This window comes from Opacimonas viscosa (assembly GCF_024199005.1).
GTDB lineage: Bacteria > Pseudomonadota > Gammaproteobacteria > Enterobacterales > Alteromonadaceae > Opacimonas > Opacimonas viscosa.
This window is the reverse complement of sequence record NZ_JANATA010000001.1, coordinates 57,672-115,342: the sequence shown is the minus strand read 5'-3', so window position 1 is coordinate 115,342 and position 57,671 is coordinate 57,672. Positions and strand designations below refer to the sequence as shown.

Here is a 57,671-nt window from a genome sequence, read left to right as displayed (position 1 = left end):
AATTTTGTAATAAAGCAAGACTTGTTTGGATATCATCTGCAGGTGCGTCATCAGCCGTCACATACAAAGACAATAATGTTTTAAAGCCACGCATAGTGGGTGTTTTTTTAAGCTGCTCCAACAAGGTCTTAGCGGCTATATCAGAGTTTTCTTGTTTAGCTATAAGTTTGACTTTAGCCAAATAAGACGTCGCACAGACTTGCCAATGTGGCTCGATACTTTTAATCAACAAAGCATCATCTTGTAATTGTTCCGCAGCTTTTTCTAATAATGGTACAGCTTCGGAAAACCACGATAAATCTCGTTCTGGTACTTCATTTAACGCAACCATTGCTTCGCTAAACTTCCCTTGCTCAATATAAACACGACCTAACATTAGCCAAGGACGAACTGCATGAGAATCAACATCGACGGCTTTACGTAGATATGGATAAGCACTAGAGAAATCATTCGATTTTATAAATTTTTGCGCTTTTTCACAGTAAAAATGAGCCAATTGCATACCGACATGCAGCTGAGTGTTGTCAACCGCAAGCATTCTTTCAGCTAACTCAATAGATTTATCCCATTCTTTCGTCGTTTGGTATATTTCAAACAAATGGGTTTGAGCTGCAGAGCGATGTTTGTCGCTATCTAATAATTTTATGTAAGAATTTTCTGCACGTTCTAGAAAGCCTGCCATAAAGTAGTCTTTACCCAATTCGGACAACGCATTTTCTCTTTGGGTGCCTGATAATTCTTCACGACTGACCAGATTTTGGTGGATTCTAATCGCTCTATCCAACTCACCACGATGGCGAAAAAAATTGCCCATTGCGATATGTGTTTCTACTGTATCGTTATTCAACGATATCATTTTGATTAGGGTATCTACCGCTTTATCAGGTTGATCTGACAGTAAAAAATTTAACCCTTTATAATAGTGTTTAGAGAGGATACTGGATTGTTTACGTTGTGCATTACGCACGCTATTCCTGCCCATTATCCAGCCATACCAGACCGCAACAGGTAACAATAGGAATAATAGCTCTCGCATATATTAGTCTTCTTTTGCTAATTTTTTCACTTGGCTTTTTAAACTACTGACTTGCCATGTCAAACGTAACCAACTACTAAACATGGTGAACATACCGATTATCACACCCAAACCTAAACACACAGCCATTAAGGTGGATTCACGTATTTCTGATTGCGCAATCAAATAATTAACGGTTAGCAGCTCTTGGTTTCGTGAGCCAACAACAATGGCAATGATGAAAACAAGTAAAAGTAGTAAAAATGAGAATAAACCTTTCACAATATATCCTTATAAATGGAGGTTTTGGATTAGATATCGACTCGGTCACGTAACTCTTTGCCCGGTTTAAAATGAGGTACAAATTTCCCCTCAAGTTGGACAGACTCACCTGTTTTAGGATTTCTACCGACACGTGCATCACGGTAATGTAAAGAAAAACTACCGAAACCACGAATCTCAATACGCTCACCTTTCTGCAGTGTTTGCGCCATAAATTCAAGCATTTCTTTCACTGACAATTCAACGTCACGTGCTTGCATCTGGGTGAATTCACCAGATAATTTTTCAATTAGTTCAGATTTAGTCATAGCAACACTTCTTTGATAATTTGAATACTTAAAGAGTTACAGAAAAAAAGGTGTAACGCAAGTTAAGTTGCAGTTACACCTTTATTATTATAGTAAGAAATAAGTCTTAACTATTATTCGCCTTTAGCAGCTTTGAAAGCTTCCGCCATAGCGTTAGTTGAAGCAACTTCTTCAGTTTGATTAACTTTATCTAGTGCTTCTTTCTCTTCTGCTTGATCTTTCGCTTTAACAGAAAGGCTTACTGTACGGTTCTTACGATCCACACCAGTAAATTTAGCTTCGATAGAGTCACCAACGTTAACAACTTCTGATGCGTCTTCGATACGATCACGAGATAAATCAGCAACACGGATATAACCGTCAACTTCTTCAGCTAGATTTACCGTAACACCTTTCGCGTCAACTTCTGTAACAGTACCAGTAACAATAGCACCTTTAGAGAACTCTGCTAGGTATGAATTGAACGGGTCTTCTTCGATTTGCTTAACGCCTAAAGAAATACGCTCACGCTCTGGGTCGACTTGTAAGACAACAGCAGAGATTTCGTCACCTTTCTTGAATTCACGAACGGCTTCTTCGCCAGTCTTGTTCCAAGAAATATCAGATAAGTGAACTAAACCATCAATACCACCGTCTAAACCGATAAAGATACCAAAGTCAGTGATTGACTTGATCTTACCAGATACGCGATCATTCTTGTTGTAAGACTTAGCAAACTCTTCCCATGGGTTAGCAATACACTGCTTAAGACCTAGAGAGATACGACGGCGTTCTTCGTCAATTTCAAGTACCATAACTTCAACCACATCACCTAAGTTAACCACTTTAGATGGGTGGATGTTTTTGTTAGTCCAATCCATTTCAGAAACGTGTACAAGACCTTCAACACCATCTTCAATTTCAACAAAACAACCGTAATCAGTAAGGTTAGTAACCGCACCTGATAAACGATGGCCTTCTGGGAAACGTGCTGCAATTTCTTGCCATGGATCGTTACCCATTTGCTTCATACCAAGAGAAACACGAGACTTTTCTTTGTCGAATTTTAATACTTTAACATTGATTTCATCACCAACATTTACGATTTCACTTGGGTGCTTAACACGTTTCCAAGCCATATCAGTGATGTGTAAAAGACCATCTACGCCGCCTAAATCAACGAACGCACCATAATCTGTAAGGTTCTTAACGATACCTTTAACTTCATGGCCTTCTTCTAAGTTAGCAAGTAACTCGTCACGTTCTGCACTGCTTTCCGCTTCGATAACTGCACGACGAGAAACAACAACATTGTTGCGTTTTGCGTCTAACTTGATAACTTTAAATTCTAACTCTTTACCTTCAAGGTGAGTCGTTTCACGTACTGGACGTACATCGACTAATGAACCAGGTAAGAAAGCACGAACAGTGTTGATTTCAACTGTGAAACCACCTTTAACCTTACCATTGATAAGACCTTTGATAGTTGCTTTATCTTCATATGCTTTCTCAAGCTCAACCCATGCTTCATGGCGTTTTGCTTTTTCACGAGAAAGGATAGTCTCACCAAAACCGTCTTCAACTGCGTCTAGGGCTACGTCTACGAAATCACCAACGGCAACTTCTAACTCACCTTCTGCATTTTTAAACTGGTCTGCTGGGATAGCACTTTCAGATTTTAGGCCTGCATCTACTAAAACGATATCTTTTTCGATTGAAACGATTTCGCCACGTACGATGGCACCAGGACGGGTTTCTAACTGTTGTAAGCTTTCTTCAAAAAGCTGTGCAAAATTTTCTGACATATTAATATTCAAGTCTTTAAGTAATATCCACTAATCATCCAGGACTAGAGGGGTTATTGTTAATAGTTCATGCATCCTTGTATGAACGGTATTTTACTCAGCTTGGGCAATTCCCTTGCTAAGTATAAAATCTTTTGCTTTTTCAAACACTTGCTCAACATTCAATGTGCTTGAATCGAGCTGTAAAGCATCTTCTGCCGGTAACAAAGGAGCCGTCGCACGATTCATATCACGCTCGTCTCTTGCTTGTATATCGGTTAAAAGGCGCGCAATGGTAACATCATGCCCCTTTTCTTTCAACTGTGAGAAACGTCTTTCGGCACGAGCTTCAGCACTTGCAGTAAGAAATATTTTGGCTGTTGCATCTGGAAATACAACCGTACCCATATCACGGCCATCAGCAACCAAGCCTGGTGCTTGTACAAACGAACGTTGACGACGCAATAATGCTTCTCTAACACCAGGATATGCCGCAATTTGCGAGGCTTGAGCACCCACTTCTTCAGTTCTAATAACGTCAGTGACATCTTCACCTTCTAATATCACTAGCGTCTGGTTATCTTTAGTCGGAAAACTGACATCTAATATTGAAGCTAACGGCACAATGGATTCTTCATCTGCAAAATTAATATCATGATGCACACAAGCCACTGCTAATACGCGATAAATTGCGCCACTATCCAAAAAATGCCACTGCAAATAATCGGCTATTAAAGCACTTAATGTACCCTTTCCTGCACCGCTTGGACCATCAATAGTTACTACTGGAATTGATTGCATAGGGAATTCTTATTTTAATACGAAAAATTAAGGGGCATATTATACGCCCCTTCAAAACAAATAACAAAGTATGTTAATGAATTGTCATCATAACTTAATAAATGACATGACACACTTGCCAGTCTTATGATTGACTGATACTAGCCAAACGTGAAAAATAATCTGGAAAGGTTTTCGCAGTGCACTTGGGATCATTTATCGTCACTGCAGTATCAGATAAAGCAACGAGTGAGAAACACATTGCTACACGATGATCATCATACGTATCAATGGCAGCATGCTGAATTTTTGTAGGAGGTGTAATCTCAATGTAATCTTCACCTTCAACAACTGTCGCCCCCACTTTTCTCAACTCGGTAGCCATAGCATGTAAACGGTCAGTCTCTTTGACACGCCAGTTATAAATATTACGGATAGCAGTTGTCCCCGTAGCAAAAAGCGCGGTTGTCGCAATCGTCATTGCTGCATCGGGGATATGGTTCATATCCATATCTACAGCTTGTAAAGGCGCACCAGTGACAGTGATAGCATTAGGAGCATATTCGATGTTTGCTCCCATTTTCGCTAAAACATCAGCGAATTTAACATCACCTTGCACTGATGCACTACCCACACCGGTCACCGTAACAGTACCACCTTTGATAGCGCCTGCCGCCAAGAAATATGAAGCGGATGATGCATCACCTTCCACCATATATTCATCTACTGCGACATATGTTTGATTTCCTGTCACCATGAATTGCTGGTAGTTGTCGTGGCTCACTTGAACACCAAATTTAGCCATAATATCCAAAGTAATATCGATATAAGGTTTCGAGACTAATTCCCCTTTAATATGGATCACAGAGTCACTTTGCAATAACGGTGCAGCCATTAATAAGGCGGTTAAAAACTGTGAAGAAACAGAGCCATCCACAGTAATACTACCACCAAACAAACGCTTACCTTGAATATCCAAAGCCGGATAACCAGGTTCATCTAGATAGGTAATTAAAGCATCCACATCGACTAAAGCATCTACTAAATCACCGATAGGACGCTCCTTCATTCTTGGCTCACCAGTCAGTACAGTATGAATGGGACATGTTGCCAATACCGCACACAGTGGACGCATTGCCGTTCCAGCATTACCTAAAAAAAGAGGTTCATTTGGCTGGCTCGTAAATACCCCGCCATTACCAATTACTGTACATTGTGTTTTGTCATCAGATAACGAATATTCAACACCTAAATGGCGCAGTGCATTTAGCATATGTCGAATATCATCGCTGTCTAATAAATTGGTGAGTTTTGTTGTACCTTCGGCCAATGCAGCAAGCAGTAATGCACGGTTCGATAGACTCTTAGAGCCTGGGACATTAACAGTACCAGAGATTTGTGTAATCGGCTCTAATGTAAGTTGTTCCATATTCGTACTCATCGTTATCACTTAATCCTGTGCTGCAGCGAATTCACGCATAAATTTGACCAACGCTTCTACACCAGCTAATGGCATTGCATTGTATATACTGGCACGCATACCACCTACTGAGCGATGGCCTTTTAATGCATGTAGACCAGTTGCTTCAGCCTCCGCCAAAAATTGCGCATCCAATTCAGGGTTTGCTAATGTAAACGGCACGTTCATAATAGAACGAAATTCTGCAGCAACATTGTTGTGATAAAAATCAAGTTCATCAATGCATGAATAAAGCAGTTGCGCCTTTTCGAGGTTCTTTGCATGTATAGCAGAAACACCGCCTTGGGCTTTTAACCACTTAAATACCAAGCCCGCTAAATACCAAGAATAGGTTGGCGGAGTGTTATACATGGAGTCATGTTCAGCTGCTAAGGTAAAGTTAATAAATGAGGGGGTTTGCGCTTGAGCCTTTCCTAATAAGTCCTCACGAACAATCACCACAGCTAGACCTGACGGACCTATATTTTTTTGCGCACCCGCATAAATAACACCATAATCAGCAATATTAATTGGCGCAGACAAAATGTTTGACGACATATCTGCCACCAACTCAACATTGGGTAGTTTAGGTGGGGTGTGGAGTGCTACACCATCTACTGTTTCATTCGGGCAATAGTGCAAAAAAGCCGTATTTCCAAGAATATCTTCTGGTAAATCCCAATCAGCAATATCTGGAATGATGCGTTTATTATCGGCATTAACAGTATCTTTTGCGACAACATGGGTATGAGTATATTTTGCCGCTTCACTCACAGCACCTTTTGACCATGAGCCAGTTTGTAAATGCAAAGAATACTGTTCTGGAGACGCTATATTCAAGGGGACTGAAGCAAACTGTCCTCGACCGCCACCTTGTAAAAATAGTACCTTATAATTATCAGGAATCGCTAACAAGTCTCGTAAATCTTGTTCCGCAGCTGCTGCAACTTCGATAAAAGGTTTACTTCTATGGCTAATTTCCATGACTGACGAACCTGAATTTTGCCAGTTAATAAATTCCGCCTGAGCTTGTTGCATTACCTCAGCGGGTAACATCGCCGGACCGGCACAAAAATTATAATGTTGCACTGTTTTTCCTAATAATAAGTTAAATAAAAAAGCGATACATGCTAGCACAGCACATATCGCTTACAGATCTTACAAGCTTATTGCTTAAACTTTTTACTCTGTAGCATCAGAATCAGTAGTGTCACCAGTTGGTGCTACTGAGTCATTTGTGTCAGCTGAAACAGCTTCATTAGCCACATCTGCTTCTGCATCTTCTAAAACGGTATCTTCAATTTCATCAATCCGTTGTAGGCCGACCACATGTTCATCAGTTGCGGTTCTAATCAATGTTACACCTTGGGTGTTACGTCCGACAGTAGAAACTTCCGTAGCACGTGTTCTGACCAAGGTACCTTGATCTGAAATCAGCATAATTTCGTCTTCTTCGTTAACCTGTACAGCGCCAACAACAGGACCATTACGTTCCGAAACTTTAATAGAAACCACACCTTTAGTCGCACGAGATTTTGCTGGGTACTCACTGATAATAGTGCGCTTACCGTAACCATTAGCGGTGGCGGTTAAAACAGCCCCCTCACCCGTCGGTACAATCAAAGAAACAACACGTTGCTCATCTTCTAAGCGGATACCACGTACACCAGTAGCTGTACGCCCCATAGGACGAACTTGATCTTCATGGAAGCGCACTACTTTACCAGCGTCTGAAAACAACATGATTTCAGAATCACCGTCAGTTAGATCAACACCAATAAGTTCATTACCATCATTTAAATTAACGGCAATAATACCGTTTGCTCTTGGGCGTGAATATTGTGTGAGTTCTGTCTTTTTCACAGTACCGTTAGCTGTCGCCATAAAGACAAATTTACCTTCAACGAACTCTTTAATCGGTAAAATTGCGGTAATTCGCTCACCGTCCTCTAGTGGTAAAATATTCACAATAGGACGACCACGTGCATTTCTACTAGCTAGTGGTAATTGATATACTTTGAGCCAGTACAAACGTCCCCTTGTAGAGAAACACAAGATATGATCGTGAGTGTTCGCGACTAACAATTTTTCAATGAAGTCCTCGTCTTTCATTTTGGTTGCTGACTTACCTTTACCACCACGTTTTTGAGCTTCATAGTCAGAAAGTTTTTGATATTTCACGTAACCTTCACGAGACAAGGTCACGACCACATCTTCTTGTTCAATTAAGTCTTCAATATCAATATCATGACTAGCTGCCGTAATTTCGGTTCTGCGTGCATCACCAAACTCTTCACGTACAGCTTCTAGTTCTTCCCGTATTACTTCCATTAAACGCTCAGGACTACCTAAAATATGTAATAGCTCAGCAATAACATCGAGTAAGTCTTTGTATTCGGCCAGAATTTTATCGTGTTCTAGACCTGTTAATTTGTGTAAACGCAGGTCAAGAATAGCCTGAGCTTGTTGTTCCGTGAGGTAATATAAACCATCGCGAATACCAAATTCTGGTTCGAGCCAATCCGGACGGGCTGCATCATTACCCGCTCGTTCAAGCATTTCAGCTACGTCACCCAAAGACCAACCTTGGGCTGTTAAACCTTGTTTGGCTTCACTCGGTGATGGTGAGGCTTTGATCAATTCGATAATCGGGTCGATATTAGCTAGCGCGATGGCCAAACCTTCGAGAATATGTGCGCGTTCACGTGCTTTTTTCAATTCAAAGACGGTACGTCGAGTAACAACTTCACGACGGTGTAAAATGAATGCTTCTAAACAATCTTTTAAATTAAATACTTTGGGTTGGTTGTTGTCTAAAGCAACCATATTGATACCAAATACTGTTTGTAACTGAGTATTGGCATATAAATGATTAAGTAGCACTTCCGCCGATTCATTGCGTTTCACTTCAACAACGATTCGCATACCATCTTTATCTGACTCGTCACGCAACGCAGAAATACCTTCAATACGTTTTTCTTTGACGAGTTCAGCGATTTTTTCAATCAGACGTGCTTTGTTAACTTGGTAAGGGATTTCATGAATGATAATAGTTTCTTTGCCATTATCTTCAGTTTCAATCTCAGCTCTTGCTCTGAGGTAGATTTTGCCTCGACCCGTGCGATAAGCTTCTTCAATACCTTTGCGACCACTAATCAATGCAGCGGTAGGGAAATCTGGACCAGGAATATGTTCAATCAGTTCTTCAACCGTACAATCTGGGTTGTCGATTAGCGCAACACAGCCATTAATGACCTCAGTCAAGTTGTGCGGAGGAATATTGGTCGCCATACCAACTGCAATCCCAGAAGAACCGTTCACTAACAAGTTAGGGACTCTAGTAGGTAAAACCTCTGGAATTTTTTCTGTACCATCGTAGTTATCAACAAAATCGACCGTTTCTTTTTCGAGATCGGCTAATAACTCGTGGCTAATCTTAGCCATCCGTATTTCTGTATAACGCATAGCAGCGGCTGAATCACCGTCAACTGAACCAAAATTACCTTGACCATCAACTAACATATAGCGCAATGAAAATGGTTGTGCCATACGAACAATTGTATCGTAAACAGCCGAATCACCGTGCGGGTGATATTTACCGATGACATCCCCGACTACACGAGCCGATTTTTTGTAGGGTTTGTTAAAATCATTTTTTAATTCGTTCATAGCGAAAAGTACACGTCTGTGTACCGGTTTCAAGCCATCGCGAATATCTGGTAATGCTCGACCAACGATAACGCTCATTGCATAATCTAGGTAAGAATTCTTGAGTTCTTCTTCGATATTTATCGGAGAAATTTCTTTGGCGCGCTCAGTCATAAACTGCCTGTTCCCTTATTTAGTTTTTCTGTGCTTTTTGTCATTCTCAATCTCTGACAAATAAACACGCTTATTATGGGTAAAAACACTTTATATAGTGTACCACTAAAGATGCCTGAAAATAGAGAAAAAGCCAACTAATTTGCACCTATCGGTTATTTATTAGGCAATCTGCTAAAGCGCACGAAATGCAAATCTATGTTCGTTGTCGGTTTAATGATAATATTGTTGCCAATGTGAGTTATCAAAGGCATGAATAATGGGTAATGTAGACGTAAATGAAATTGAAAAATTTTCTGGATTAGCAGCCAAATGGTGGGATCTTTCAGGAGAGTTCAAACCTCTACATGATATTAATCCGTTGCGCAGTGACTTTATCCAACAACATCTGCCGCAGGGTCTTAAAGGTATGTCACTCCTCGATGTTGGCTGTGGCGGTGGTATATTAGCCGAAGCCATGGTGCAAAGAGGAGCCGTAGTCACGGGCATTGATATGGCTGATGCTTCATTGGAAGTGGCTCGACTACATGGACTTGAGTCGGGGCTAAAAGCTCAGTATGAATGTATCTCTGCAGAAGAACACGCAACTACTCATCCAGCAGCTTATGATGTAGTGACCTGTTTGGAGATGCTCGAACATGTGCCTGATCCTGCTTCGGTCATTCGCAGTGTAGCTCACATGGTAAAGCCTGGCGGTTATGCTTTTTTCTCCACCTTAAACCGCAACCCGAAAAGCTACCTTATGGCTATTTTAGGCGCTGAATATTTATTGAAAATGGTGCCTAAAGGCACTCATGATTACCAAAAATTTATAAAACCGTCTGAACTGATGCGCTACATAGATAGCACTTCACTCAGTATCCAAGATTGTACTGGTCTGCACTTTAATCCATTAACTCAAACCTATTATCTGTCGCCTAAGAACATCGATGTAAACTATATTGTTGCGTGCCACAAACCACTTTAATACCTAATATATGTACAATTTTGGTTACGCAAACTTAACTATATATAGATGAATATGCGTAGGTATCTACAAGATATAGTGTTTTTTTATATCAAGTGGTTCTATATATCGTGTTCTTATAAATAAAGACAAAAATATAATAAATTATTTTTAATTATTTTCATTAATGGCCGATATACAAAAATTTTATCGAGTCCGCATTACACCAAGCCTCCATCAAAGTCGCCGGGTGTATCGTTTATTTTTTAAACACAAAACCACCATATCTAGTGGTTGCATTATACTTCAAACCACATTATCTTGTGCTTACCTTCTTGAAAGCTCCGAAATAAACGCAAGAGGCATGATGTTAACGGACCACGGACGTAGTCCCGTTATTTGCACACTATAACTAAAAATCGGCACACATATCATGAACAATCCATTATCTGTAACAAAGCGCAACGGTGAAAAAGAATCGATTGATTTGGATAAAATCCACAAAGTCATCACCTGGGCAGCCCAAGACCTGAACAACGTTTCCGTTTCACAGGTAGAAATCAAAGCACATATTCAGTTTTACGATGGTATTCGCACGGATGAAATCCATGAAACGCTTATCAAATCAGCGGCAGATCTTATCTCTACAGAAGCACCTGATTATCAATACCTAGCAGCTCGATTAGCGATTTTCCATTTACGTAAAAAGGCTTATGGGCAATTTACTCCGCCACATTTATATGAGCACGTTACAAAATTGGTTGGTATGGGTAAGTACGATGAACACTTACTCGCTGATTATACCGAAGCTGAATTCGAGGAAATGAATTCCTATATTGACCACTGGCGTGATATGAACTTTTCCTATGCGGCGGTAAAACAATTAGAAGGGAAATATCTGGTACAAAACCGTGTCTCTGGCGAAATTTACGAGAGTGCTCAGTTCTTGTATATGTTGGTCGCTGCTTGCTTGTATGCAAATTATCCGAAAGAGACTCGCCTAGATTATGTCCGTCGTTTTTATAACGCAGTATCCGAATTTAAGATATCTTTACCCACGCCTATTATGGCCGGTGTACGCACACCTACTCGCCAATTCAGTAGCTGTGTTCTTATCGAAACCGATGATAGTCTTGATTCAATCAACGCGACTACATCAGCAATCGTTAAATACGTTTCACAAAGAGCTGGGATCGGTGTAAACGCAGGCCGCATTCGCGCTTTAGGTAGTGAGATTCGTGGCGGTGAAGCTTTCCATACTGGTTGTATACCATTTTATAAACATTTCCAAACAGCCGTTAAATCATGCTCACAAGGTGGAGTCCGTGGTGGTGCTGCCACATTATTTTACCCCATTTGGCACTACGAAGTAGAGTCTCTATTGGTACTCAAAAACAACCGTGGTGTTGAAGAAAACCGAGTGAGACATCTAGACTACGGGATTCAGTTTAACAAACTCATGTACACCCGCATGATCAAAAATCAGGACATTACGCTATTTAGCCCTTCTGACGTACCTGGTTTATACGATGCTTTCTTCGCTGACCAAGATGAATTTGAAGCGTTGTATGTGAAATACGAAAATGATCCTAGTATCCGTAAAAAAGCAGTTAAGGCACAAGAGTTATTTGGTCTCTTCATGCAGGAACGAGCTAGTACTGGACGTATATACGTACAAAATGTCGACCATTGTAATACCCACAGCCCGTTTGACCCAAAAGTTGCGCCTGTGCGCCAGTCAAATCTGTGCTTAGAAATTGCTTTACCGACGAAACCACTGGAACATGTCAACGACGAGAATGGTGAAATCGCACTGTGTACCTTGTCAGCGTTTAACCTAGGCAAAATAAAGTCTTTAGACGAGTTAGAAGAGTTAGCGGATTTAGCTGTGCGAGCCTTGGACAATTTATTAGACTACCAAGACTACCCTGTCCCTGCAGCATTTACAGCAACTATGGGACGAAGAACACTCGGTATCGGTGTGATTAACTTCGCTTATTATCTGGCTAAAAATGGCGTGAAATATTCTGATCACAGCGCTAACAATCTGATCCACAGAACGTTTGAAGCCATCCAGTATTATTTGATGAAAGCGTCAAATGAGCTAGCGAAAGAAAAAGGTGCTTGTCCTAAGTTCAATGAAACCACATATGCACAAGGCATCATGCCTATTGACACTTACAAGAAAGATGTTGACAAAATTTGTGACGAGCCACTGCACTTAGATTGGGATGCGCTCCGTGCAAGTGTCGTTGAACACGGTCTGAGAAACTCAACGCTATCGGCATTAATGCCGTCTGAGACATCTTCCCAGATCTCCAATGCAACAAATGGGATTGAACCACCACGTGGGCATATCAGTATAAAATCTAGTAAAGACGGTGTTCTGAAACAAGTTGTACCGGAATATGAACGCTTGAAAGACCAGTATGAGTTACTTTGGGATATACCTTCTAACGATGGTTATTTACAATTGTGTGCGATCATGCAGAAATTTGTTGACCAAACCATATCGGCAAACACTAGTTATGATCCTAGCAATTACGAAGGTAATAAAGTACCAATGAAACTTTTACTTAAAGATTTATTGACGACTTACAAACTAGGGATAAAAACACTTTACTACCACAACACTAGAGATGGTGCTGGTGAGGCAAGTGATTTAGACGTAGCAACAATTGCTAAGCAGAATTCTCAAGCACAAGTAGTGGTTGAGGAAGATGATGATGGATGTGCTGGCGGCGCGTGTAAAATATAACACGCACGCATGCTTCAACGATAACTACAAATAGAAGTGTAAACACATGAAATATACTACATTTAATCAACAACCTACGGACTTTATGGTTGAGCCTATGTTCTTCGGTAATCCGGTGAATGTCGCACGCTATGACCAACAAAAACATGCCATTTTTGAAAAGCTTATCGAAAAGCAAATTTCATTTTTTTGGCGTCCTGAAGAAGTCGATGTATCCAAAGATAGAATGGACTTTCAGAGTTTAAGTGAAGCTGAAAAACACATATTCATATCTAACCTGAAGTACCAAACACTGCTTGACTCGGTACAAGGTCGTAGCCCTAATATAGCATTGTTACCTATCGTATCATTGCCAGAACTAGAAACGTGGATTGAGACATGGTCATTTTTTGAAACAATCCATTCTCGTTCTTATACCCATATCCTACGTAACTTGTTTACTGATCCAAGCCATGTGTTCGATGACATTATCGCCAATGATGAAATCAAACGCAGAGCTGCAGATATTTCAAAATACTATGATGCATTAATTTTTGCCACTCAGTTATGGCAAACACAAGGCGAAGGCACTCATGTAGTGGATGGTGAAACTCATGTCATTAATATGCGTGAGTTGAAAAAGAAACTGTATTTATGCATGAATTCCGTCAATGCACTCGAAGCCATTCGTTTCTATGTATCATTTGCTTGTACATTTGCCTTTGCTGAGCGTAAATTAATGGAAGGCAATTCTAAAATCATTCGCTTAATCGCTCGTGATGAGAACCTTCACTTGACCTCAACGCAACACATCTTAAATTTGTGGGCGAAGGGTAAAGACGATCCTGAAATGGCAGAGATTGCTGCTGAGTGTGAAGAAGAAGCTCGTGAAATTTTCTTAAATGCAGTTCAGCAAGAAAAAGAGTGGGCCCACTACTTATTTGCAAATGGTTCGATGATTGGCTTGAACGAAGACATCTTATGCCAATATGTTGAGTATATTGCCAATCAACGCATGGCAGCGATTGGACTTGGCCAGCCATTTGATGTGAGTTCGAATCCATTACCATGGATGAACAACTACTTAAACTCAGATAATGTTCAAGTAGCTCCACAAGAATCAGAAATTAGTTCTTACTTAGTTGGTCAGATTGATTCAGAAGTCTCTGCTGATGACTTTGATGAATTTGAACTATAAGCACTAAATGACCACACCGACTAAAGGCCGAATGATCCGTTTAAGCGATGGTTCGGCCTTTTCTTCATCTAAAGATACTATTTTAGAAGACCTCGAAGAAAATAACGTGACACTTGAATACCACTGCCGTGAAGGTTTTTGTGGTGCTTGTCGATGTAAACTTATTAGTGGAGAGGTGGACTATACAATCGATCCCCTCGCCTTCATTGATGATGATGAAATTCTACCTTGTTGCACCATCCCACTGACCGATATTATGCTTGATATATAAAGATTAAGCTCTATGGTGAATAGTAATCTATGTTTAAGTTCGACATATTTTCTTTTTACATTATAGAGAGGCTTAGGTCTTTTAAATCACCTTAAAATTCAATATAAAAAAATGCACAGATTGTACAATGCAAATCACTTATGCTAAGTTGATTTTGATTTTTTATTAAAGGATTTATATATGAAAAATTTATATATTTTAATTTTAGGGATACTATGTTCTATTAATGTTTTAGCATTAGAAACGAACTCAAATACACCCAATGAAATTGCTTCGGGTGAAACGTCTTTATCAATCAAAACTTCAAAACAATTAAGCTACATTGAGTTGTTAAACTCTACGGAAATACCCTCACAAATCATTGACGAAATCATCCAGAGTAGCATGAGTAGTGATGCAAACGAGGTTGTTTACAATGTTGAAATTAAGATCCAATCTTCTAAAAAAGTAGGGCTGCGAACGCGATTAGATAGCTCGTCAGGCTTTCCGGTATTTCCTGAGTTAGGTGATACAGTAGTGGTTACATACACTAGAGTTGAAAAGGGTTTAATTTGGGAATATAGAACTGAGTGGGAGTTTGTCAAACTACCTAATGGCGAGCAACAATGGGTTAGTTCATCTTCTAGGACATTCAAAGGTTTTGATGAAAAGTATTTTGCAGAAAAATAGCTTTTAAATTATTTAATTTTTACATGAATGCAAAGTCGAGCTGTCTTGTTAGTTTAGTAAAACAATATAAGCACTTGTTTTTTAAGCTTTACGCTTGATTAAATTAATAATTAAGCAAAAAGCTTTGGTATATACAGATGTATTAATTTACAACCTTATCTTAGTATTTCTTTAGCACCTTATTTTAGTATTTCTTTACTACTTTATTTATGTCTTACTTTAATTATCCCGTTATTTATTTTTTCAACAAACTTGCCATCGCTGCACCAAGCCCATCTACTGTCATAGGGTACATTTTATCTTGCATAATATGCTGCATGATTTGTATTGAATGATGATAGCGCCAAATTTGCATAGGTTGTGGATTTAACCACACTGAGTGCGTGAAATAACGGGTTAACATGGTCATCCAATATTCACCCGTTTGTTCATTCCAATGTTCAACACTCCCACCAGGATAAGTGATTTCATATGGCCCCATGGTCGCATCACCGACAAATATACATTTATAATCTTTGCCATACGTGCGCTTTATTTCATGAATACTGGTTAAATTCTGACGACGAGCATTGTCTTCCCACACCCCCTCATACACACAATTGTGAAAATAGTAGTATTTCAGGTGCTTAAATTCAGCTTGAACGGCACTAAACAGTTGCTCCATTTGTTGGATATGACCATCCATCGACCCGCCAACATCAAAGAACATCAATACTTTTACCGCGTTGTGACGTTCGGCAATCATCTGTAAATCAAGTAAACCCGCATTTTTCGCCGTACTACCGATAGTCGCATTAATATCGAGCTCTTCTGCTGCGCCTGTTCTGGCAAACCGGCGTAATTTGCGCAATGCCATTTGCACATTCCGAGTCGAAAGTGTTTCATCATTTGATAAATTTTTAAATTCGCGCTTATCCCAGACTTTAACCGCAGAGAAATTTCGGTTACCATCCTGCCCTATGCGCATACCCTCAGGGTTGTCCCCATAAGCGCCAAAGGGAGATGTACCACCGGTACCGATCCATTTACTACCACCTTGATGTCGCTTTTTTTGTTCTTTGAGTCGTTCTTGCAAAGTTTCTAATAATTTATCTAACCCACCCAGTGTCGCCATTTGTGCTTTTTCTTCCGCACTGAGACGTTTTTCAAGCTCTTTGCGCAACCATTCGGCAGGAATATCTTCGTTGAATAAGTCTAAAGCCTGAACACCTTTGAAGTAATGAGCAAAGGCGCGATCAAAGCGATCATAGTGGGCTTCATCCTTAACCATCACAATTCTGGTTAGAGAATAAAAATCGTCCCATGAAGCGAACACTACATTTTGTTCTAAAGCTCCTAAGAGATCGAGTAATTCCCGGAGCGTGACGGGCACTTTATAACGTTTTAACGTTAAGAAGAATTCAATGAGCATTTAACGACGCGCCATAAAAATGAGCTTTTCAAACAAATGCAAATCTTGTTCGTTTTTCAGCAGTGCACCGTATAGTGGTGGGACGGCATTCTTATTATCCGTATCTTGTAAAACTTCCGCAGGAATATCCTCAGCCACTAATAGCTTTAACCAATCCAATAATTCAGACGTAGACGGTTTCTTTTTCAGGCCCGGTACTTCACGCAATTCAAAGAAACGTGTTAACGCCACATCTAATAGCTGTTTTTTAATATCTGGAAAGTGTACATTGACAATTGCTTGCAACTGTTCCGCATTTGGAAAAGTAATATAATGAAAAAAACAACGACGCAAAAACGCATCCGGCAAATCTTTTTCATTATTGGAAGTAATAATGACGATAGGTCGTTGTTTCGCTTTCACCCACTCTTTTGACTCGTATACATAAAATTCCATTTTGTCTATTTCTAACAGAAGGTCATTCGGGAACTCTATATCCGCTTTATCAATCTCATCTATCAACAAAATAGGACGTTTATCCGCGGTAAATGCTTCCCACAATTTTCCTTTAACAATATAGTTCCTAATATCATGTACTTTATCATCGCCTAACTGAGAATCACGTAAACGTGACACAGCATCGTACTCATAAAGGCCTTGTTGAGCCTTGGTGGTGGATTTGATATGCCACTGGATGAGTTCAGTATCCAATGCTTCTGCGAGTTGCTCAGCCAGCATGGTTTTACCTGTACCTGGCTCTCCTTTTATTAATAAAGGTTTTTCTAGCGTAATGGCCGCGTTGACGGCTAATTGGAGCTCGGTACTTGCTATATAATCTTCGGTTCCAGTAAACTTCATAGATGTCTCATAATGATTAAGGTGTTATATCCGCGCCTTTTACGCTAAAGAATATCAAAGATATAGATATCCCCCGCTCGTGTAAAAGAACACAAAGAGGACGCTGTTTACAGCAAACTAACAATTCATACTATCTTATATCAAAATATCACTTCAAAAATACAGTAGTCTATTTAAATATATAGGTATAACTATTATGTATATTTACATAATTTTTTTATTTTTTGATTACCTTACATACCAAAAAGGATAACAACATGCGCGTTTTTGACGATAATGCATTAGCGATTGGAAGAACTCCACTAGTAAAATTAAACCGTGTTACAGGCGGTAATGTTTACGCAAAGATTGAATCTCGTAACCCAAGTTTCTCTGTTAAATGTCGTATTGGGGCCAACATGATTTGGGATGCTGAAAAGCGCGGTGTATTGACAGAAGGTAAAGAATTGGTTGAGCCAACTTCTGGTAACACTGGTATTGCTTTAGCATTCGTTGCTGCAGCAAAGGGTTATAAATTAACTTTAACTATGCCAAGTTCTATGAGCTTAGAACGTCGCAAGCTATTAAAAGCGTTAGGGGCTAACTTAGTATTGACTGAAGCACCAAAAGGTATGAAAGGTGCGGTTGCTAAAGCACAAGAAATTGTTGCTTCTGATCCTGAACGTTTTGTTCTACTTCAACAATTCGATAACCCAGCCAACCCTGAGATCCATGTTAAAACAACAGGCCCAGAAATTTGGGAAGACACTGATGGCACAATCGACGCTTTTGTTGCTGGTGTTGGCACTGGCGGTACGATCACTGGTGTAACTCGTTATATCAAAGAAGTTCAAGGCAAAGCCATCACATCTATCGCTGTTGAGCCAACTGATTCTCCAGTTATCACTCAAGCTAAAGCAGGTGAAGAACTGACCCCTGGCCCACACAAAATTCAAGGTATTGGTGCTGGCTTTATTCCTGGTAACCTAGATCTTGATTTAATTGATGAAGTAGAGCAAGTCACCAACGAAGAATGTATGGAAATGGCTCAGCGCTTAATGAAGGAAGAAGGTATCCTAGCAGGTATTTCATCAGGTGCAGCGGTTGTCGCGGCAAAACGTTTTGCTGAGCGTCCAGAAAATGCAGATAAAGTGGTCGTGGTTATCTTAGCATCGGGCACAGAGCGTTATTTATCAAGCCCAATGTTTGCAGGCGAATTCTCAGATTTAGAAGAAGTTCAGTAAATTTAAAATTTGTCGATAAAGAAGGAAGCTACGGCTTCCTTTTTTTATAGGCAAATTACATGATTAAATATGGACTATTATTTTTGTTACTAAGCATACTCAGTGGTTGTAGTGATTCAGTCGGTGTTGATAGCAGTGCTTCTCCTGAGGATGTTGCAGTCGCATTTACTCAAGCCATCTACGAAGATGATAGTTTAGAAAATGCTCTCAAAATGAGTAGTGATACATTAGCTAAAAATATCAAACGTTTTCATACCAATCGTTCCGTGCAAAAAGGTATTTTTAATCAGCTCTATGACACAGTAAAGATTGAGGCTGAACCCGACAATAGAGTAGGAAGAAAACAGTACGCGAAGCAAGCGAGCGTCGTTTTACTCCTCAAAGGCCAGTTTGATTTTACTACGGTGGTACAAATAAAGCGGATAGAGTTAATCCGTGACAATGATGGTTGGAAAGTGCATCGTATCACTGACCAAGCTTTTTAAATAAGGTATGTCAGCGCGGTTTACTGAAATTTTTGCTCATCTGGTGCGCGCTTCTCTAAAAAGGCCGTAAAAGCCTCAGTTGCGGCTTCACTGCGCATCGCCGCAACAAAATACTCTAGTTCTTTGTAAATATGCTCTGTGACGTGCTGTTGATCATGTTTTAAGAGTGATTTTGTTTGTAATAATGCCTGTCTTGGCTTTTTGGTCAGACTATGTGTCACCTGCTCTATTTTTTTGTTGAGTTCATTCGGCTCTAAAACCGCATTTATCAAGCCCATTTGCTGAGCATCCTCAGCGGAAAAAGACTCACCAAGCATCAGTAGTTCTGCCGCCTTAACATGCCCAACTAACTTTGGAAGGATGAAACTGGCAGCATATTCAGGCACTAGCCCCAAATTAATAAATGGCATCATAAAGCGGGCTGATGGTGAAGCATAGACAAAATCACAATGCAGTAATAAAGTCGTTCCTATACCGATTGCTAAACCTTCTACTTTGGCCACTACCGGGATCTTACATTGTAAGAGCGCTCGCATGAATTGTTCTGTTTCCGGCACCTCTTCAGCATCTTTTTCAACAGCGGCAATAAAATCATGCATGTCATTACCCGCAGTAAAACATCCATCACAGCCTTCAATCAAAATGACTTTAATTTGTGGGTCGTGTTCAGCGTAGTGAATTGCGTTAGCTAACTCCAGATACATTTGACGGGTTAATGCGTTTTTTTTATGTGGCCGAGATAACGTTAAAACAAGTACATTTTCGTTCTGTGACACAACAACATCTGACATAATTAACCCAAAACAACCATTCAAAAAAATTATCAATACAGAAGTAAATATACTGTTAAAATAAGATATTACAATCTTAATGTGACAAAAATGTTAAGTAATTTACCTATTCAATCTCAACATTGGTTACCACTACTCGGTCTCACCTTAGTGTGTTGCTTGGTGCAATTTGGCTTGAGTGAGCCCCAATTACAAAGCCTCATTTATATTCGAAGTAACATTTCCGAATACGAATATTGGCGTTTTTTTAGCCACTCATTAGTCCATACTAATACATATCATTTATTATTGAATGTGGGTGGTATTGTTCTGTTGTGGGCATTACATGGCGAATATTACTCTTGGCGGAATATATTCGTTATCCTTATTTGGTTAGCGTTCACGACAAGTACTTCCCTGTATTGGTTCAGCCCAAGCACAGATTACTACATGGGCCTGTCTGCACATCTACATGGTATTTTTGTGTTTGGAGCATGTTTAGATATTCGCACTAAACGCAGCGGAGGATGGTTGTTATTAATTGGCCTGGGTGTGAAATTATTGTTAGAAAACATCACTAATGATAGTTCTACTGCTCGTTTGATAGAAGCAGAAGTCGCAAATTCTGCGCACGTCTTAGGTGCTGTCAGCGGATTGGGTTTTGCTATGTTGTATTTACGTATCAAGCATTTGCCAAAAACTAATAAAGCTACATAACACATTTGACAAAGAACATTTGGCAAAGCAAGGAGGAGTTGGTCAACCCCCTCCTCACCTACGATAATAACTTCTATTTTACATGTGTTTCGAATAGTTTAAAGATCCGTCGATATTCGTCTAACCAAGAACTAGGTTGCACAAACCCATGAGGTTCTACCGGATATATAGCGGTTTCAAAATCTTCTTTTTCCAGCTCGATCAAGCGTTGTACCAAGCGCACCACATCAACAAAAAACACATTGTCATCTACCATCGGCGCATTCATCAACAAGGGTTTTTGCAGACCTTCAGCAAAATAAATGGGTGAACTACGCTCATAAGCAATGGGATCAACATCAGGTGTATTCAAAATATTCGATGTATATGGTGTATTGTAATGTGCCCAATCAGACACAGGTCGCAAAGCAGCGCCAGCTTGAAACAATTCAGGCTCAGTAAATAACGCCATAAAAGTCATAAAGCCACCATAGGAACCGCCATAAGTACCGACTTTGTCAACGGCAACATTTGCGTTCTGGGTTAACCAAGAGACCCCATCGACTAAGTCTTGGGTTTCGGGTGTCCCCATTTGACGATATATCGCAGTACGCCAATCACGCCCATATCCTTTGGATGCTCGATAGTCCATATCCAACACTACATAACCTTGTTGAACAAGGTAGTTATGGAACATATACTCACGAAAATAACCTGACCACCCCATGTGTGAATTTTGTAAATAGCCTGCGCCATGATTAAAAATGACTGCTGGTTTTGGCTCACCTTCTAGTGCTTGTGCACTCATGTATAGACGTGAATAAATAGGCTCAGCAACATGACTAGAAGGAATTTCAACAATACTCGGTGCAGCAAAGTTTAAAGCCAAAAACTCTTCTGAAACAGTCTGAGTCAACTGAATGGGCTTTTCTAGACGAGCAGACGAAGTCAAAAACAATTCTGGCGGTCGAGTCATAGTAGAGTGAGTTAACAGTAGATGTTGACCACTTGGGCTTAACACAAAATCGGTCATACCATGCAAATCCGTTAATGCTAAGTGCTCTTGACCATCAACTGATACTTTATAAATTTCATAGATGCCAGGGTGTTTTTTGTTGGCTTTATAAAAGATATGCTGACCATCGGGACTCACTACAATTTGGTCAACCTCATATTTACCTTCGGTTAAGGGATAGGCTTCACTATTTACTGGTTTAACATATAAATGTGAATACCCCGTCTCTTCGGATAAATAATATAAAGCTGGACTGTTGGGTAACCATCCAAAACGATTAAATGCATAATTAATCCATGCGGGATCAGATAAACGATGTTGTGGAACTAGCTTTTTCTGGGCTAGATCCACCGTTACAATCCATCGGTCTTTATTATCCCATGCCTCAAGCATAATCCCTACTTCACCAGCAGTATCATGCCAATAGATCGGTGGTTCATTCCAATACCAGCTAGAAAACAAGGTTATATCACGTGGTAGACGATTAACAGTATAGGTCTCCCCACGACGCTTAGCATTTTCTTCTTTTACCGATGCCAGCACATCATCATTAAAACCAGGTAAGACCGAGTAAGAAAGTGGATGTTTTACTTGATTAGTGAGATCCAGTAGGAATAAATCATCATTTCTAGGTTTGGCATCGGCCACCCGACGACGTACCTCTTTACTTGCAATGCGCCCATCTTCTTGGATGTAATGAGGCATAATGTCGGTTTTATCACGCCACTGTGTTTTAGGTGTTGTAGCTGCAATCGCCCATTTACCGTCAGGAGAAATACTCATTGCTGCCAGTCTGGCATCTGGAGCAAAATAAAACGCTGTAGTGGATGTAAAGTCATTTTTCGCAATCAGTTGTTGTTTGTTCTCGGCTACAATGGCCCGGTCTTGACGTTTATTGGCAATGTATTGAATGAGCTTAATTTGCTCTGCGGCGATGTAGTCTGCCGCTGGTTTTACCGGAACAGGTGGTTTAGCAAATTGCCAAGAGAACAATAATCGAGTAGCAAGCGTATCTGGTGCAGTAGCATAAATTGCATTCTCTACCTGATAGCTTATTTCTCCACTGGCTAAAAACCTCAAATTACTAGTGCGTTGATGAGCAAAGGTGATTTGCTTCACCACTTGGGTACTTTGCTCCATCACTAATAATTGCCCCTCATATAACCAGGCTAAAAATTGCTGATCAGGTGAGGTAAAAATATCGGCTGATGTCAGTACATGCTGCAGTTCTAACGAAGCCAGTTCACCATTAATTTTTGGTTGAGTAGGCGATATTGTAAAAAAATCACGCACAGGACTGCCCTCGCGCTTTCTGGCAAAGCGGACTATGTCTTGTCCTACTACCCATCCTGCTTGCTCCGGCTGTCTACCTAACCAATCCGGATGGCTCATAATTTTTTCGAGCGTAATCGGGTTGCTCGGTGTGGTAATTATTTTATCATCAGACGATTTGATAAAATCCATAGTTTGAGTTGTCGTAAGGTGCATAGAAGATGCTGGTGCACTGACCGGAGCTACTGCAGGGCCTGTTTTTTTGATATTTTGTGGTGCTAAAACAGAGGTATCAGTTGCCACACAACCAACTAACACAATGGTCAATGAGACGAGTAAGGTTTTTTGTAAAACACGAGAGGCTTTCATATTAATTATTATTCCTTATCCTAGAAAATGAACGTCATTTACAAAATCACGTATAAAACGAGGTGACTATCATAGGTGACGAACAGATGTACCAAAATATGTAAATTTTGCTACTATTCATACGTACATAAAAGCTTAATCACATCATAGTTTTTGTAGTAGTGCAATTTTAGCAATGACTGTAACATCCTAACTGTATGAATTAAGTGCCGAGACATAAGTGTAATAAGGACCATAAAATGAAAAAAATAATCGCGGGCTTGTGCCTCATTGGCTTCAGCTTCCCTACATTGGCGAATGATTGCCCAGATGTACTGAAGTTTATGAAACGTAAATTAAACTCCCAAGAAACCGTTAACTTTTGTAGTGAATACAAAGACAAAGCCATTTTATTCGTTAACACAGCGAGTAAATGCGGCTTTACCCCACAGTTTGAAGGCTTGGAAAAACTTTATGCGGATTATAAAGATAAAAACTTTGTTGTATTGGGTTTTCCTTCTGGTGATTTCAATCAGGAATATAACGATGAAGGCAAAACCGCAGAAGTATGTGAGTTGACCTACGGTGTAAACTTTCCAATGTTTGAAACCATTCCAGTGCGTGGTGATGATGCAGATCCTTTATATCGCATCCTTGCAGAAAAAGCAGGTACAACACCAAAGTGGAATTTCTACAAATATTTAGTGGATCGCAAAGGTAACTTAGTCGATTCGTACAGTTCATTTACCAAACCAGATGATGCCGATCTGATTGCTGACATTGAAAAAGCCATCAAATAAACACGACATATCTGCAAGGAAAATGTAACAATCAGTCAATAAAAAGCCCGCGTCTTTAGTTAAAGAAGCGGGCTTTTCTACACATGAAAACACATAAACATAGACATAAACAAAACATGACAAATAAAGTATTTTGGGGACACATTTTTTGCATGTATGTTATAGATAATACCTTTAAGAAATAGTTCCACATTAAATAAAAAATAATGCAATTTTTATATCGAGATGACAGTCACGAAGAAAACATCACTCTGTGAAAACACAAATCTTTGGCTCTAATTTAGGTGTTCTGGGTTTGGGAGGCCATTATTTGCTGTACTTTTACTCTACCTTGCCTTTACATACTTAGTGACAAGCCATGCGCTAAGTCAGCCAGTAAATCATGACTATCTTCAATTCCCACGGATAAACGAACCAAACTTTCACTCACACCCATAGCTGTTTTTTCGGCTTCAGAAAATTCAAAGAATATTGTTTGAGTAACGGGTAAAGCCAGTGTTCGTGTGTCTCCCAAATGTGTTGCACAAATAATTAAATCTAGATGATTAATAAAAGCGACGGGATCTTTATCTCCTTTGAGAGTAAAACTGAGTATTCCACCAAACGTACTAAATTGTTCTAGGGCTAAGTGGTGCTGTTCATGCTGCTCTAAACTAGGATGGAATACCGTTTCCACTGCCGGATGCTCATTTAAATAAGCTGCAATCTGTGCTGCATTATCTTGAATTTTTTGCCAACGTAAGCCCAATGTTTCTTGCCCGAGTAAAATGGCCGAAGCTGCTTCTGGGCTGAGGGTAGCCCCTATGTCTCTAAGTCCTTTTTTACGTAATTGGACTAAGCCCCATTGCGCAGTATCAGCTACTTGATAAAGCGGATCTATATGTGGATACTGCGTCCAATCAAAACGACCCATATCGATAATTGCACCACCGAGTGCTTGCCCTTGACCTGCAATATACTTGGTCAAAGAAGTGACCACAATATCGACAGGAAAATCCTGCGCTTTGAACATGGTAGGCGGTGTCATGGTGGTATCAAGCATCGAAATAATATGATGTTTTTTTGCTAACGTACCAAGGGCATTTAAATCTGGGATTTGCGTCAGTGGATTCGCCAGACCTTCCGCAAAAATAACACGAGTTTGTTCCCTAACCTGTTCACTCACTGCTTTGATATCAGTAATATCAACAAACGAAACGCTGATACCAAACTGTGCTAGCTGATGAAAAAAGCTTCGCGTATTGCCAAATAAATATTGGCTAACAATAATGTGGTCACCCTGCTTTAGCATGGCAAACATGAAGCTACTAATCGCAGCCATACCCGTAGCAAAGGTCACTGAGCCCAATGCTTCGTGTTGCTGAGTCAACACATTTTGTAACGCAGTCGTTGTACTACTCGAGGAGCGACCGTATACGTGTGCGACTTTTTTACCTTGAAACGCATCAACAATGCCTTGGGCATCTTTAAACTCAAATAACACGGAAGCGCACACAGGACTGTGGACCGAGCCATCTGGATAATCATTATAATTTTTATCAGCATGAACTGATTCTGTATGGGGATGATACTTTTTCACGGAGATTCTCTTATTAATGAGGCACAGCTGTTGCAGACAAAACGTTTCTTATTTGATCATATCATATATCGAACTGATATTTTTTGACACTATAGTCTGTTTTGCAACATCTTATATTACTAGCATATAATACTGGCTCATTAACTTCAGGCAAAAAACATGTGCATTCTTTTTATCGCGGTTAAGCAACATCCTCATTATCCCCTTATCATCGCCGCAAATCGTGATGAATTTCATGCTCGCCTGACCTCCCCTTCACATTTTTGGCCTGAAGGTTTTTTAGCAGGTAAAGATGAACAAGCGGGGGGTACTTGGATGGGATTAAGCCCAAATGGCAGGTTTAGTGCGTTAACTAATATCCGTGCTCCGAGTACCGATCGCTTTGATGCCAAAACCCGAGGAGAGCTTGTCGTACAAGCATTAGCTGCTGACAATGATGTGGCTTTCACAGAGCAATTAAAAACACATGCAACACAATACAATGGTTATAATTTGGTCTATGGCACATTGGATAAACTCCATGTATTTAACAGCCATAGTTTGGAACACAATGAGCTAAAACCAGGCGTTTATGGTTTATCTAATGCGAAATTAAATACCCCCTGGCCAAAGACCCAACTGGGTGTATCAGCCTTGAATCTAGCCTGTCAAAACCCTTTTGGGCTTTCCACAGAAACGCTTTTTAGTATTTTGAAGAATGCAGAAAAAGCACCTGACCATCTACTACCAGAAACCGGTATTGCCCAACCATGGGAAAAACTTCTCTCTTCCATATTTATAAAAAGTCCTGATTATGGCACTCGTTCATCTACGATTGTTACCGTAGACAATGACAACAATGTGTTATGGCATGAAAAAACTTTTTCAGCCTCAGGAGACGTCATTGGTGAAGTCAAAGAGGGTTTATCTATTTAATCTATTTTATGGTTTTGCCATGCTAGGGATTGGGTTATTGGTGAGTCGGATTGTTTTGCATGAAACAATGAAAATAGCCAAAAAGTGGTCATAACAGCTTAAAAGCTAAAGACAGATGAATACTTTAAATGGCATAATAATAAGGATTGTTAATTTTTTAGGAAAACTCCTGTGTTTGAAGTCTTACCAGCCCTTGCTCCAGATCCGATATTAGGTTTATCAGCTGCTTTTAAAGCTGACACAAATCCCCATAAAATTGACCTTGGTGTCGGTGTTTATAAAGATGAATTAGGCAATACACCTATCGTTCAAGCAGTAGCTGCTGCACAAACTCGTTTGTTAGAGTCAGAAACTTCAAAGACCTACATTACACCTCAAGGCGTACCAGGTTTTATCGACGGGATGCTTGAGCTTTTATTAGGTGCTGGCAATCCTGCAGTTGTTGAAGGTCGCGTAGCCGCAGTGCAAGCCCCAGGTGGTTGTGGTGCTTTACGGATCTTAGCTGAATTACTGAAACGCTGTAATGACAATGCTAAAGTTTGGGTATCTGATCCAACATGGGCGAACCACATTCCACTGATCGGTAATGCCGGATTGGAACTTGCCACTTATCCATACTTTGATAAAGCGACTGCTAGTATCAAATTTGATGAAATGTTAGAACAGCTAAAACAAGTCCCCAAAGGTGATATCGTTTTATTACACGCATGCTGTCATAACCCTACGGGCGCTGATTTAACTCAAGAGCAATGGCAAGCTGTTGCAGAAGTTGCCCAACAGCAAGGTTGGTTACCGTTTATCGATAGTGCATACCTAGGTTTTGGTGATGATTTAGAAACAGATGCTTTTGGCATGCGCCTAATGGTGAAATCTGTGCCAGAAGTTATTATTGCTGCATCATGTTCCAAAAACTTTGGCTTATATAGAGAGCGTGTTGGTCTTGCCGTGATGGTTACCGAAAATACTGCAGTACAACCTATTGTCCAATCACAAATACAAGCCATTGCTCGTGGTATTTACTCTATGCCTCCTTCATATGGCGGCGCATTAGTCGATATTATTTTACACGATCCTGACTTAAAACAGATGTGGGTCAATGAAGTAGATGCTATGCGTAATCGTATGCGTGACTTACGTGCCTTGCTGGTAGAGAACCTAGCGGCGAATGGTGCACAAAAAGACTTTAGTTTTGTGAATAACCAAAAAGGTATGTTCTCATTTTTGTGCATTACACCAGAACAAGTTCGTGCTGTGCGTGATGCTCATAGTGTTTACTTTGTAGATTCTTCGCGAGTGAATATTGCAGGTATCAACAAGAATAACGTTGAGCCATTAGCTAAAGCTTTGGTAAGTGTCCTATAAGTTTCATGAAGCCTTATATTGGTGAGTTACCAATATAAGGCTTGATTGAATGTCAGTTAGCACTTGTTTAAAGCGCTCACTCCTTATCACGAGTCAGCGCTTTTTTAGTGCCTTGGTTATCCTACGCTAACATGCCGCCATCCAAGGTCATACAATGTCCATTCATAAAGGATGCCTCGTCTGATGCTAACCACACAATCGCAGCGGCAATTTCTTCTGGGCGACCTAAACGCTTCATTGGACTGGCTCCCACGATGGACTTTTGGCCACGCTCATCCATTTGTTCGAGAGTACGCTGTACCATCGGCGTATCAATAAAGCTTGGACACACCGCATTAATCCGGATCCCCAGCTTTGCATATTCTACCGCCGCTGATTTAGTTAATCCCACTACTGCATGCTTGGTCGCACTATATCCAGCAATCATTGGAGCAGAACGTAAGCCCGCCACAGATGCAATATTAATTATATTGCCACCACCATTAGGTAGCATCATATTTAAGGCTTCCTTCATACAATACCAAACTCCTTTCACATTGACCGCAATGTTCTTTTCAAACAACGCATCATCAGTCAAATGTAAGGGGGTTGGCGGATACTCAATCCCAGCATTATTGACTAGCACATTAATTTGACCGAAATCATTTTTCGCAGCACGAAATAACTCAGTAACAGCCACTTTATCACTGACATCAGCTATATAAAAAGTCACCTTAGACTGACCTTGGCTGATATGATTACACTCATCAACTAACGCTAAACCCGCTTCTTCATTGATGTCACTAAGTGCCAAGTCAACCCCCTTTTGGGCAAAATGTTTAGCGGCTTGGGCACCAATCCCAGAGGCAGCCCCTGTAATTAACACAGTGTGAGACATATTGAATATTCCTTAAAATTTACTTAAAACCAATTAGTTCGCATTTTGTGACAGCTATCATCACGGTTTTGTAACAACGTTATATAGGGTGCGATTTGTGGTAACTCCCAGCGCACAAAGTACTGCCCAGCTTGACACTTACCATGATAATAATCCGCTTTTTCTGAAGTGAGTTCAGTCCCCAGACGTTGTTCAGCTGTATTAATTTGGCGCAGCCACTGCCACGCTAGAATCACACCTGAAAATACCTTCATAAAGCATTCTGCATTAGCGAGTTGCAGAGCTTGGCTTTCTTTAGATTGTAAATCAGCCCCTAAGCTATCGATAAGAGCAGGCATTTGTGCTAAATAATGACTAATACATTCTGCAGCTTGCTGCCCTACAGGGCCAGATGCAATTGCACAGTCTGTTTGCACAAGCGCAAATAATTGTGCTAAACCTTGTTGCTTGTTTTGCCACAGTTTTCGGCCAAGTAAATCCAAAGCCTGAATACCATTAGTACCCTCATGGATTGGATTTAACCGATTATCACGCCAAAATTGTTCAGCATAATACTCACGGGTATACCCTGCTCCACCCATTACTTGGATCCCTAAATCATTTGCTTTAGGACCATATTCACTTGGCCAGGCTTTTATTACTGGAGTTAACAAATCCAATAATTCAGCTGCATCTCTGGCCTGCTCTGCGTCTGCAGTATGTATGTCGTCCACTAAACGTGCACCATAGAAACACAATGCAATAGCCCCTTCAGTGTAGGCTTTTTGGGCTAACAACATCCTTTTTACATCACCATGCTCGACGATGGCTTTACCACCTTGGAGCCGTTCTTTGGCATATTCCAAGGAGTACTGAAAACCGCGATAACCGATCATCGCTGCTCCATACCCAACACCAACTCGGGCTTCATTCATCATCATGAACATGTATTGCAATCCTTTATGCGGTTCCCCGACCAAGTAACCATGGCAATCGCCTTGCTCACCAAATGTTAGCGCTGTAGAAGTAGTACCTCTGTAGCCTAATTTATGAATCAAACCAGCCAACACAATATCGTTTTTTACCCGGTTATCTCCATCACCTCGATATTTAGGCACAATAAATAAAGAGATCCCCTTTACTCCTGAGGGTCCGCCCGGTATTTTGGCTAATACCAAGTGCACAATATTCTCGGTCAGTTCATGATCTCCTCCCGAAATATATAACTTAGCGCCTTTGATCCGATATGTCCCATCTGCATGCAAGGTCGCACTCGTGGTAATTTCAGCTAAAGAGGAGCCGGCATGAGGCTCCGTTAAGGCCATCGTCCCAGAGTAACTCCCGGCAAGCATAGGCTCTAAATAGCGTGCTTTTAGATCTGCGCTCGCAAAATGTTTGATGACATTGGCCGCAGCAGTCGTTAAAAAAGGATAAGCGGTCGAGCTAGGATTAGCAGCCATGAAATACCCAGAACAAGCTGTCATAACACTTTCCGGTAACTGCATCCCCCCTTCATCGAAATCATAGCGAGCAGCAATAAAACCAGCATCAGCAAAAGCCTGATAAGCAATTTTTACAGCTGGTAACATCGTTACTTTTTGGCCATCAAATGAAGGTTCATTCTGATCCGCTAGATGGTTGTGGGGTAAAAAACAATCTGTCGCTATCTTCTCAGCTGTATCCAACACGGCAGAAAAAGTGTGCTCATTATGCTCCATAAAACGAGACCGCTTTAATAACGACAAGGTGTCTAAATTTTCATATAACTGAAACTCAATTTCTCGACGAAGGATCAACATCTGCAACATGTCCTTTTATAATTTATATTATAAGTCTGCCATATATTGCTCTGCTCTTTTAATCATTAACATGAATTGTTATCACTTAAATATCACTATACATTAACTTGGCTTTTGCAAATTGTGCAGAAAATAGTAAATCGTTTATTTTTCGCTTATACTCCGCGCGAAAACATTCATAACCCACTTATATTTAGGTAAACAATGAACACATTTACAAAAGCAACGTTAGCGATTGCCGTCACAACTGGCCTTGGTCAAACAGCTATAGCACAAGATAATATCGAAGAAAAAGGGCTGGAACAGATAACTGTTACGGCTCAGAAACGAACTCAATCAATCCAAGAAGTTCCATTGTCTATTGCGACTTTAAACGGTGAAGAATTCACCAGTTTATTTGCTGGTGGTGACGATATTCTCGCTTTGGCAACTCGTGTACCAGGCCTTTATGCAGAAAGCTCAAATGGTCGTGTTGCTCCGCGTTTTTATATGCGTGGTTTAGGTAATACTGATTTTGACCTAGCAGCGTCACAACCTGTTTCCATCGTTATGGATAATGTGGTGATGGAAAATGTGGTCCTAAAAAGCTTCCCTTTATTTGACGTAGAACAAGTAGAAGTCATTCGTGGTCCACAAGGAACATTATTTGGTCGCAATACCACTGCTGGTATTGTTAAATTTGATTCAGTAAAACCGTCTGATGATTTTGATGCCTACGTCAAGCTTGGTCTTGGTAGTTTAGGTACCCAAAATTTTGAAGGTGCAGTTGGTGGCGGTCTTAGCGAAGACTTGGCTGTGCGTTTATCCTTGTTAAGTCAAGAGCGCGATAATTATATAGATAACGCTTTTTCTGGAGTGGTTGATGCGATTGGTGGCTTTACTGAAGAAGCATACCGTTTGCAATTTGCCTATAACATCAATGATGATTTCAGCGCATTATTAAATATACACGGTCGTGAATTAGAAGGTACTGCATCTATCTTCCGTGCTAATGTGTTATCACCTGGTAGTAACAACCTCAACCAAAACTATGACCGTGAAACGGTTTATTACGATGCCAATTTATTGGGTAACGGGTTTGATAATAACCCCCAAGGTTACGAAGGTTTTGGCACCAGTCTTACACTAACTTATGACATGGATAGTATGACATTCACTTCCATTACGGCTTTAGAAACAGCTGAAGGTGATTCATTAGGTGATGTCGATGGTGGTGTAGTCGTTGATCCTGCCCAGGATATCAATGGTGATGGTACGGTAGAAACCACATTCCCAGGGTTTGTCCCGTTCTCAGCAGTTACTCAGGACAAATTAAATGACTTAGAACAATTCACCCAAGAAATTCGCTGGGCGAGTAATAATGATGGCGCTTACAACTGGCAAGCTGGTGCGTTTTTCTTTGATTCATCATTCTCTGTGACGTCCATCGATGGTTTCTTTGGTGCAACTGAAGTATTCCACGAAAACACGACGTGGGCAGTATTTGGACAATCAGAGTTTGCTGTCAACGATAAACTAACTATTACTACAGGTTTACGCTACACACATGATGACAAAACATTAAGTGTGGGTGAGCAAAATGTCGATGGATTTGCTGTCGTTATTGGTGCAGCTAGTATCCAAGAATACGCTGATATTAATGTCGATGACGGTCAACTTAGCTATGAAATCAGTGCTAATTATAACATTGATAACACGTCTTCTGTCTTTGCTCGTTATGCCAACGGTTTCCGAGCACAGACAATTCAAGGTCGTGATGTAGCTTTCGAAGGTGCACCTTCTGTCGCTGATGCAGAAACGATTAATTCTTTTGAAATTGGTTTTAAATCAGACTTATTAGATAACACTTTACGTCTAAATGCAGCAGCATTTTACTATGTTATCGATGACATCCAATTCTCAGCTATCGGTGGTGGTGCCAACAATACAGCCTTGATCAATGCTGATGAAGGTAGTGCTATTGGTTATGAAATTGATTTGCGCTATTTAGCTTCTGACAACCTGACGTTAACGGCTGGTTTTAGTTTTAATGATACACAAATCAATGATCGTGAGTTAAGCGTATTCCCATGTGGAGCAAACGCAACATTTGCTGGTAATTGTACGGTGAACGACCCAACGACAGTTGATAATCGTGCATTAATTGACGGTAATCCATTCCCGCAAGCGCCTAAAACTATTTACAATTTTACCGCTCGTTACACTTACCCAGTAAGTGATGATGCCGAGCTCTTTGTATTTACTGATTGGGCTTTCCAAGGCGAAACAAACTTGTTCTTGTATGATTCAGTTGAGTTTAGTACTGATCAACAACACGAAGCAGGTTTGCGTATCGGTTATGAAAATTTCAAACATAACTACCAAATTGCATTATTTGGTCGCAACATAACAAACGAACATAACTTACGTGGCGGTATTGATTTCAATAACCTAACGGGGATTGTTAACGAACCTAAAGTAGTAGGTATCGAGTTTACTGCTCGCTATTATTAATCGATAAATATAGTCGATTATTTTAGTTGGTTAACACTGTTTTGGTGTGAGTCATTGGATATCATTATTTATAACTCATACAACTAAAGCTATGTATTAAAAAAGGGAGTACCACAAGGTACTCCCTTTTTTGTGTCTGTCTGAGGTGTCATTGCCCCCTCAGAACTTAATTGTTTTGTGCTGCCAATTTTGCATTTTCAGCTGTGCGTTTGGCCGCATATGTCTTTGAAAAGAATGCTTTTAAATCATCTAAAATAAGATATAAAGATGGTACTAAAAGCAATGTAATGACAGTCGCAAATAAGATACCAAATGCCAATGATATCGCCATTGGAATAACGATTTGTGCTTGGAGTGAACGCTCAAAAATAATCGGCATTAGCCCCATAAACGTGGTTAATGAGGTTAAAACGATCGCCCTAAAACGCTGTGACCCGGCGTTAATAGCAGCGTCTAATAAATTCATGCCTTCACTGCGGGCACGGTTTACAAAATCCACCATAATCAAACTATCATTGACCACGACACCTGACAAAGCAATGATGCCACATATAGAAAGTACACTGACTGACATCCCCAACACTAAATGACCGATGATTGCACCTACGATACCAAAAGGTATCACCGACATAATGATCAGCGGTTGAGAGTATGATTTTAATGGAATAGCCATCAGAGCGTAGATTGCAAATAAAGCAAATAGAAACCCTTGCGCCAGTGAGAAGATAGCTTCGCCCTGCTCTTTACTGTTACCTTGTAATTTAAATTCGACACCAGGATACTTTTTGAGTAACTCAGGGATCGCTTTGACCATGACATCTTTGATCACGGTATTGGGTTCAAGGATATCTTTATTGACTTTGGCAGTGACACTAACCGCTCGTTGACCATCCACGCGATTTATCGAGGAATAGCCTTGACCAATTTCGATATCTGCCACCTCAGCGAAAGGAATTTCTTGGCCATTTGGTGCCCGAATCCGCATCGTTTCTAAATTACCAATGGAATTTCGTTGCTCTTTGGGATAGCGCACCATGACTCGAATTTCTTCTTCGTCACGTTGAATGCGTTGTGCCTCTGCCCCATAAAATCCATATCTGACTTGTTGGGCCATACTGGCTAAGGATAAACCCAAGGCTTCACCTAATGGCTTAATATTAATTCTAATCTCGTCTGCACCATTGGCAAAACTATCATTAATATCAGATATCCCTTTATACTCGCTTAAAAAATCTTCCAGTTCAGTCGATACTGCTCGTAGTACAGTCACATCTTTGCCGCTAAATTCAAAGCTCAGATCTGAACCACCCCCCGGACCGCCTGGTGCGCCAATATTAAAATTTTTCACCCCTGGGATCTCCGGGATGAAACTCCGCCACTTATCGTTTAACTCATCATCAGAGATAGAACGTTCTTCTCCCTTAGATAATTCAACAAATACTTGTCCACCTAATGTCCCTTGAGAAAATGCAATAGAGTGTTTCACCACACCTTCACCGGTTTCTTCAGTGATCGCATTGTCCATTTGGGTCAACGAAGTCATCAGAGTTTGGATCGCCTTATCACGCTGCACCAATGAAGAGCCTTGTTCCAGTTCAACACTCGCAAACATAAAATCAGAAGGAATCGTTGGGAAAAATACAAAACGGACAATGCCACCAGCAAACAAACCAATCGTCAAAATAAACATGGCGATAAATACGGATAATGTCGTGTATCGTTGTTTAATCGCTTTGCGTAAAAACGGGACGTATTTGTGGGCAATAAACACTTTTATGCCTTCGGCAAAGTAATCTCGGAAACGTTGTAGTTTATTTGCTTTACTTGGGTCATAAGGCTCTGATTTCATATGTGCCAAATGCGCAGGTAGTATCAATTTTGATTCTATTAAAGAAAAAATTAAACAAATAATGACCACACCACCGATGGTTTTCCAAATTACACCAAAGGTACCGGAAACCATCATCATTGGAGAAAAGGCTGCTATGGTCGTCAATACGCCAAACGTAGCTGGCATAGCCACACGTTTAACCCCTTTGATAACGTTATCTATAGAATGACCATGCTTATCTATTTCAGAATAAGCAGACTCCCCCATAATAATCGCATCATCAACGACAATCCCTAAGACCAAGATGAACGCAAACAAACTGATCATGTTGATTGAAACACTTAAAAATTCCATCGGTAAGACGGCTAAAGTACCCAGGAAGCAGACAGGTAAGCCCCATATGACCCAAAACGCTAAGCGGATTTTTAGAAATAACGACAGTACTAAGAAAACTAATAATGCTCCGACTCCCATATTTTCCAGCATCATATTTAGGCGGTCAGCCAGATAAAAAGAACTGTCCCCCCAGGTATCTGCTTGAATATTAGGTGGGAAGTTAGGCTTTACTTTATTAATGTGCGCATTTACCAGCTTGGAAATTTCCAGCGCATTTTGGTCGCCAACTGCACGAACTTGGATACTTACTGCCGGTTTACCATCAAAATAAGCCAGATTATTATCTTCTACGAAACCGTCATTAATGGTTGCGATATCCCCTAGTAAAACGCGAGTCCCATCCGCTTGTGTCACTAGAACCAAGGATGCAAAATCGTAGGCATCATAGGCCTGACCTTTTGCTCGCAATAAAATATCACCATTATCCGAGCGAATTGAACCACCGGGGACATCAATCGAAGAACTGCGAACAGCATTGACTAGTTGGTTAAAGGTTAGGTTATACTCTTGCAGTTTTTGTTCTGAAATTTCAATCGATATCTCATAAGGTCTACTCCCTACGACATTAACATCAGACACACCTGGAAGATTAGCTATTTCATCGCGAAGTTGTTTTGCAAATTCTTTAAGTTCTCGTTCTGAAGCATCGCCATAAGCGGAGATCCACAATACATCTTGTGGTGCTTTTATCCTATAAACAACTGGCTTTTCAGTATTTGCAGGAAATGAAGGAATTGCATCGACTTGCACTTTTACTTCGTCTAATAATGTCTGGACATCATAGTCATCCTCAACTTCTATCGTCAAAGAGCCAAAACCTTCGACTGAACGGGAGCTGAGTTTTTTGATTCCTTCTAAATCTTTGACCGCTTCTTCTAATTTCAGTACTACCCCTTCTTCGACTTCTTGCGGTGCAGCACCTAAATATGGAACTTGTACCGATATTACATTGAATTCAAATGTTGGAAACACCTGCTTATGAATACTGATCGCGCCAAAAACCCCTCCCACTAATAAGATCCACATCAGCAAATTGGCTGCGACATGATTGCGAGCAAACCATGCAATAATGCCAGTTTGGGTATTAATCGGTTGCATTATTCATCCCCTGCTATGTTGTCTGATACGTTTTTAGTCACTGAGCTATCTTCTGGTAAACGCACAGGCATACCATTGTAAGCATTGGGGACGGCACTTACTGCTAATAAGTCTCCAGGTGCTAAGCCAGCACTAATAAAGATTTTTTCATCATCCGCACGCTGCACTTCAACATCTTTAATGGCAATAGTGTTGTCTTTAGTCACAGTAATGACTGTTCCATCCAAACGCACTAAGTTACGTGGTAAAACGACCATATCATTTGCTTTGGCACCGGTAATTTCTGCACTGACAAAACTGCCAAAACGCAAGATGTGTTCCGCTGTACTGCCTGCTCTTTTATAAGGGTCTGCAACCTCTGCAATTGCATAAATTACTCGCGCTTGGGTGTTCATTACACCTTCATCGCGTGACAAGCGAGCTAACCATTGGGCATCCTGGCCACCAACACGACCACGGAGAATAACTGAGCCTGTGGCTGAAGACTGTTGATCCAAATAGGCTAAGTCGTTATCTGTAAGTGGTAAACGGATCTCTGCAACATCCGTTGACAGAGTATTGGCCAGTACACTGCCTGGATTAACAAACTGGCCTATATCCACATTTTTTTGTTGGACCATCCCGGTGTATGGAGCTCGAATAACCGTTCTCTCCAAGTTTCTTTGGGCACGTTCCAAGTTGGCTTGAGCGGCTAATAAATTTGCTTGCTCTTTTGCCAATTGTGGTTTTCTGAGACCTAATTCAGGGGCACTGCCAGAACGTACAGAACGCCATTCCTCTGCGGCGACTTTACCGCGTGCTAACTCTTCTTCATAACTGGCGGTTGCTCTAGCTAAGTCAGCCTCCGCAAGCTTTAATTCGGTTTTGCGGTCAGCATTTTCTAACGTCACCAAGATATCACCTTCTGTAAACATCCCCCCGTTGACAAAAGAGTCTGCCACACTTTCAATCATTCCAGATACCTGTGCGGTTAAAGCACTTTTAGTTTTCGGAGTGACCGAACCTTGTGATGTCACTGTGTAAGTCACATCACTTAATTCAATGGGCATAACTTCTACTAAAAACGTTTTATCTTCTGGCTCTTTTTTCTCAGGTTGGGGTTTGGCAATGATCATTCCCGCTGTGACCACAATCGCAACTAAAATGATTAAAAAAGGAATTCCTGCTTGGCGCAACATTTTCATAGTTCAACTCAGTAGTGATAAATTAACTCCTTTATATTACCCCTTACCTGAATGGCAAAAAACTGTTAAATCAGATCTTTAAGCGGAAGATTGTTAGCAAATGTTACATACAAAAAGCCCCCAATAGTATGTCTCAACTTTCGGGGGCTTCGCTAACATGGTGCCTAGAAAACAATGTTTTCTGTATTGTTGTAACAAGGTCAATAAATAAGAAAAGTCCTTTAATTTAATGCCGCTTCTAATTCAGGTAATACAGTAAACAAATCTCCTACTAAACCATAATCAGCTACTTGGAAAATTGGTGCTTCTTCGTCTTTATTGATAGCAACAATGACTTTTGAATCTTTCATACCAGCCAGGTGTTGTATCGCACCGGAAATACCCACTGCAATATACAAATCGGGGGCAACAATTTTACCCGTTTGACCAACTTGCATATCATTTGGAACAAAGCCAGCATCCACGGCAGCTCTAGAGGCACCGATGGCAGCACCGAGTTTATCGGCTATGCCATTAAGCAGAGCAAAATTGTCGCCGTTTTGCATTCCTCGCCCACCAGATATAATCACGTTTGCGGCTGTGAGTTCTGGACGTTCTGACTCTGTTAATGTTTCTCTAACAAAACTAGAGAGTGTATTCTCAGCCACAAAATCACAATTTTCTATGGCGACAGAATTTCCCGTACCAACAGCGTTAAATGCAGCGGCCCTAACGGTAACGACTTTTAATGTATCTGATGACTGCACCGTAGCAATCGCATTCCCTGCATAGATAGGACGCACGAAAGTATCAGGTGATTCTACGGCAATAATATCTGAGATTTGTGCAACATCGCGTAATGCAGCCACTCGTGGCATGAAGTTTTTTCCGGTGGTAGTCGCTGCGGCAATGATATGAGTATAGTTATCCGCTAACGACAAGACTAATGCACTTACGGATTCAGCAAGTTGCTGAGCATACACTGGATCGTCTGCCACTATCACTTTTTGCACACCTGATAACTGTGCAGCGGCCTCTGCTACCCCACTGCAGTTTGCCCCAGCAACTAAGACCACTACATCATTCGCCATTTGTTGTGCCGCAAAAACTAACTTGGCAGTTTCAGCTTTGAGCTGTGTATTATCGTGTTCCGCATATACTAAGACACTCATGAAATCACCTTTGCTTCATCTTTTAGTTTACTCACTAATTCAGCCACATCAGCCACTTTAACACCACCTTTACGTTGCGCAGGTGGAGTCACTTTCAACAAGGTAACATTAGATGCTAATGTGACACCTAATTCATCTGCATTGAATACTGCTACAGGTTTTCGCTTAGCTTTCATAATATTGGGTAATGATGCGTAACGAGGTTCATTTAAGCGTAAATCTGTCGTGATTATCGCCGGCAACTGCAGAGCAACAGTTTGTAACCCGCCATCAATTTCACGAGTGACTTCTACTTTACCATCAGCGATGGAAACTTCTGATGCAAATGTACCCTGTCCCATATTTGTCAGGGCTGCCAGCATTTGTCCGGTCTGGTTATTATCAGAATCTATCGATTGTTTACCAAGAATCACTAAATCTGGGTTTTCATCAGACACCACTGTTTTCAATAATTTGGCAATTTGTAGCGAATCAAGGTTGAGTTCTGTTTTGATATGGATGCCGCGATCAGCACCCAGTGCTAATGCTGTTCTAATTTGTTCCACACAAGCGTCTGGACCAATCGACACCGCGACTATTTCGGTCACATCGCCTTTTTCTTTGAGACGAATTGCCTCTTCAACAGCAATCTCACAAAAAGGATTTAAGGCCATTTTAACATTGGCTAAATCTACATCTGATTGGTCCGCTTTTACTTTCACTTTTACATTGTAATCAATTGCCCTTTTTATAGGCACAAGCACTTTCATAATGATCCTTTTTGGAAAAAATAATGAATATGTTAAGTAATTGTCAATTTACTTTCAGTTGACGTTAACGTCAACCCGATTTACCCTTTACAAACATTTTATTCATTTACAGGCAATTATAAGTTTGTGTAATGATTTAATCCCCCATTAATAAATTTTTTTAATAGTCAACTAAAGCATTAGAGGTGTCCTGTGGAAAGAGAAATGATGGAATTTGATGTAGTCATTGTCGGTGCGGGCCCCGCTGGACTGTCAACCGCTATAAAATTGATGCAAGATGCCCAAAAGGCCGAACAAGAGTTAATGGTCTGTGTAGTAGAAAAAGCAGCTGAGGTAGGTGGACACATTTTATCAGGTGCTGTTTTCGAAACTCGCGCACTTGATGAACTACTCCCCCAATGGAAAGAGTTGCACGCACCTATTAACACCGCTGTAACAAAAGACGATATTTACTATCTCAATTCAGCAGAAAGTGGGATTAAAATCCCCAATTTTCTGACGCCAAAAACGATGCATAATTCTGGCAATTATATTGTTTCGATGGCCAATGTTTGTCGTTGGTTAGCAGAACAAGCCGAACAATTAGGCGTGGAAATATTCCCAGGGTTTGCCGCAGCCAATACCATCATTGAAGATGGGGTTGTCAAAGGCATTATTACTGGTGATATGGGGATAGATGAAGATGGTCAACCTAAAGACAGTTATATGCCAGGTATGGAATTGCGAGCAAAATATACCGTATTTGCAGAAGGTTGCCGAGGGCATCTTGGCAAAGAGCTTATTGCTGAATTCAAATTAGATCAAAATGTTTCACCACAACACTATGCTATTGGTTTTAAAGAAATTTGGGATATTCCGGCAGAGCAGCATGAACCAGGCTTAGTAGTACATACTGCAGGTTGGCCTCTCGATGATGCAACGGGTGGCAGTTATTTGTACCATGCAGAAAACAATCAAGTTTTGGTGGGTTTAATAGTAGATTTAAATTATAGCAATCCACATTTATCCCCTTTTGATGAATTCCAACGCTTGAAACATCACCCGAAGATGGCTCAGTATTTACAAAATGGTAAACGCGTCTCTTATGGTGCCAGAGCAATTGCCAAAGGAGGATACAACTCATTACCCAAAATGACTATGCCAGGTGGTATCTTAGTTGGATGTGAAGCAGGCACATTAAATTTTGCCAAAATTAAAGGCAACCATACCGCTATGAAATCGGGTATGTTAGCTGCTGAAGCTATTTTACATGGCTTGCAGCATAATGATGTGGAATTAAGTCAATTTACACACTTATTCGAAAACTCATGGTTGTATAAAGAACTGTATACATCACGTAATTTTGGTCCAGCTATCCATAAATTAGGAAATATTTTAGGGGGCGCATTCAATACTTTTGATCAAAATATTTTGCAAGGTAACTGGCCAACCACTTTGTTAGATAATTTAAAAGATCATGAACAATTAAAATTAACTACTGAGTGCACCAAAATAGATTACCCTAAAGCAGATGGAGTATTAAGTTTTGATAAGCTGAGTTCTGTTTTTTTATCCAACACTAACCATGAAGAACAACAACCTTGTCATTTAAAGCTTAAAGATCAATCACTTCCCATCCAAGTTAATCTAGCTAAATACGACGAGCCTGCGCAACGTTATTGCCCTGCGGGGGTTTATGAAATCATACAAAATGACGCTGGAGAGTCTATATTTAATATTAACGCTCAAAATTGTATTCACTGTAAGACATGCGATATAAAAGAACCTCAGCAAAATATTACCTGGGTAACGCCTGAAGGTGCTGGTGGTCCAAATTACCCGAACATGTAATATATTTTCATTTTATATATTTATTTCTGTATTTTTTTAACTATAATAATTCATGTGTAGAGTGTTAAATTTAAATATAAAGGAAATAAATAAAATGAGTGATTTTTTACATATTTTGACCCATGGTCGTAGATTACAAGGTGCAACCAAATCTCTTTCTGTAGCAGAGTTACGTGATGTAATTACAAAGCTAGAAGCTGTCATTGAAAAGCGCATCGAGCAAGAAGCAGCGAATGCTGAGAAAGAAGCAGAAAAACGAGCCCAAATTGAGAAAATTCGCGAACAGATGATCGCAGCTGGTCTGGATATTTCGGATCTCGATGCAAGCGTGGTGGCTACCAAGCAAAAAAGTACCCGTCGCAAGGGAGCAAAACGCCCTGTTAGATATGCGATTACAGTGGCTGGCACTGAAACAAAATGGACAGGCATTGGCCGTATGCCAGTCGTCTTCAGCCAAGCTTTAGAAAATGGTGCTTCTTTAGAAGATTTCTTAATCGCATAATGACTATTTGTAATTATAAAATAACTACCCATGAGTCTAGTACTAAATGGGTAGTTTTAATACATGGTTTGTTTGGTTCATTGGATAATCTAAATTTATTAGCCAAACATTTAGCACCTGATGTAAATGTGCTCCAAATTGACTTACCTGATCACGGTGCTTCACCCCGCTCTACCAATATATCTATCCATTTTTATGCGGCAGCAATACGAGAAACACTACAAAGTTTAAATATTGCATCCGCTCAGTTTATTGGTCATTCTCTCGGTGGCAAAGTCGCTATGGGCTTAGCACTGGACACACCTGAGCTTGTCAGCTCCTTGGTCGTTGCGGATATTGCTCCCGTTGCTTATGGCCACAGGCATCAAAAAGTCTTTGCGGCATTAAATCATATTGATTTGGCGTCATTAGAAAACAGAGCTCAAGCCACCGCGGTATTCGCAGAGATGCTCGATGATGAAGGAACTCGTCAGTTTCTTCTGAAGAGCCTAAAAAAGGATCATGAAACAGAAACTTGGTATTGGCAATTCAATTTACCCACCCTAGAGCGTGATTATACCCACCTTATAGACTGGCCCTATTCTGGAACATCTTCCACTGTACCGACCTTGTTTATCAAAGGTGCTGATTCGGATTATATTTTAGCAGAGCATCAACCTGCTATTGTCGCCCAATTTCCAAAAGCCAAAGCACATATTATTCAAGGTGCTGGTCATTGGTTACATGCACAAAAACCCAGTGTATTTAATAGTATCGTCAGTAAATTTATCTTGGCACAAAGCGACTAAAGATTGATATAAAACAATACCAACTGCCCAATTTTAGTCGTCAATACTATCCGCATTCAGAAAAGCCTATGATATAATGAAGCTATTCAAGTTTAATCGTAGTTGCTATGTTGCAAGAAAATTTTGAATTGATTGAGTCTATTGTGCTTAATCTTGGCCTGCTTATCCTGTTCATGTTAATGGGTTATGCGGTCCACGATGTATTAAGTAAAAACGACGTTCCTAAAGTGGGACGTTATGTGACCTATGGTGTGCTTTTTTTGGGAGCTGCCGGATTCATTGCCAAGGGCATCATTCAAATTTTCTGGCAATCTAGCGGATTTAATTAATTTTAGAGGTGTTAAATGGCTAGTGTAGGTCTATTTTTTGGAAGTGATACGGGTAACACTGAACACGTTGCCAAAATGATCCAAAAAGAACTGGGAAAATCGCTGATTGATGTTCATGATATTGCGAAAAGCACCAAAGAAGAAATCGCAGAATTTGACTTATTATTGTTTGGTATTCCAACCTGGTATTACGGTGAAGCCCAGTGCGATTGGGATGATTTTTTCCCAGAACTAGAAGAAATCGATTTCACAGATAAACTCGTTGCTATTTTTGGTTGTGGAGACCAAGAAGATTATGCTGAGTACTTCTTGGATGCGATGGGTATGGTTCGCGATATTGTAGAAGCGCGTGGTGCTGTACTTATTGGTCAATGGTCAACCGACTCCTATGATTTTGAAGCATCTAAGGGCATGGCTGATGATAACCATTTTGTTGGCTTAGGAATTGATGAAGACCGCCAGCCAGAGCTTACTGATGAGCGTGTTAAAGCGTGGTGCGCCCAAATCAAAGAAGAGATGTGCTTAGCTGAACTAAGCTAATTTTCTACTAAAATATATACGGCCCTACCCCAGGGCCTAATCTTTCCTATCATTTTGTTCTGATTTCCTTATAATATCCTCATCATAACAAGAACAAGCGATACAACATGGATCAAAATAAAGAACTCAAAAAAGCTGGTCTAAAAGTCACTTTACCGCGCTTAAAGATCCTAGAGATTTTACAAAAACCTAATAATCAACATATCAGTGCTGAGGATGTTTACAAGATCCTATTAGAGCAGGATGAGGACATAGGTTTAGCGACGGTTTATCGAGTGTTGAATCAGTTTGATGATGCCGGTATCTTGATTCGTCACCACTTCGAAGGTGGTAAATCCGTATTTGAAATCAGTCACAAAGATCACCACGACCATTTAGTTTGTTTGCGTTGTGGAAAAGTTGTCGAATTTGAAGATCCATTGATTGAAAGTCGACAAATCGAAGTAGCCGCACAAAATAATATGAAACTAACACACCACTCTTTGTACATGTATGGTGAGTGCAATGATGAAAACTGTGATGAGGAAAATGACTAACACAGTGTTCAGTCCCTTAGATAACCGTAGATAAAAGTCCCATACATAAACTATACTTCTGCAGCACACAGATACTCTATTCGTGCCCTCAGCAAAAGTTGTTGGGCATGTGCTGAATATATGTCCTGAGCGACAAACCTTATTTGTCTTCCAGCACTTAATTGCCCCAACCTAGCTCGACCAAGCTGAGTCACTGTCCCCATTATTGGGTAACCACCTACCGTTTGTTTATCATTCATTAATACAATTGTTTGACCAGAGGGTGTTATCTGAAGCCCCCCCAGGATAGTCACTTGGGAGTTTTCTAAAACGATTTCATGACTCAACCCCGCATGCTGCTCCAACCTATAGCCCATACGATTAGACTCTGGAGTAATCGTAAATACTTCGTTTAAAAAGCGATAGCGTTGAGCAAATGTAAACACTTCATACTGGAAGTTTTTGATGAAAGGGATCCATACCTCGTCTTGCTCGCCAGGTAAACCTTTTTGCTGTTTTGGACAATACGCTTCTGTGCTGTCAACTGTGACCTTGGGACTTACTGACAGTAGAAAATTCAAAAAATGAGGCTTAGAGGTACCTTTATTCAAGACATTTTGTAAATTTGAGTCAGTTTTACTTATCGTTTGGTGTGGATGTATCACTGTATTTAACTGTGGAGTAGGTCCAAAACCTTCTCTGGGTACCGCGTTATTGGAATGAAAAACAGCATCAGCAGTAAAACCAGAGTAACAGCCAATATAAAATCGAAATCCATCCTGTAGCGGGTGTATATCTAGTAGTGAGCCAGGCTCAAATAAGCCCACAGCGCCTTGTAATAATTGCCCATTAATAAAGACTTTGCAACTACCAGTAAACGCCAAAACTATAGGTTCAATAATTGTTAATTGGAGTGGCCCAATGCACTCCAGCGCACTTAACTCAGGGGTGTTATCTAATAAGGTATTGTTATACAAAAAATGATATTCATCCACCGGGCCCGATTTAGTCACGCCGAATTGCCCAACAAATTTGCGCGCATTATCGACAAAAACTGGCGGAAATACATACTTTGTTAAAAGAATACTCATGAGTCCTCTGCCTCATAAAAAGATATTTTATCACCCAGGTTTAATCTATTGGGTTGCTTGGCAGTAACGTCGAATAAACGTTGCGAACAATGTCCAATAATATGCCATCCTCCAGGAGAAATTTGGGGGTAAACCGCCAAGTACTTATCGGCGATAGCAACACTCCCTGCTGGAATATGTACTCTTGGTGTGGCTCTACGGGGTACCTGTAATGCTTTAGGTAATTCGCCACAATATGAAAAACCCGGTGCAAAACCATTCACCATGACTACCAATTCAAGATTCAAAATATCTTTTTGGAGTTGTCTGGTGGATAAACCACAAGTCGCAGCGAGTTCTTCTAGATCCAAGCCCGCACTAAAGTCTATTGGCAATTTATGTGTAGTGCACAACGGGTGATTTTGAGGTATTTTCTCTAACTGAGAAAGCAACTGATAACAATAATCTGGTACATCTAGAGGACAGTATGCCAAAGAAAACTCTAATAAGATGTGAGTAAAACAACTGGTCACGTTTTCCAGATAAGGGACGTCGCTCAGTCGTAATGACTGGGCATAAATAGGAATCAAGTTTTTATCTGTTGGCGTTAAAAGCCAACTTTGTTCGCCAACCCATTCTAGGTCATATTGTGTATTTGAAATGATATGCAAACGTTACTCACATAATTCAGCTAACTGAATCACTATGGCTAAAGCATCAGCTGAATCACTATGCACACATAAAGTATCGGCATATAGAGGAACCTCAGTCCCGTCAATGCATATTACATGTTGACGATTCATAATATTTTGCGCTTGAGTTATAGCTTCAGACTGAGATAAAACAGCTCCTGGCTGGGTTCTGGAGACTAATTTTCCAGTGTTATCGTAAGCTCTGTCAGCAAATGCTTCAAAAATGATAGTAACGTGATGTTTTTCTGCATCTTCTACCAGTGCTTTGGCCCAAGGTCCTGCCGGGAGCATAACTTGGTGCAGTTTTGGCGCGTTTTCTATAACGGAGAAGAACACTTCCCTCACCGCTGTACTTTCGATGATGTCATGATAGAGAGCACCATGTGGTTTTACGTAAACACAGGACGTATCGTGAAAAGCACATAAACCTTGTAAAGTGGCAATTTGAAAAACTAAGTGATCATATAATTCAGTTGAAGATAATTGCATACTGCGACGTCCAAACCCTTGACGGTCAGGGTAGCTTGGGTGCGCCCCGATTTTCACAGCGTGTTGTTTAGCTAAAAGAATGGCTCTTTGAATATGCTGTGCATCGCCACCATGATAGCCACAGGCGATGTTTGCATAGTTGAGGTATGGCATTATTGCATCATCATTCCCTAACACATACAACCCAAAGCTTTCCCCTAAATCACAATTTAATTGCATAATAATCCATACTTATCTAACGCATTTAGGTATTATAGGGAATATATCAGTTAATACAAAACAGTAAATTTATGCCAGAACTCAAAGACATTTCCCTCGCAGTTAATCAAACTCATATCGGCACAGTGAAAACCATGACAGATTTTGGATGTTACGTTGATATAGGTTACGCCGAAGATGTACTCATTCCATCGGGTTATATGCAAGCCAATATTAGTAATAAAATGGCTATAGTGGTGTTTGTCTTTCATGATGATGATACCAATAGAGTTTTGGCAACTAATCAATTATTCAAATTTTTCGATGAAACCAATAATGAATATTTTGCGCCAAAGCAAACTGTCAATTGTATGGTATGGTCTTCTACCGAATTAGGCTATAAAGTCTTACTCGATAATGAAAAATTAGGGCTTTTATTTCACAGCGAGGCATTGGCTAAACATGCTATAGGTGCGCAGTTTGCAGTTACCATTAAACAAATTCGTGAAGACGACAAGATAGACGTTACTCAGCACGTACAAAGTGCCAGTCAAAGAAAAGATCTTGCAGCGCAAATTTTAGATGATCTCGTTGCCCATGATGGCATATCATCACTGACTGACAAAAGCTCTCCTGAAGATATAGCCTTTAAGTTCTCTGTCAGTAAAGGTGCTTACAAAAAGGCAATTGGTGCTTTATTTAAAGCAAAAAAGATTACCATCACAAAAGATTTCATCAAATTGATAGATTAAGTATTTCATAACTACCGGCACATATACTTAGAGTTCAGGGATTACTGAGAGTTCAGGGATAAGGGATGAGAAAAAAGACGAGAATTTCAACAGATTAATCAGATGAGCCAAACAAGCAAGGTGGTTTTTTCCATTAATATCAAAAACTTATATTTTTATTTACTTTTATCGTAAAAAACACTAGAAATATAAATATAGATGTTTATAATGCATCGCGTCTGAAGATATATCTATTTATCTTTAAGTTATTAGATGAGGCTACTAACTTAATCGAAGACAGTTACACAAGAGCCAAAATTTACTTCAATGGTGGGCTTTTAGAGCACGTTTTGCGTGGCCGTTTTCTTGTGTACGGTAGTCTCAACTCTAATAGCCCACCACCATATTAATACACCTGACCACTCCTAATAGTTCAAAATATAAACAAATTTTAATCTATTACGTATTTTACTTGATTCTCGTTAAACCTTTATTACAAATTTTATGGTTAATCCTGTCTAGCTCATAATTAAGCGCACCACTGACACATTTACTGATCCAATGATGAGCAGCAATAAAAATATCTTGAGGAATATCAGGGTGTGTTTTAAGGATATCTGCACTATGCTTTAAATACTCATTGACTGCATTTATTGTAGCAATAGTTTCCTTAGAACTTTTTTGTATCAAAGGATTTATTTTACTAGGGACATGTTGGTAATTTTTTTGTGAAAACTGTGCTGTTTTTGGCTCTGTAGAAGCAACATTTTTTAAGTGATTAGAATGGTGCTCTAGAAAATCAAGGTTTTCGAATGATTCTATAGATTTAATCTTATGTTGAGCAAGATGATGCAAATGTCTCATAATTTCTCACAACGTGAAAAGTTTTCTTATTGTTAAGTAAACTATCTAAAATAAATTAAAAACCCAAAATGGGTGGCAAGATGTACAAGGATGAGACTACCGTACACAAGAAACGGCCACATAAATGTGCCCCGTACACCTCGCCATAGTTTCTTGTGATTTTAGGGTCTCATACCTAGTCAAATAGAAATTTTGTTTCCTAAGTGACAAGAGAAGTATAGCCTTCTATACTATTTATACTACTAACCAAAAGTATACTTTAATCATTTTTATGCTTTTAAAATAAAAAAACCCGAATTAACATGGAGTTAAATCGGGTTCTACACATATAGATATAAAAATATTATTAAATATATATTCTTTATTTCTTGCCAACTAAATTTTGATTACTTTAATTTAGCATCCAGTTCTTCAATTTTTGCTTTCCAGATGGCTGGGCCAGTTTGATGAGCATTGTTACCGTCTGAATCCACGGCTACAGTCACTGGCATATCTTCTACTTCAAACTCATAGATAGCTTCCATTCCTAGGTCCTCAAAGGCAACGACTCGAGATTTCTTAATCGCCTTTGATACTAGGTAGGCAGCACCACCAACAGCCATGAGATAAACAGACCTGTGTTTTGCGATACTCTCAACTGTTGCAGGACCGCGTTCTGCTTTACCTATCATACCAAGCAAGCCCGTTTGTTCTAACATCATATCCGTGAATTTATCCATACGTGTGGCAGTAGTTGGGCCGGCTGGACCTACTACCTCATCACCGACAGCGTCAACAGGGCCCACGTAATAGATGAAACGATCGGTTAAATCCACGCCATCAGGTAAACCTTCACCATTATCTAGCATCGTTTGAATACGCTTGTGCGCCGCATCACGGCCAGTTAACATTTTACCTGAAAGCAATACGGTCTCGCCGACTTTCCAATCTTGAATAGACTCTTTAGTCAATTCATCCATATTGACACGACGAGTATTCTCAGAAACCTCCCAAGTGACTTCCGGCCAATCTTCTAATTTTGGTGGCGTTAATTCAGCTGGACCAGAACCATCTAGATAGAAATGGGCATGGCGAGTAGCCGCACAATTTGGAATCATTGCTACTGGTTTTGACGCGGCGTGGGTAGGTAATGACTTAATCTTGATATCAACAACCGTCGTTAACCCACCTAAACCTTGTGCTCCTATACCTAGTGCATTCACTTTATTAAAAATGTCTACACGTAATTTTTCTTCGGTAGTTTCTGGTCCTCGAGCGATTAACTCTTGGATATCAACCGGATCCATCAAGCTCTCTTTGGCTAGCACAGCTGCTTTCTCAGCAGTACCACCAATCCCTATGCCCAACATTCCAGGAGGACACCAGCCAGCCCCCATAGTCGGTAAGGTTTTTACAACCCAATCAGCTATATCATCAGAAGGATTTAACATCACCATCTTGGATTTGTTTTCAGAACCGCCGCCCTTTGCAGCAATCATCACTTCGATTTTAGCACCTGGAACCATATCCAAATGCACTACGGCGGGTGTATTGTCTTTGGTGTTCACTCGGGCACCAGCAGGATCGGCCACAATAGAAGCACGCAAAGGATTATCTGGATTCAAATATGCACGACGAGTCCCTTCATCGACCATTTCTTGTACCGTCATATTATGCTTGTCCCACTGAACTTCCATTCCGACTTTGACAAAACAAGTGACAATACCAGTATCTTGGCATAATGGTCTTTTGCCTTCTGCAGACATACGTGAATTAATGAGGATCTGTGCCATAGCATCTTTGGCTGCTTGACTTTCTTCTCGGAGATAAGCCGCTTCCACTGCTTTTACATAGTCTAAAGGATGATAGTAGGAAATAAATTGAAGTGAGTCTTCAATACTATCAATAAAATCTTGTTGGCGTATAATTGTCATTGCAACCTCATTGGTGATAAGTACATGATCTTAATTGTGTAATTTGCATATAATATTAACCTGTGTGGCGTGAGTTACCAAGTACAATCCTTACAACTTTGGTGTATATGTAGAAAAATGACTAAACTCTTATCTGTTCCACAGCAGGTGGTAATAAAGCCAATCCCATCACTTACTGGATATACTCCAAATGAGCTTTTTACCGCTTTAGCCAAACAACCTCACAGTATATTTTTAGACTCTAGTAAAGAGCTGAGCATTGAGACTTTTAGTATTTTATTATGGGACCCAGTGTTAAGTGTGGAAAGCCACAAGCAGCAAACCAATATGCATTTACATAAAAAGTTTGCAGCCGTATTTCCTGACACAAATCCAGTATCATTAGGGTCTGATACCTCTCCTTTTATGATGGTAAAAGACTTACATCAGCAACTTTTGACAGGGCTTGAAATTGTTGCACAGGAAAGTCCCTCCCTACCATTTTTAATCGGCTTTGCCGGTCATTTCGGATATGATTTGGGAGCGTATATAGAATCTTTTGCACCAGAAAAACTAGGTGAGTATGCTACTGCAGATATGGGCTGTCATCTATATACGCACAGTCTCATTTATGCACATCATACCGACACTTATTACCTGTGTTATTTGAGTAATAGTACAAACGAAGAAATGGTTATAAACGACCTTATAGAAATGCTGCATAAAGCACCTAATGATGGGTTTACATTAGCAAAAGAGTGGCAAGCCAATCTCACCGAACAGGAGTATTGCACCAAATTAGACAATATCCATGAGTATATTTTAGCAGGTGATTGTTACCAAACCAACTTCGCACAACGCTTTGACAACCAATATTCAGGCAATGAATATACGTATTATCAAAAGTTACGTCAGGCCAATAAAGCCCCTTTTTCAAGTTATGTCGCCACCCCGCAAGGCGCTATATTAAGTCTGTCGCCTGAGCGATTTATTCAAGTCAAAGGCAACATTGTTGAAACCAAACCTATTAAAGGCACAATGCCTCGCGACAGCAATCCTGTGATTGACCAACAAAACGCGACAACGCTGCTTGCATCACATAAAGATCAAGCTGAAAACCTGATGATTGTGGATTTATTGAGAAATGATCTATCGAAACATTGTATAGCTGGCACGATCCAAGTACCCAAGCTATTTGCTTTAGAGTCTTATCCTGCAGTGCATCACATGGTGAGTACCGTCACTGGGAAACTGGCACAAAAAGAAGATGTCTATGATCTGTTGGAAGGTGCATTTCCTGGAGGTTCAATCACAGGAGCTCCGAAAATACGCGCTATGGAAATCATTCAAGAACTTGAACCTAATGGCAGAAACATCTATTGTGGTAGTATTGGTTATATTGGTTTGCGCTATGATATGGACACGAATATTTGTATACGCACCCTATTATGTGAGAATGAACGCATCTACTGTTGGGCTGGAGGTGGCATAGTACTCGATTCAGTCGCACCAAATGAGTATCAAGAAACCCTGGATAAAATTAGCAAAATCATTCCCAAAAAGGAATCAATAAGGACGTGATAAAGGAAGAGTTTCTGCATAGGTTTACCCTAGCTCCCAGAATACAACCTGTTCAGGAGTTTAGTTTTACAGGAGAAACTAGGCCAGCTAGCGTACTGATTACCTTGCATGAAACCGCCCAAGGACTAGAGGTTGTTCTGACCAAACGAGCTGCACACCTTCGCCATCACGCAGGACAAATTAGTTTCCCAGGTGGTAAAGTTGAACCCACTGATTTATCACACCAACATACTGCACTACGTGAAACGTTTGAAGAGATTGGTTTGTCGGTGGGCGCTGACGATATTGTCGGCGAACTCCCTACTTTCACTACTATCACCGGGTTTAGTGTCACTCCTATCGTTGCCATTACTCAATTAACAGGACCTTTTGTGATTGATAAAGGTGAAGTCGCAGAGGTTTTTTCTATTCCACTTGGCCATTTACTAGCACCACACAATCACTTATTTCATACTGTGACGAGACACAATACTACCTATGAAGTGTATTTCATCCCCTGGCAAAATACTTACGTGTGGGGTGCAACAGCGGGTATGTTGATTAACTTGGCAAAACTGCTTGGGTTAAGAGATTAATTTTTCTTATACATTTAATTAACATTTATCAATTGTTTCTATTTCCCTAAGCCTTACACTATAAAAATAAAAAAGGAATTAACGATGATCAGTGTTTTTGATATGTTCAGTGTGGGTATAGGCCCATCAAGTTCCCATACTGTTGGCCCAATGAAGGCTGCGCTTAAATTCGTGACAACCTTACAAGAGAACGACCAACTCGCAAACGTAGACGAATTCAAAGCTGAACTCTTTGGCTCACTAGGCCAAACCGGTAAAGGACATGGGACGGGGAAAGCCATTATTCTAGGGCTTTCAGGCTATGCGCCAGAAACGGTCGATATAGAGGGTATTGAACCACTGCTGCAACGAGTACAAGATAGCGAAATCATCACTCCATTTAATAGTCATTCAGTCAGTTTTTCTCGTAAAGACGCTATTATTTTTCACCGTCGCAAGACATTGCCAAAACACTCCAACGCACTCACTTTTTATGCATATGCAAATGCAAAATTGGTCTTAGAGCAAACATACTATTCGCTGGGGGGTGGGTTTATTATCAACGACGCTGATTATACTGACAGCACTACAACCAGCAAAGAAATACCGAAGATCCTTCCCAAATATCCTTTTTCGTCAGCGGTTGAGTTGTTGGAGCATTGTCATAATAGCGGTTTATCCATCAGCAGTATTATGTTAGCTAACGAACAAAGTTTACGTGAGCAATCTGTCGTAATTCAGGGGCTTTATCAAGTATGGGAGGTTATGCGTAACTGTATACAGCGAGGTATCAAAAGCGAAGGGATCTTACCTGGTGGATTGAAAGTCACACGCAGAGCGCCTGCACTTGCCAAGCAGTTAGCGGTTGAACAATCCCATGATCCTCTATCCGTGATGGACTGGGTCAACTTGTTTGCCCTCGCTGTGAATGAAGAGAACGCTGCTGGAGGAAGAGTGGTGACTGCTCCCACCAACGGTGCCGCGGGTATCATTCCTGCGGTGCTCTCCTACTATGACAAATTTGTGCAACCTCTTAATCCCGAAACAACAGCGCGCTTTTTACTGACAGCTGCTGCAATTGGGATCTTGTATCAGAAAAATGCGTCTATCTCTGGTGCAGAAGTGGGTTGCCAAGGTGAAGTCGGAGTGGCTTGCTCTATGGCGGCAGGGGCATTAACTGAATTACTTGGAGGTTCACCTAATGCAGTTGAAAATGCGGCTGAAATTGGTATGGAACACAATTTAGGATTAACTTGTGATCCAGTTGGTGGACTCGTTCAGGTCCCTTGTATCGAGCGCAACGCAATGGGTGCAGTCAAAGCAATAAATGCTTCTCGTTTGGCGTTGCGAGGGAATGGACAACATAAAGTCAGTTTAGATAAAGTAATAAAAACAATGCGCGATACTGGCAGGGATATGCGAAGCAAATACAAAGAAACCGCCCGGGGCGGTTTAGCTGTGAACATTATCGAATGTTAGTTGGATAAGGTTTATCTACTAAGAGGTTTACGGACCAGAAATTGCACGATGACACATTGATGTCACCTGTTTGCTGGTCCCTCACTTCACCGGCAATGTAAGATCTTTAAACATTTTCTCTACATCTTCATTCGACTTTTGCATCATAGCTTGTTCAACAACGGCTTTAGTTAAATGTGGTGCAAAACGTTCAATAAAATCATACATATAACTGCGCAAAAAATTACCTTTACGGAATCCTATCTTCGTCGTTGAGTATTGGAATAAGTGGCTAGCATCAATTTTCACCAAATCATCATCTAACTCTTCATCCACTGCCATCGATGCGATGACGCCGACGCCTACTCCTAAGCGAACATAGGTCTTGATCACGTCAGCATCCGTTGCGGTAAATACAATTTTTGGCTCTAACCCAGCCTCACTGAATGCTTTGTCTAGCTCAGAACGTCCGGTAAAACCAAATACATACGTCACTAACGGATATGCTGCAATATCTGCAATCGTCAGTTGTTTTTGCTGAGCTAAAGGGTGATCTTTTTTAACAATAACACTGCGATTCCAGTGGTAACACGGTAGCATTATCAAATCGTTGTATAAGTGCAAGGACTCAGTTGCAATAGCAAAATCTGCTTCTCCTTTAGCGGCTAAATCACTGATTTGCGAAGGAGTGCCTTGGTGCATGTGCAAAGAAACATCTGGGTAACGTTGCATAAAACCTTGGATCACCGGAGGCAAAGCATAACGAGATTGTGTATGGGTAGTCGCTATGTTTAGTTTTCCTTGATCTGGCAAATTGTGCTCTCGTGCAACGGCTTTGATACTTTCTACTTGAGCCAGAATTTCTCTAGAAATATCAATCACTTCTTGTCCAGCATGTGTAACATGGGTGAGATGTTTGCCGCTGCGTCCAAAAATTTGGATACCTAACTCATCCTCTAACATTCGTACTTGTTTGCTGATACCTGGCTGGGAAGTAAATAAGCTTTCTGCAGTGGCAGAAACATTCAGGTTATTATTTTGGACTTCGACAATATATTTGAGTTGTTGGAGTTTCATAGGCCTTGATTAAAGCATAACAATATAATTAAAATTTATAACGAAAAACGTATAAATACCAGCTTTTTTATCACGTTTTTGCATATCCCTGTAGACTTACCATAATTGTGGTTCACTCAGGTCGAGATTTACTCAACTTTTTGCCACACTCGCCGAAAAAGAAATATTGAATTAAGAGATTTATGTATGCTTTTTACTATCATTGTGGTGTTGATTATTGGCTTGGTTGTGCTTGCCATCGTCATTAATGCGATCCAGCAGCATAAAGAAGAACAAGAAGCCCAACACCGCAAAGAGCTGAATAAGGTTAAACTTATTATCGATGAAACTGAAAATATCTTGGCGGCATCTGGTCAATTACCTATGCCAGTCCATATGATCGGTGTTTTAAATAATCGTATTTTGCAAGCATTAAAGGTAACAGAAAAGCTCAACCCTAAATCCTACGATATCCAACAACGTATCGAAGATGCAGAGTCAAAAGCCACTATTCCCGAAACGGAAGTGCCCGAACTCCCCCATTCATTTGCTTTACCTGATAATGACAAAATGATTATTCAATATATTCAGGCAATCAAAAAAATCCGCATTACACTGCGCTCAGAACATGCAAAAGGTAGAGTGCCTCCGCAAATTTTTGCGAGCCTAGAAAAATATTTTGAGAAATTACAATTGAGAGTCAATATTGAAACGATTTACAAACGAGGATGTAATGCTATTGCCTCAAAAACATTAGGCTCAGCTCGACAGTATTTTGAGAAAGCCATAAAAGCTCTCGAAGGCCAGATGAATGAAGATGACTACGCAATGACTCGGCAACAGAACTGCAAGGATAAGCTGTTAGAAATTCAAGCACTTCTGAGTGCCGAACAAAATATTGTAGTACCGCCTAAATTAGACGCTATCGATGAGCAGTTTGAAACTAAAACAAAATGGTAGTGCAATGTTTTAAGCACGTTGCATATCACTCACCATTGCCCAAAATGCTTGAGCAGTGACAGAAATATTCGCCTCTTTTTTTCTAATCATACCTAAACTGCGTTGCAGGCCAGGATAGTGAATACTCTTACACACCAGACCTTGCTGTAATAAATGCGTTTTAGATAAAGCTGGTAAAATAGCTAATCCCATATTTGCTTTTACTAAATTCGCCAAGGTCGCTATTTGCGAGGCCTCCGCTACATAATCAACATAAATACCTGCATCGGCTAAAATTTCATCAATAAAAACACGTAAATTTGCATGTTGATTCATTGTCACAAATGCACAATTGTTTAATTGCTGAAGCGATGTGAAAGGCACATTCGCTAATGGATGCTGGGGCGCCATAACCAACATAAATTCATCGTCAAATAAAGGTAAAAAATCCACCTCATCGCTGTTGGTTGGGGCAAACAAAATGCCGATTTCAGCTCGTTCATGTAATACTGAATCCACCACACTCTCAACAACCACATCTTCAATTTTAATTTTAATGGTTGGATATTGCTGAATAAATGGTGCCAGAACATCAATCAGGCCAGCCTCAGCAAAAGAAGGTATACAGGCAATATGTAGCGTTCCTTGCTGTTTATCGAAAACGGCTTGGGTATCATTTATCAGATCGATATAATCCTGATAAAGACGGAGCGCCTTGGGTAAAAACAACCGCCCCTCTTTGGTCAACTCCACTGTGCGTGTCGTTCTGGCAAATAATTCTCCCCCCAAAATATCCTCACATTTTTTTATTGCACTGGATAAAGCGGGTTGTGAAACATGCATTTTCACGGCAGCCTGAGCAAAATTCTGACTTTGTGCCACATAAATGAAAGCTTGCAGTTGTTTAATTGAAAGCATAATAGAACATATATAAATTAAATTTATTAATAGCTAAGATAAATCAATTTTACATATTATTAAAGTTTTTTATACTGAGGTTACATTTTATACAAAGTTCAAATGGAGTAGGTATGGCAGGGTTTGATAAAGTTGTATCGAGTTACGCTGAGGCTATGGCAGGCTTAACTGATAATATGACAATAATTGCGGGTGGGTTTGGTCTGTGTGGTATTCCTGAAGGATTGATAAAGCAAATCAAAAACATGCAAACCAAAGGTTTAACTATCGTATCCAATAATTGTGGGGTGGATGATTTTGGTTTGGGTATTTTATTAGAAGACAAACAAGTAAAAAAAATGGTTTCTTCTTATGTGGGCGAAAATGCTTTATTTGAACAACAGTTACTCAATGGTGAATTGGAAGTTGAGTTAACTCCACAAGGCACTTTAGCCGAAAAAATGCGTGCTGCAGGTGCTGGGATCCCCGCATTTTATACTGCAACAGGTTACGGTACACCCGTCGGTGAAGGTAAAGAGGTCAAAGAATTTAATGGTCGCCCTTATATTCTAGAAGAGTCTATCATGGGGGATTTTGCGATTGTGAAAGCGTATAAAGCAGACCGTTTTGGAAATTGTATTTACCGGCATACCGCACAAAACTTTAACCCGATGGCGGCCACTGCCGGAAAAATAACGGTTGTTGAAGTTGAAGAAATTGTCGAACCTGGCGAGTTAGATCCGAGTCAAATTCATACCCCAGGCATATATGTTGACCGTGTTATTCAAGGGTCTTTTGAAAAACGTATCGAACGCAAAGTGTTAGCAAAATAAGGAGAATTGTATGGCGTTATCAAGAGAACAAATTGCAATGCGCGTAGCACAAGAATTTCAAGATGGAGATTATATCAACCTAGGAATTGGTATTCCGACACTTGCTGCTAACTATGTACCGGCTGATATTGAAGTCATGCTGCAATCCGAAAATGGTTTACTTGGGATGGGCCCTAACCCAACAGAAGATGAATTAGATGCCGATATGATCAATGCAGGTAAAGAAACCGTCACCGCAATCACCGGCGCAAGTATTTTCAACTCTGCTGAAAGTTTTGCCATGATTAGAGGTGGACATGTTGATTTTACCGTTTTAGGTGCATTCGAGGTGGATGTATTTGGCAATATTGCATCGTGGATGATCCCTAATAAATTAATTAAAGGCATGGGTGG

At 40.3% G+C, this 57,671-nt stretch carries 50 protein-coding genes and 1 pseudogene (2 of these 51 cut by a window edge); 25 read left to right on the top strand and 26 right to left on the bottom strand.

Annotation, left to right across the window (positions count from 1 at the left end):
* The 8 genes and pseudogenes from lapB to gyrA form a co-directional block, all read right to left on the bottom strand.
* Positions 1-1,036 carry the 5' portion of a lipopolysaccharide assembly protein LapB gene (gene lapB / locus NLF92_RS00515; RefSeq protein WP_254097770.1) on the bottom strand. It extends 140 nt beyond the left edge of the window, so the window shows 1,036 of its 1,176 coding nt (coding positions 1-1,036); its start codon is at positions 1,034-1,036; its stop codon lies off the left edge, out of view.
* 3 nt (positions 1,037-1,039) lie between these two features.
* Entirely contained in the window at positions 1,040-1,297 is a 258-nt protein-coding gene (locus tag NLF92_RS00510; protein ID WP_254097768.1) for a LapA family protein, read from the bottom strand.
* 29 nt (positions 1,298-1,326) lie between these two features.
* A pseudogene (gene ihfB, locus NLF92_RS00505) lies at positions 1,327-1,620 on the bottom strand (integration host factor subunit beta); the annotation flags it as partial.
* 98 nt (positions 1,621-1,718) lie between these two features.
* On the bottom strand, positions 1,719-3,389 hold the full coding sequence (gene rpsA, locus NLF92_RS00500) for a 30S ribosomal protein S1 (protein WP_254097764.1): 1,671 nt from the start codon (positions 3,387-3,389) through the stop codon (positions 1,719-1,721).
* A gap of 93 nt (positions 3,390-3,482) precedes the next feature.
* Complete coding sequence (gene cmk / locus NLF92_RS00495; protein WP_254097762.1) at positions 3,483-4,169, bottom strand: (d)CMP kinase; 687 nt, start codon at positions 4,167-4,169, stop codon at positions 3,483-3,485.
* 124 nt (positions 4,170-4,293) lie between these two features.
* Positions 4,294-5,577, bottom strand: a complete 1,284-nt coding sequence (gene aroA / locus NLF92_RS00490) for a 3-phosphoshikimate 1-carboxyvinyltransferase (RefSeq protein WP_254098307.1) — start codon at positions 5,575-5,577, stop codon at positions 4,294-4,296.
* 21 nt (positions 5,578-5,598) lie between these two features.
* Positions 5,599-6,696 carry a 3-phosphoserine/phosphohydroxythreonine transaminase gene (serC, locus tag NLF92_RS00485; RefSeq protein WP_349293209.1) on the bottom strand — a complete coding sequence of 366 codons (1,098 nt, stop codon included), beginning with the start codon at positions 6,694-6,696 and terminating at the stop codon, positions 5,599-5,601.
* Positions 6,697-6,789: 93 nt separating this feature from the next.
* Positions 6,790-9,429 carry a DNA topoisomerase (ATP-hydrolyzing) subunit A gene (gyrA, locus tag NLF92_RS00480; protein WP_254097760.1) on the bottom strand — a complete coding sequence of 880 codons (2,640 nt, stop codon included), beginning with the start codon at positions 9,427-9,429 and terminating at the stop codon, positions 6,790-6,792.
* A 259-nt stretch (positions 9,430-9,688) separates the two neighbouring features.
* Here gyrA and ubiG point away from each other — a divergent pair, with 259 nt between their 5' ends.
* The 5 genes from ubiG (at position 9,689) to NLF92_RS00455 (ending at position 15,250) form a co-directional block, all read left to right on the top strand.
* Positions 9,689-10,396: a bifunctional 2-polyprenyl-6-hydroxyphenol methylase/3-demethylubiquinol 3-O-methyltransferase UbiG gene (gene ubiG, locus NLF92_RS00475; protein WP_254097758.1), complete on the top strand. Its 708-nt coding sequence runs from the start codon at positions 9,689-9,691 to the stop codon at positions 10,394-10,396.
* A 412-nt stretch (positions 10,397-10,808) separates the two neighbouring features.
* The gene (gene nrdA / locus NLF92_RS00470) at positions 10,809-13,133 is read left to right on the top strand and encodes a class 1a ribonucleoside-diphosphate reductase subunit alpha (protein ID WP_254097756.1); all 2,325 of its coding nucleotides are present in this window, start codon (positions 10,809-10,811) and stop codon (positions 13,131-13,133) included.
* Between the two features lie 46 nt (positions 13,134-13,179).
* A complete protein-coding gene (gene nrdB, locus NLF92_RS00465; RefSeq protein WP_254097754.1) occupies positions 13,180-14,310 on the top strand; it encodes a class Ia ribonucleoside-diphosphate reductase subunit beta in 1,131 nt (376 codons plus the stop codon).
* A 7-nt stretch (positions 14,311-14,317) separates the two neighbouring features.
* A complete protein-coding gene (gene yfaE / locus NLF92_RS00460) occupies positions 14,318-14,581 on the top strand; it encodes a class I ribonucleotide reductase maintenance protein YfaE (RefSeq protein WP_284700322.1) in 264 nt (87 codons plus the stop codon).
* Between the two features lie 180 nt (positions 14,582-14,761).
* Complete coding sequence (locus NLF92_RS00455; protein WP_254097752.1) at positions 14,762-15,250, top strand: hypothetical protein; 489 nt, start codon at positions 14,762-14,764, stop codon at positions 15,248-15,250.
* 235 nt (positions 15,251-15,485) lie between these two features.
* Here the strand turns inward: NLF92_RS00455 and NLF92_RS00450 are convergent, their stop codons facing one another.
* Positions 15,486-16,661, bottom strand: coding sequence for a vWA domain-containing protein (locus NLF92_RS00450; protein WP_254097750.1), 1,176 nt, complete (start codon positions 16,659-16,661; stop codon positions 15,486-15,488).
* Entirely contained in the window at positions 16,662-17,498 is an 837-nt protein-coding gene (locus NLF92_RS00445) for an AAA family ATPase (protein ID WP_254097748.1), read from the bottom strand. It abuts the gene before it with no gap.
* A gap of 257 nt (positions 17,499-17,755) precedes the next feature.
* On the opposite strand from NLF92_RS00445, the gene cysK reads away from it, so the two are divergent.
* Entirely contained in the window at positions 17,756-18,721 is a 966-nt protein-coding gene (cysK, locus tag NLF92_RS00440; RefSeq protein ID WP_254097746.1) for a cysteine synthase A, read from the top strand.
* A gap of 59 nt (positions 18,722-18,780) precedes the next feature.
* Positions 18,781-19,206, top strand: a complete 426-nt coding sequence (locus NLF92_RS00435) for a hypothetical protein (RefSeq protein ID WP_254097744.1) — start codon at positions 18,781-18,783, stop codon at positions 19,204-19,206.
* Between the two features lie 20 nt (positions 19,207-19,226).
* Here NLF92_RS00435 and NLF92_RS00430 read toward each other — a convergent pair whose 3' ends face one another.
* Complete coding sequence (locus NLF92_RS00430) at positions 19,227-19,997, bottom strand: enoyl-CoA hydratase (RefSeq protein ID WP_254097742.1); 771 nt, start codon at positions 19,995-19,997, stop codon at positions 19,227-19,229.
* 90 nt (positions 19,998-20,087) lie between these two features.
* On the opposite strand from NLF92_RS00430, the gene rrtA reads away from it, so the two are divergent.
* The gene (gene rrtA / locus NLF92_RS00425; RefSeq protein WP_254097740.1) at positions 20,088-20,693 is read left to right on the top strand and encodes a rhombosortase; all 606 of its coding nucleotides are present in this window, start codon (positions 20,088-20,090) and stop codon (positions 20,691-20,693) included.
* A 73-nt stretch (positions 20,694-20,766) separates the two neighbouring features.
* Here rrtA and NLF92_RS00420 read toward each other — a convergent pair whose 3' ends face one another.
* On the bottom strand, positions 20,767-23,328 hold the full coding sequence (locus NLF92_RS00420; protein ID WP_254097738.1) for a S9 family peptidase: 2,562 nt from the start codon (positions 23,326-23,328) through the stop codon (positions 20,767-20,769).
* Positions 23,329-23,567: 239 nt separating this feature from the next.
* On the opposite strand from NLF92_RS00420, the gene NLF92_RS00415 reads away from it, so the two are divergent.
* The gene (locus NLF92_RS00415; protein ID WP_254097736.1) at positions 23,568-24,107 is read left to right on the top strand and encodes a glutathione peroxidase; all 540 of its coding nucleotides are present in this window, start codon (positions 23,568-23,570) and stop codon (positions 24,105-24,107) included.
* A 337-nt stretch (positions 24,108-24,444) separates the two neighbouring features.
* Here the strand turns inward: NLF92_RS00415 and NLF92_RS00410 are convergent, their stop codons facing one another.
* Entirely contained in the window at positions 24,445-25,686 is a 1,242-nt protein-coding gene (locus NLF92_RS00410) for an aminotransferase class I/II-fold pyridoxal phosphate-dependent enzyme (RefSeq protein WP_254097734.1), read from the bottom strand.
* Between the two features lie 159 nt (positions 25,687-25,845).
* Here NLF92_RS00410 and NLF92_RS00405 point away from each other — a divergent pair, with 159 nt between their 5' ends.
* A complete protein-coding gene (locus NLF92_RS00405) occupies positions 25,846-26,601 on the top strand; it encodes an NRDE family protein (RefSeq protein ID WP_254097732.1) in 756 nt (251 codons plus the stop codon).
* A gap of 171 nt (positions 26,602-26,772) precedes the next feature.
* Positions 26,773-27,963, top strand: coding sequence for an amino acid aminotransferase (locus NLF92_RS00400; RefSeq protein WP_254097730.1), 1,191 nt, complete (start codon positions 26,773-26,775; stop codon positions 27,961-27,963).
* Between the two features lie 121 nt (positions 27,964-28,084).
* Here the strand turns inward: NLF92_RS00400 and NLF92_RS00395 are convergent, their stop codons facing one another.
* Together NLF92_RS00395 and NLF92_RS00390 are read right to left on the bottom strand one after the other, a co-directional pair.
* Positions 28,085-28,840, bottom strand: coding sequence for an SDR family NAD(P)-dependent oxidoreductase (locus NLF92_RS00395; protein ID WP_254097728.1), 756 nt, complete (start codon positions 28,838-28,840; stop codon positions 28,085-28,087).
* Between the two features lie 23 nt (positions 28,841-28,863).
* Positions 28,864-30,627, bottom strand: coding sequence for an acyl-CoA dehydrogenase family protein (locus NLF92_RS00390; protein ID WP_254097726.1), 1,764 nt, complete (start codon positions 30,625-30,627; stop codon positions 28,864-28,866).
* Positions 30,628-30,822: 195 nt separating this feature from the next.
* Between NLF92_RS00390 and NLF92_RS00385 the strand changes: the two genes are divergently transcribed.
* Positions 30,823-33,111, top strand: coding sequence for a TonB-dependent receptor (locus NLF92_RS00385; protein WP_254097724.1), 2,289 nt, complete (start codon positions 30,823-30,825; stop codon positions 33,109-33,111).
* 166 nt (positions 33,112-33,277) lie between these two features.
* Here the strand turns inward: NLF92_RS00385 and NLF92_RS00380 are convergent, their stop codons facing one another.
* The 4 genes from NLF92_RS00380 to NLF92_RS00365 form a co-directional block, all read right to left on the bottom strand.
* Complete coding sequence (locus NLF92_RS00380; protein WP_254097722.1) at positions 33,278-36,436, bottom strand: efflux RND transporter permease subunit; 3,159 nt, start codon at positions 36,434-36,436, stop codon at positions 33,278-33,280.
* Complete coding sequence (locus tag NLF92_RS00375) at positions 36,436-37,620, bottom strand: efflux RND transporter periplasmic adaptor subunit (RefSeq protein ID WP_254097720.1); 1,185 nt, start codon at positions 37,618-37,620, stop codon at positions 36,436-36,438. The genes NLF92_RS00380 and NLF92_RS00375 overlap by 1 nt, the downstream gene beginning before the upstream one ends.
* Positions 37,621-37,841: 221 nt before the next feature.
* Positions 37,842-38,771, bottom strand: a complete 930-nt coding sequence (locus NLF92_RS00370; RefSeq protein ID WP_254097718.1) for an electron transfer flavoprotein subunit alpha/FixB family protein — start codon at positions 38,769-38,771, stop codon at positions 37,842-37,844.
* A complete protein-coding gene (locus NLF92_RS00365; RefSeq protein ID WP_254097716.1) occupies positions 38,768-39,520 on the bottom strand; it encodes an electron transfer flavoprotein subunit beta/FixA family protein in 753 nt (250 codons plus the stop codon). The genes NLF92_RS00370 and NLF92_RS00365 overlap by 4 nt, the downstream gene beginning before the upstream one ends.
* Before the next feature lie 207 nt (positions 39,521-39,727).
* Between NLF92_RS00365 and NLF92_RS00360 the strand changes: the two genes are divergently transcribed.
* The 6 genes from NLF92_RS00360 to fur all read left to right on the top strand — a co-directional run bounded on the left by NLF92_RS00360 (position 39,728) and on the right by fur (position 44,045).
* Positions 39,728-41,350 carry an electron transfer flavoprotein-ubiquinone oxidoreductase gene (locus tag NLF92_RS00360; protein ID WP_254098301.1) on the top strand — a complete coding sequence of 541 codons (1,623 nt, stop codon included), beginning with the start codon at positions 39,728-39,730 and terminating at the stop codon, positions 41,348-41,350.
* 94 nt (positions 41,351-41,444) lie between these two features.
* Complete coding sequence (locus NLF92_RS00355; RefSeq protein WP_254097714.1) at positions 41,445-41,852, top strand: H-NS histone family protein; 408 nt, start codon at positions 41,445-41,447, stop codon at positions 41,850-41,852.
* Complete coding sequence (locus NLF92_RS00350) at positions 41,852-42,640, top strand: alpha/beta fold hydrolase (protein ID WP_284700321.1); 789 nt, start codon at positions 41,852-41,854, stop codon at positions 42,638-42,640. The genes NLF92_RS00355 and NLF92_RS00350 overlap by 1 nt, the downstream gene beginning before the upstream one ends.
* A 107-nt stretch (positions 42,641-42,747) precedes the next feature.
* Positions 42,748-42,969, top strand: coding sequence for a DUF2788 domain-containing protein (locus NLF92_RS00345; RefSeq protein ID WP_254097710.1), 222 nt, complete (start codon positions 42,748-42,750; stop codon positions 42,967-42,969).
* 15 nt (positions 42,970-42,984) lie between these two features.
* Positions 42,985-43,509 carry a flavodoxin FldA gene (fldA, locus tag NLF92_RS00340; protein ID WP_254097708.1) on the top strand — a complete coding sequence of 175 codons (525 nt, stop codon included), beginning with the start codon at positions 42,985-42,987 and terminating at the stop codon, positions 43,507-43,509.
* Between the two features lie 107 nt (positions 43,510-43,616).
* Positions 43,617-44,045, top strand: a complete 429-nt coding sequence (fur, locus tag NLF92_RS00335) for a ferric iron uptake transcriptional regulator (protein WP_254097706.1) — start codon at positions 43,617-43,619, stop codon at positions 44,043-44,045.
* Positions 44,046-44,095: 50 nt separating this feature from the next.
* Here the strand turns inward: fur and NLF92_RS00330 are convergent, their stop codons facing one another.
* Genes NLF92_RS00330 through NLF92_RS00320 form a run of 3 tightly spaced genes read right to left on the bottom strand, consistent with a single transcriptional unit; the run spans position 44,096 to position 46,494 of the window.
* Entirely contained in the window at positions 44,096-45,115 is a 1,020-nt protein-coding gene (locus tag NLF92_RS00330) for a biotin-dependent carboxyltransferase family protein (RefSeq protein WP_254097704.1), read from the bottom strand.
* Complete coding sequence (locus NLF92_RS00325; protein WP_254097702.1) at positions 45,112-45,765, bottom strand: 5-oxoprolinase subunit B family protein; 654 nt, start codon at positions 45,763-45,765, stop codon at positions 45,112-45,114. Before NLF92_RS00325 ends, NLF92_RS00330 begins: the two co-directional genes overlap by 4 nt.
* A gap of 3 nt (positions 45,766-45,768) precedes the next feature.
* Positions 45,769-46,494, bottom strand: coding sequence for a 5-oxoprolinase subunit PxpA (locus NLF92_RS00320; RefSeq protein ID WP_254097700.1), 726 nt, complete (start codon positions 46,492-46,494; stop codon positions 45,769-45,771).
* A 71-nt stretch (positions 46,495-46,565) separates the two neighbouring features.
* Between NLF92_RS00320 and NLF92_RS00315 the strand changes: the two genes are divergently transcribed.
* Positions 46,566-47,225, top strand: a complete 660-nt coding sequence (locus tag NLF92_RS00315) for a S1-like domain-containing RNA-binding protein (RefSeq protein WP_254097698.1) — start codon at positions 46,566-46,568, stop codon at positions 47,223-47,225.
* Between the two features lie 447 nt (positions 47,226-47,672).
* Here the strand turns inward: NLF92_RS00315 and NLF92_RS00310 are convergent, their stop codons facing one another.
* Both NLF92_RS00310 and NLF92_RS00305 read right to left on the bottom strand, forming a co-directional pair.
* On the bottom strand, positions 47,673-48,068 hold the full coding sequence (locus NLF92_RS00310) for a hypothetical protein (protein WP_254097696.1): 396 nt from the start codon (positions 48,066-48,068) through the stop codon (positions 47,673-47,675).
* A 386-nt stretch (positions 48,069-48,454) separates the two neighbouring features.
* Positions 48,455-49,981: a fumarate hydratase gene (locus NLF92_RS00305; RefSeq protein WP_254097694.1), complete on the bottom strand. Its 1,527-nt coding sequence runs from the start codon at positions 49,979-49,981 to the stop codon at positions 48,455-48,457.
* A 117-nt stretch (positions 49,982-50,098) separates the two neighbouring features.
* Here NLF92_RS00305 and pabB point away from each other — a divergent pair, with 117 nt between their 5' ends.
* The 3 genes from pabB to NLF92_RS00290 all read left to right on the top strand — a co-directional run bounded on the left by pabB (position 50,099) and on the right by NLF92_RS00290 (position 53,574).
* A complete protein-coding gene (gene pabB, locus NLF92_RS00300; protein ID WP_254097692.1) occupies positions 50,099-51,541 on the top strand; it encodes an aminodeoxychorismate synthase component I in 1,443 nt (480 codons plus the stop codon).
* Positions 51,538-52,116, top strand: coding sequence for a CoA pyrophosphatase (locus NLF92_RS00295; RefSeq protein ID WP_254097690.1), 579 nt, complete (start codon positions 51,538-51,540; stop codon positions 52,114-52,116). The genes pabB and NLF92_RS00295 overlap by 4 nt, the downstream gene beginning before the upstream one ends.
* An 84-nt stretch (positions 52,117-52,200) precedes the next feature.
* Complete coding sequence (locus NLF92_RS00290) at positions 52,201-53,574, top strand: L-serine ammonia-lyase (RefSeq protein WP_254097688.1); 1,374 nt, start codon at positions 52,201-52,203, stop codon at positions 53,572-53,574.
* 81 nt (positions 53,575-53,655) lie between these two features.
* On the opposite strand, the gene cysB is transcribed toward NLF92_RS00290, so the two are convergent.
* Entirely contained in the window at positions 53,656-54,630 is a 975-nt protein-coding gene (cysB, locus tag NLF92_RS00285; protein WP_254097686.1) for an HTH-type transcriptional regulator CysB, read from the bottom strand.
* Positions 54,631-54,816: 186 nt separating this feature from the next.
* Between cysB and NLF92_RS00280 the strand changes: the two genes are divergently transcribed.
* Entirely contained in the window at positions 54,817-55,569 is a 753-nt protein-coding gene (locus tag NLF92_RS00280) for a hypothetical protein (RefSeq protein WP_254097679.1), read from the top strand.
* Between the two features lie 9 nt (positions 55,570-55,578).
* Here the strand turns inward: NLF92_RS00280 and NLF92_RS00275 are convergent, their stop codons facing one another.
* Positions 55,579-56,466 (bottom strand): LysR family transcriptional regulator, encoded by an 888-nt coding sequence (locus NLF92_RS00275; RefSeq protein ID WP_254097677.1) that lies wholly within the window; start codon positions 56,464-56,466, stop codon positions 55,579-55,581.
* A 113-nt stretch (positions 56,467-56,579) separates the two neighbouring features.
* Here NLF92_RS00275 and NLF92_RS00270 point away from each other — a divergent pair, with 113 nt between their 5' ends.
* A complete protein-coding gene (locus NLF92_RS00270) occupies positions 56,580-57,278 on the top strand; it encodes a CoA transferase subunit A (RefSeq protein WP_254097675.1) in 699 nt (232 codons plus the stop codon).
* A gap of 10 nt (positions 57,279-57,288) precedes the next feature.
* Positions 57,289-57,671: the 5' portion of a CoA transferase subunit B gene (locus NLF92_RS00265; protein WP_254097673.1), read on the top strand. The gene runs 277 nt beyond the window's last position; the window shows 383 of its 660 coding nt (coding positions 1-383); the start codon lies at positions 57,289-57,291; the stop codon falls past the right edge of the window.

Coding starts and splice junctions, on each gene's coding strand:
- NLF92_RS00330 (WP_254097704.1), bottom strand. CDS start 45,115: ATGAGTATTCTTTTAACAAAGTATGTATTTCCGCCAGTTTTTGTCGAT.
- gyrA (WP_254097760.1), bottom strand. CDS start 9,429: ATGACTGAGCGCGCCAAAGAAATTTCTCCGATAAATATCGAAGAAGAA.
- fldA (WP_254097708.1), top strand. CDS start 42,985: ATGGCTAGTGTAGGTCTATTTTTTGGAAGTGATACGGGTAACACTGAA.
- NLF92_RS00370 (WP_254097718.1), bottom strand. CDS start 38,771: ATGAGTGTCTTAGTATATGCGGAACACGATAATACACAGCTCAAAGCT.
- NLF92_RS00375 (WP_254097720.1), bottom strand. CDS start 37,620: ATGAAAATGTTGCGCCAAGCAGGAATTCCTTTTTTAATCATTTTAGTT.
- nrdA (WP_254097756.1), top strand. CDS start 10,809: ATGAACAATCCATTATCTGTAACAAAGCGCAACGGTGAAAAAGAATCG.
- yfaE (WP_284700322.1), top strand. CDS start 14,318: ATGACCACACCGACTAAAGGCCGAATGATCCGTTTAAGCGATGGTTCG.
- NLF92_RS00350 (WP_284700321.1), top strand. CDS start 41,852: ATGACTATTTGTAATTATAAAATAACTACCCATGAGTCTAGTACTAAA.
- NLF92_RS00270 (WP_254097675.1), top strand. CDS start 56,580: ATGGCAGGGTTTGATAAAGTTGTATCGAGTTACGCTGAGGCTATGGCA.
- NLF92_RS00290 (WP_254097688.1), top strand. CDS start 52,201: ATGATCAGTGTTTTTGATATGTTCAGTGTGGGTATAGGCCCATCAAGT.
- aroA (WP_254098307.1), bottom strand. CDS start 5,577: ATGGAACAACTTACATTAGAGCCGATTACACAAATCTCTGGTACTGTT.
- nrdB (WP_254097754.1), top strand. CDS start 13,180: ATGAAATATACTACATTTAATCAACAACCTACGGACTTTATGGTTGAG.
- cysK (WP_254097746.1), top strand. CDS start 17,756: ATGCGCGTTTTTGACGATAATGCATTAGCGATTGGAAGAACTCCACTA.
- NLF92_RS00305 (WP_254097694.1), bottom strand. CDS start 49,981: ATGACAATTATACGCCAACAAGATTTTATTGATAGTATTGAAGACTCA.
- NLF92_RS00275 (WP_254097677.1), bottom strand. CDS start 56,466: ATGCTTTCAATTAAACAACTGCAAGCTTTCATTTATGTGGCACAAAGT.
- pabB (WP_254097692.1), top strand. CDS start 50,099: ATGACTAAACTCTTATCTGTTCCACAGCAGGTGGTAATAAAGCCAATC.
- NLF92_RS00365 (WP_254097716.1), bottom strand. CDS start 39,520: ATGAAAGTGCTTGTGCCTATAAAAAGGGCAATTGATTACAATGTAAAA.
- NLF92_RS00405 (WP_254097732.1), top strand. CDS start 25,846: ATGTGCATTCTTTTTATCGCGGTTAAGCAACATCCTCATTATCCCCTT.
- fur (WP_254097706.1), top strand. CDS start 43,617: ATGGATCAAAATAAAGAACTCAAAAAAGCTGGTCTAAAAGTCACTTTA.
- NLF92_RS00310 (WP_254097696.1), bottom strand. CDS start 48,068: ATGAGACATTTGCATCATCTTGCTCAACATAAGATTAAATCTATAGAA.
- cysB (WP_254097686.1), bottom strand. CDS start 54,630: ATGAAACTCCAACAACTCAAATATATTGTCGAAGTCCAAAATAATAAC.
- NLF92_RS00420 (WP_254097738.1), bottom strand. CDS start 23,328: ATGAAAGCCTCTCGTGTTTTACAAAAAACCTTACTCGTCTCATTGACC.
- NLF92_RS00380 (WP_254097722.1), bottom strand. CDS start 36,436: ATGCAACCGATTAATACCCAAACTGGCATTATTGCATGGTTTGCTCGC.
- NLF92_RS00355 (WP_254097714.1), top strand. CDS start 41,445: ATGAGTGATTTTTTACATATTTTGACCCATGGTCGTAGATTACAAGGT.
- NLF92_RS00450 (WP_254097750.1), bottom strand. CDS start 16,661: ATGCTCATTGAATTCTTCTTAACGTTAAAACGTTATAAAGTGCCCGTC.
- NLF92_RS00390 (WP_254097726.1), bottom strand. CDS start 30,627: ATGTTGCAGATGTTGATCCTTCGTCGAGAAATTGAGTTTCAGTTATAT.
- NLF92_RS00415 (WP_254097736.1), top strand. CDS start 23,568: ATGAAAAAAATAATCGCGGGCTTGTGCCTCATTGGCTTCAGCTTCCCT.
- NLF92_RS00430 (WP_254097742.1), bottom strand. CDS start 19,997: ATGTCAGATGTTGTTGTGTCACAGAACGAAAATGTACTTGTTTTAACG.
- NLF92_RS00455 (WP_254097752.1), top strand. CDS start 14,762: ATGAAAAATTTATATATTTTAATTTTAGGGATACTATGTTCTATTAAT.
- NLF92_RS00280 (WP_254097679.1), top strand. CDS start 54,817: ATGCTTTTTACTATCATTGTGGTGTTGATTATTGGCTTGGTTGTGCTT.
- rrtA (WP_254097740.1), top strand. CDS start 20,088: ATGTTAAGTAATTTACCTATTCAATCTCAACATTGGTTACCACTACTC.
- NLF92_RS00315 (WP_254097698.1), top strand. CDS start 46,566: ATGCCAGAACTCAAAGACATTTCCCTCGCAGTTAATCAAACTCATATC.
- NLF92_RS00320 (WP_254097700.1), bottom strand. CDS start 46,494: ATGCAATTAAATTGTGATTTAGGGGAAAGCTTTGGGTTGTATGTGTTA.
- rpsA (WP_254097764.1), bottom strand. CDS start 3,389: ATGTCAGAAAATTTTGCACAGCTTTTTGAAGAAAGCTTACAACAGTTA.
- NLF92_RS00360 (WP_254098301.1), top strand. CDS start 39,728: ATGGAATTTGATGTAGTCATTGTCGGTGCGGGCCCCGCTGGACTGTCA.
- NLF92_RS00345 (WP_254097710.1), top strand. CDS start 42,748: ATGTTGCAAGAAAATTTTGAATTGATTGAGTCTATTGTGCTTAATCTT.
- NLF92_RS00435 (WP_254097744.1), top strand. CDS start 18,781: ATGATTAAATATGGACTATTATTTTTGTTACTAAGCATACTCAGTGGT.
- NLF92_RS00385 (WP_254097724.1), top strand. CDS start 30,823: ATGAACACATTTACAAAAGCAACGTTAGCGATTGCCGTCACAACTGGC.
- ubiG (WP_254097758.1), top strand. CDS start 9,689: ATGGGTAATGTAGACGTAAATGAAATTGAAAAATTTTCTGGATTAGCA.
- cmk (WP_254097762.1), bottom strand. CDS start 4,169: ATGCAATCAATTCCAGTAGTAACTATTGATGGTCCAAGCGGTGCAGGA.
- NLF92_RS00395 (WP_254097728.1), bottom strand. CDS start 28,840: ATGTCTCACACTGTGTTAATTACAGGGGCTGCCTCTGGGATTGGTGCC.
- NLF92_RS00445 (WP_254097748.1), bottom strand. CDS start 17,498: ATGAAGTTTACTGGAACCGAAGATTATATAGCAAGTACCGAGCTCCAA.